Annotated in this window: 49 protein-coding genes (2 of these 49 cut by a window edge); 39 read left to right on the forward strand and 10 right to left on the reverse strand. The window is 35.5% G+C overall.

Annotation, left to right across the window (positions count from 1 at the left end; all coding sequences use genetic code 11):
- On the reverse strand, positions 1-1,388 hold the 5' portion of the coding sequence (locus D7004_RS14880; RefSeq protein WP_123206635.1) for a KUP/HAK/KT family potassium transporter. It extends 571 nt beyond the left edge of the window; 1,388 of the gene's 1,959 nt are visible here — the first part of the coding sequence; the start codon lies at positions 1,386-1,388; the stop codon falls past the left edge of the window.
- Positions 1,389-1,705: 317 nt separating this feature from the next.
- On the opposite strand from D7004_RS14880, the gene D7004_RS14885 reads away from it, so the two are divergent.
- From D7004_RS14885 to D7004_RS14945, 13 genes are all read left to right on the forward strand, one after another.
- On the forward strand, positions 1,706-2,179 hold the full coding sequence (locus D7004_RS14885) for a T9SS type A sorting domain-containing protein (protein ID WP_123206946.1): 474 nt from the start codon (positions 1,706-1,708) through the stop codon (positions 2,177-2,179).
- A 73-nt stretch (positions 2,180-2,252) separates the two neighbouring features.
- Positions 2,253-2,864: a fumarylacetoacetate hydrolase family protein gene (locus tag D7004_RS14890; protein WP_123206636.1), complete on the forward strand. Its 612-nt coding sequence runs from the start codon at positions 2,253-2,255 to the stop codon at positions 2,862-2,864.
- Positions 2,865-2,869: 5 nt separating this feature from the next.
- Positions 2,870-4,603 (forward strand): M23 family metallopeptidase, encoded by a 1,734-nt coding sequence (locus D7004_RS14895; RefSeq protein ID WP_123206637.1) that lies wholly within the window; start codon positions 2,870-2,872, stop codon positions 4,601-4,603.
- A gap of 166 nt (positions 4,604-4,769) precedes the next feature.
- Positions 4,770-5,234 carry a thioredoxin-dependent thiol peroxidase gene (gene bcp, locus D7004_RS14900; protein ID WP_123206638.1) on the forward strand — a complete coding sequence of 155 codons (465 nt, stop codon included), beginning with the start codon at positions 4,770-4,772 and terminating at the stop codon, positions 5,232-5,234.
- 56 nt (positions 5,235-5,290) lie between these two features.
- Positions 5,291-6,136: a transketolase gene (locus D7004_RS14905; RefSeq protein ID WP_123206639.1), complete on the forward strand. Its 846-nt coding sequence runs from the start codon at positions 5,291-5,293 to the stop codon at positions 6,134-6,136.
- 72 nt (positions 6,137-6,208) lie between these two features.
- Positions 6,209-7,165, forward strand: a complete 957-nt coding sequence (locus D7004_RS14910; RefSeq protein WP_109931287.1) for a transketolase family protein — start codon at positions 6,209-6,211, stop codon at positions 7,163-7,165.
- 84 nt (positions 7,166-7,249) lie between these two features.
- Positions 7,250-7,810: an RNA polymerase sigma factor gene (locus tag D7004_RS14915; protein WP_123206640.1), complete on the forward strand. Its 561-nt coding sequence runs from the start codon at positions 7,250-7,252 to the stop codon at positions 7,808-7,810.
- Positions 7,811-7,843: 33 nt separating this feature from the next.
- Positions 7,844-8,500 (forward strand): hypothetical protein, encoded by a 657-nt coding sequence (locus tag D7004_RS14920; protein ID WP_123206641.1) that lies wholly within the window; start codon positions 7,844-7,846, stop codon positions 8,498-8,500.
- Between the two features lie 12 nt (positions 8,501-8,512).
- Positions 8,513-8,944 (forward strand): hypothetical protein, encoded by a 432-nt coding sequence (locus tag D7004_RS14925; protein WP_123206642.1) that lies wholly within the window; start codon positions 8,513-8,515, stop codon positions 8,942-8,944.
- A 157-nt stretch (positions 8,945-9,101) separates the two neighbouring features.
- Complete coding sequence (locus D7004_RS14930; protein WP_167459511.1) at positions 9,102-10,292, forward strand: aspartate aminotransferase family protein; 1,191 nt, start codon at positions 9,102-9,104, stop codon at positions 10,290-10,292.
- Between the two features lie 60 nt (positions 10,293-10,352).
- Positions 10,353-11,030 carry a response regulator transcription factor gene (locus tag D7004_RS14935; RefSeq protein WP_123206643.1) on the forward strand — a complete coding sequence of 226 codons (678 nt, stop codon included), beginning with the start codon at positions 10,353-10,355 and terminating at the stop codon, positions 11,028-11,030.
- 98 nt (positions 11,031-11,128) lie between these two features.
- Positions 11,129-12,436 (forward strand): sensor histidine kinase, encoded by a 1,308-nt coding sequence (locus D7004_RS14940; protein ID WP_123206644.1) that lies wholly within the window; start codon positions 11,129-11,131, stop codon positions 12,434-12,436.
- Positions 12,437-12,551: 115 nt separating this feature from the next.
- Complete coding sequence (locus tag D7004_RS14945) at positions 12,552-13,025, forward strand: hypothetical protein (RefSeq protein WP_148042816.1); 474 nt, start codon at positions 12,552-12,554, stop codon at positions 13,023-13,025.
- Positions 13,026-13,196: 171 nt separating this feature from the next.
- Here D7004_RS14945 and D7004_RS14950 read toward each other — a convergent pair whose 3' ends face one another.
- From D7004_RS14950 to panB, 3 genes are all read right to left on the reverse strand, one after another.
- Positions 13,197-13,622, reverse strand: a complete 426-nt coding sequence (locus D7004_RS14950) for a hypothetical protein (protein ID WP_123206646.1) — start codon at positions 13,620-13,622, stop codon at positions 13,197-13,199.
- Positions 13,623-13,769: 147 nt separating this feature from the next.
- Entirely contained in the window at positions 13,770-14,456 is a 687-nt protein-coding gene (locus D7004_RS14955; RefSeq protein WP_123206647.1) for an RluA family pseudouridine synthase, read from the reverse strand.
- Between the two features lie 188 nt (positions 14,457-14,644).
- The gene (panB, locus tag D7004_RS14960; RefSeq protein ID WP_123206648.1) at positions 14,645-15,460 is read right to left on the reverse strand and encodes a 3-methyl-2-oxobutanoate hydroxymethyltransferase; all 816 of its coding nucleotides are present in this window, start codon (positions 15,458-15,460) and stop codon (positions 14,645-14,647) included.
- Between the two features lie 365 nt (positions 15,461-15,825).
- On the opposite strand from panB, the gene carA reads away from it, so the two are divergent.
- From carA to D7004_RS14975, 3 genes are all read left to right on the forward strand, one after another.
- Entirely contained in the window at positions 15,826-16,938 is a 1,113-nt protein-coding gene (gene carA, locus D7004_RS14965; protein ID WP_123206649.1) for a glutamine-hydrolyzing carbamoyl-phosphate synthase small subunit, read from the forward strand.
- 202 nt (positions 16,939-17,140) lie between these two features.
- Positions 17,141-17,905 carry an ABC transporter ATP-binding protein gene (locus D7004_RS14970; protein WP_123206650.1) on the forward strand — a complete coding sequence of 255 codons (765 nt, stop codon included), beginning with the start codon at positions 17,141-17,143 and terminating at the stop codon, positions 17,903-17,905.
- Between the two features lie 99 nt (positions 17,906-18,004).
- On the forward strand, positions 18,005-19,159 hold the full coding sequence (locus tag D7004_RS14975; RefSeq protein ID WP_244214351.1) for an ABC transporter permease: 1,155 nt from the start codon (positions 18,005-18,007) through the stop codon (positions 19,157-19,159).
- A gap of 233 nt (positions 19,160-19,392) precedes the next feature.
- Here D7004_RS14975 and D7004_RS14980 read toward each other — a convergent pair whose 3' ends face one another.
- The 4 genes from D7004_RS14980 to kbl form a co-directional block, all read right to left on the reverse strand.
- Entirely contained in the window at positions 19,393-19,968 is a 576-nt protein-coding gene (locus tag D7004_RS14980; RefSeq protein ID WP_029274048.1) for a TetR/AcrR family transcriptional regulator, read from the reverse strand.
- Entirely contained in the window at positions 19,968-20,375 is a 408-nt protein-coding gene (locus D7004_RS14985) for a Rieske (2Fe-2S) protein (protein WP_123206651.1), read from the reverse strand. Before D7004_RS14985 ends, D7004_RS14980 begins: the two co-directional genes overlap by 1 nt.
- Before the next feature lie 2 nt (positions 20,376-20,377).
- Entirely contained in the window at positions 20,378-21,418 is a 1,041-nt protein-coding gene (pheS, locus tag D7004_RS14990) for a phenylalanine--tRNA ligase subunit alpha (protein ID WP_123206652.1), read from the reverse strand.
- 149 nt (positions 21,419-21,567) lie between these two features.
- Positions 21,568-22,755, reverse strand: coding sequence for a glycine C-acetyltransferase (kbl, locus tag D7004_RS14995; RefSeq protein ID WP_123206653.1), 1,188 nt, complete (start codon positions 22,753-22,755; stop codon positions 21,568-21,570).
- Between the two features lie 210 nt (positions 22,756-22,965).
- Here kbl and D7004_RS15000 point away from each other — a divergent pair, with 210 nt between their 5' ends.
- From D7004_RS15000 to D7004_RS15055, 11 genes are all read left to right on the forward strand, one after another.
- Positions 22,966-25,413, forward strand: coding sequence for a DUF5686 and carboxypeptidase regulatory-like domain-containing protein (locus D7004_RS15000; RefSeq protein WP_123206654.1), 2,448 nt, complete (start codon positions 22,966-22,968; stop codon positions 25,411-25,413).
- A gap of 498 nt (positions 25,414-25,911) precedes the next feature.
- Complete coding sequence (gene trhO, locus D7004_RS15010) at positions 25,912-26,859, forward strand: oxygen-dependent tRNA uridine(34) hydroxylase TrhO (RefSeq protein WP_123206656.1); 948 nt, start codon at positions 25,912-25,914, stop codon at positions 26,857-26,859.
- 187 nt (positions 26,860-27,046) lie between these two features.
- Positions 27,047-29,929, forward strand: a complete 2,883-nt coding sequence (locus D7004_RS15015) for a triple tyrosine motif-containing protein (RefSeq protein ID WP_123206657.1) — start codon at positions 27,047-27,049, stop codon at positions 29,927-29,929.
- Between the two features lie 341 nt (positions 29,930-30,270).
- Entirely contained in the window at positions 30,271-33,285 is a 3,015-nt protein-coding gene (locus tag D7004_RS15020; protein WP_123206658.1) for a SusC/RagA family TonB-linked outer membrane protein, read from the forward strand.
- Positions 33,286-33,295: 10 nt separating this feature from the next.
- Complete coding sequence (locus tag D7004_RS15025; protein ID WP_123206659.1) at positions 33,296-34,777, forward strand: RagB/SusD family nutrient uptake outer membrane protein; 1,482 nt, start codon at positions 33,296-33,298, stop codon at positions 34,775-34,777.
- A 17-nt stretch (positions 34,778-34,794) separates the two neighbouring features.
- Positions 34,795-35,628 carry a LamG domain-containing protein gene (locus D7004_RS15030; RefSeq protein ID WP_123206660.1) on the forward strand — a complete coding sequence of 278 codons (834 nt, stop codon included), beginning with the start codon at positions 34,795-34,797 and terminating at the stop codon, positions 35,626-35,628.
- 72 nt (positions 35,629-35,700) lie between these two features.
- Positions 35,701-37,374, forward strand: a complete 1,674-nt coding sequence (locus tag D7004_RS15035; protein ID WP_123206661.1) for a glucoamylase family protein — start codon at positions 35,701-35,703, stop codon at positions 37,372-37,374.
- Between the two features lie 14 nt (positions 37,375-37,388).
- Positions 37,389-38,756, forward strand: coding sequence for a glucoamylase family protein (locus D7004_RS15040; protein WP_123206662.1), 1,368 nt, complete (start codon positions 37,389-37,391; stop codon positions 38,754-38,756).
- 31 nt (positions 38,757-38,787) lie between these two features.
- Positions 38,788-40,533 carry a discoidin domain-containing protein gene (locus D7004_RS15045; RefSeq protein WP_123206663.1) on the forward strand — a complete coding sequence of 582 codons (1,746 nt, stop codon included), beginning with the start codon at positions 38,788-38,790 and terminating at the stop codon, positions 40,531-40,533.
- Positions 40,534-40,563: 30 nt separating this feature from the next.
- The gene (gene bglX / locus D7004_RS15050; RefSeq protein ID WP_123206664.1) at positions 40,564-42,861 is read left to right on the forward strand and encodes a beta-glucosidase BglX; all 2,298 of its coding nucleotides are present in this window, start codon (positions 40,564-40,566) and stop codon (positions 42,859-42,861) included.
- Between the two features lie 64 nt (positions 42,862-42,925).
- Entirely contained in the window at positions 42,926-43,708 is a 783-nt protein-coding gene (locus tag D7004_RS15055; protein ID WP_123206665.1) for a carboxylesterase family protein, read from the forward strand.
- Positions 43,709-43,816: 108 nt separating this feature from the next.
- On the opposite strand, the gene D7004_RS15060 is transcribed toward D7004_RS15055, so the two are convergent.
- Both D7004_RS15060 and D7004_RS15065 read right to left on the reverse strand, forming a co-directional pair.
- A complete protein-coding gene (locus D7004_RS15060; RefSeq protein WP_123206666.1) occupies positions 43,817-44,545 on the reverse strand; it encodes a YebC/PmpR family DNA-binding transcriptional regulator in 729 nt (242 codons plus the stop codon).
- A 188-nt stretch (positions 44,546-44,733) separates the two neighbouring features.
- Positions 44,734-45,681 carry an NAD-dependent epimerase/dehydratase family protein gene (locus D7004_RS15065; RefSeq protein ID WP_123206667.1) on the reverse strand — a complete coding sequence of 316 codons (948 nt, stop codon included), beginning with the start codon at positions 45,679-45,681 and terminating at the stop codon, positions 44,734-44,736.
- 476 nt (positions 45,682-46,157) lie between these two features.
- On the opposite strand from D7004_RS15065, the gene D7004_RS15070 reads away from it, so the two are divergent.
- The 12 genes from D7004_RS15070 to D7004_RS15125 form a co-directional block, all read left to right on the forward strand.
- Positions 46,158-46,745, forward strand: a complete 588-nt coding sequence (locus D7004_RS15070; protein ID WP_123206668.1) for a gluconate 2-dehydrogenase subunit 3 family protein — start codon at positions 46,158-46,160, stop codon at positions 46,743-46,745.
- A 25-nt stretch (positions 46,746-46,770) separates the two neighbouring features.
- Positions 46,771-48,471: a GMC oxidoreductase gene (locus D7004_RS15075; protein WP_208646863.1), complete on the forward strand. Its 1,701-nt coding sequence runs from the start codon at positions 46,771-46,773 to the stop codon at positions 48,469-48,471.
- Positions 48,472-48,549: 78 nt separating this feature from the next.
- The gene (locus D7004_RS15080) at positions 48,550-49,707 is read left to right on the forward strand and encodes a Gfo/Idh/MocA family protein (protein ID WP_123206670.1); all 1,158 of its coding nucleotides are present in this window, start codon (positions 48,550-48,552) and stop codon (positions 49,705-49,707) included.
- Between the two features lie 3 nt (positions 49,708-49,710).
- Positions 49,711-50,763, forward strand: coding sequence for a sugar phosphate isomerase/epimerase family protein (locus tag D7004_RS15085; RefSeq protein ID WP_123206671.1), 1,053 nt, complete (start codon positions 49,711-49,713; stop codon positions 50,761-50,763).
- An 88-nt stretch (positions 50,764-50,851) separates the two neighbouring features.
- The gene (locus tag D7004_RS15090; protein ID WP_123206672.1) at positions 50,852-51,238 is read left to right on the forward strand and encodes a c-type cytochrome; all 387 of its coding nucleotides are present in this window, start codon (positions 50,852-50,854) and stop codon (positions 51,236-51,238) included.
- A gap of 29 nt (positions 51,239-51,267) precedes the next feature.
- Entirely contained in the window at positions 51,268-52,725 is a 1,458-nt protein-coding gene (locus D7004_RS15095; RefSeq protein ID WP_123206673.1) for a Gfo/Idh/MocA family protein, read from the forward strand.
- 51 nt (positions 52,726-52,776) lie between these two features.
- A complete protein-coding gene (locus D7004_RS15100) occupies positions 52,777-53,457 on the forward strand; it encodes a 3-keto-disaccharide hydrolase (protein ID WP_123206674.1) in 681 nt (226 codons plus the stop codon).
- A gap of 185 nt (positions 53,458-53,642) precedes the next feature.
- The gene (locus tag D7004_RS15105; protein ID WP_123206675.1) at positions 53,643-54,878 is read left to right on the forward strand and encodes a nucleoside permease; all 1,236 of its coding nucleotides are present in this window, start codon (positions 53,643-53,645) and stop codon (positions 54,876-54,878) included.
- A gap of 3 nt (positions 54,879-54,881) precedes the next feature.
- Positions 54,882-55,775, forward strand: a complete 894-nt coding sequence (locus D7004_RS15110; protein ID WP_123206676.1) for a hydroxypyruvate isomerase family protein — start codon at positions 54,882-54,884, stop codon at positions 55,773-55,775.
- A gap of 5 nt (positions 55,776-55,780) precedes the next feature.
- The gene (locus D7004_RS15115) at positions 55,781-56,653 is read left to right on the forward strand and encodes a TIM barrel protein (RefSeq protein WP_123206677.1); all 873 of its coding nucleotides are present in this window, start codon (positions 55,781-55,783) and stop codon (positions 56,651-56,653) included.
- Between the two features lie 12 nt (positions 56,654-56,665).
- A complete protein-coding gene (locus D7004_RS15120) occupies positions 56,666-57,535 on the forward strand; it encodes a sugar phosphate isomerase/epimerase family protein (protein ID WP_123206678.1) in 870 nt (289 codons plus the stop codon).
- A gap of 125 nt (positions 57,536-57,660) precedes the next feature.
- Positions 57,661-57,671, forward strand: the 5' portion of a protein-coding gene (locus D7004_RS15125; RefSeq protein ID WP_123206679.1) for a hypothetical protein. It continues 223 nt past the right edge of the window; 11 of the gene's 234 nt are visible here — the first part of the coding sequence; its start codon is at positions 57,661-57,663; its stop codon lies beyond the right edge, outside the window.

A 57,671-nucleotide genomic window follows, 5' to 3' on the forward strand; every position in this document is an offset into this window, starting at 1 on the left:
AATTCTGTTAGTATTTGATAATAGTCTTCAATCTCAACATATTTAACAAAACGATTTTTGATTTTTCTGGCAACAAACCAGCTCCACATAATGGTAAATAAAACAGAACCAATTAATACAGTAACCCAACCACCATGCAAAAATTTTGTTAAATTACTAATCAAGAATGTTCCTTCGATTATCACATAAGTAAAAAAGAAAGTTGCAATTAAATACCTCGGGAAACGCTTGCTACGTAAATAAAAGCTCACCAAAATGGTTGTCATTAACATGGCAATCGTTATAGATAAACCATACGCAGCATCCATTCTTTCTGCCTTTTGAAACAACAATACAATACCGCAGCAACCAATCCACAACATCCAGTTTATAGAAGGCACGTACAATTGTCCCTTAGAAACTGATGGATAAACAATCCTTATTTTTGGCCAAAGGTTTAATCGAACGGCTTCTGCTATAAGTGTAAATGAACCACTAATTAAAGCCTGACTAGCGATAACAGCCGCCATAGTTGCTAAAATTACCATTGGAACCTGAAACTGATCTGGCACAATTTGAAAAAACGGATTCATTTTAGCACCTGGAACATAATTACCGCTGTTTTGCAAAATCCATACACCCTGACCTAAGTAGTTTAAAATCAAAGTTAGTTTAACGAAAATCCAGCTGATACGAATGTTGTTTCTTCCGCAGTGCCCTAAATCAGAATATAGTGCTTCTGCTCCTGTTGTACATAAAAATACACCACCTAATATCAAGAAAGCCAGCTTATTAGTTATCAGTAAATGAATAGCGTAATATGGATTAAAAGACTTCAAAATAGTAAAATCCTTTATGATGAAAGACATCCCAACAACACCTAAAACCGCAAACCAAACAAACATTACAGGTCCAAATAATTTACCGACCAAGTTTGTACCAAACTGTTGAATGATAAAAAGAATGGTTAAAATTGATAATACGATTGGTATAACCGGAACTTCAAATTTATTTGTTAATCCTTCAATTGCCGAGGTTACTGTAATACTTGGCGTAATAATACCATCAGCAAGCAATGCACAACCGCCCACAACTGCCGGAACCACAAGCCATTTTGCCTTTTTCCTAACTAAAGAAAAAAGTGAAAATATGCCGCCCTCCCCTTTGTTATCGGCCCTAAGCGTTATAATTACGTACTTTATAGTGGTTTGGAGGGTTAATGTCCAAATGATGCAGGAAAGCACACCCAAGACATTGTTTGGATTGATATCTTGTTTGCCTCCTAGTATGGTAGTAAAAATTGCATTTAATGTATATAAAGGCGATGTACCAATATCTCCGAAAACTATTCCTAAACTAATTAGAACCCCGCCGGCAGTTAGCGCATTTGCATTTTTATGATTTGACACCTCTTTATTTATTTTAGTGCGGCAAAAGTAAACTAACTATAACAATTTAGCAACCAATTTATTGTGTATTTTCAACACCTTGAAAACCCCGTAGTATTTTAAAAATAAGAAAAATGTCCAAATCTTCCATCTATTTTTAGCCCCGAAAAAATTAGACTACACGTACAAAAACAAAATTTATTGTTAAATTGTGTTAAAATATATCAATTAAACAAAATGTTTAATTTCTTTGTTTTAAATTAATACATTTGCTATACAATTTGATGAAACTCTACCCAAAAACAACGCTTCTCTTAAAAATATCATGCATAATTTGCATGCTGTTTTTTTGTGGATTGAGTTCTTGGGCACAGCAAAACGATAGCATTCGCATCAGTCTTAAAACAAGGTCAAAAAAAGTTAGCAAAGTTCCAGAAATTAAGGCTAACATTCAACCATACAGACCATTACACATGTCAGAAAATGGTGGCAGTATGTTTAATACTTATTCGGCAGCAAAAAGCACAACCGTTAGTACAAAAGATAAGTTATTAAGCATTGTTAAAATTTATCCAAATCCTGTAGAAGATCAGTTAAACATTATTCTATCTATCGGGCGAGACGGTACACAAACCACTATTAAAATTATCGATTTGTTAGGCAACGAAGTTGTAACCTTATCTAATGAACGTTTAAATGCTGGTGAGCAAACCAAAACCTTCATTATTCCCAGCAGATTAAATGCCGGAATATACTTTTTACGCGTCATGGCTGGCTCAGAAAGTCAGGTAAAAAGAATCTCAGTTTTATAACACCATTTTCTTTTCTATTTTTGGATGGATTTGAAAAACTCAAATTCGAACATTACATTTCATCTAAAAGAAAATGAAGATAATCGCCATTGGACGGAATTATGCCGAACACGCAAAAGAACTAAACAATCCGGTACCTACCACACCAGTAATATTTCTAAAACCAGATACCGCTGTTTTAAAAGATAATAAGCCATTTTATCATCCTGATTTCTCGGACGATGTTCATTATGAATTAGAAGTTGTACTTAAAATCTGCAAGGAAGGAAAACACATCGCCGAGAAATTCGCATCTACTTACTATGATGAAATCGGTTTGGGAATTGACTTCACTGCCAGAGATATTCAGACTAAACATAAAGAAAAAGGCTTGCCATGGGAACTTGCTAAAGCTTTTGATAATTCTGCTCCAGTAAGCATATTTTTACCTAAAACCGATTTTGAAGATTTGTATCAGTTAAATTTCGAGCTAAAGGTAAATGCAGAAACTCGTCAGGTTGGAAATACTAAAGATTTGTTGTTCTCGTTCGAGAAGATAATAAGTTTTGTATCGCAATACATCACTTTAAAAAAAGGCGATTTAATTTTTACCGGAACACCAGCTGGTGTTGGAAAAGTGAATAAAGGTGATAAATTAGAAGCTTGGTTAGAAGGCAAACAACTATTAAATTTTGATGTAAAGTAAAGCGAATGCAAAAAAATAAATATTCGAATTTTAGATATTACGTTTCCATATTTTGTTTCCTATTGTGTGCTACTTCCGCACACGCTCAACAAATTTTTTCAACTAATAAATATCCACTAACTTACTTTAGGCAGCCTTTGGATATCGTTCCACCAGCTTTGGCTGGGTCTTTTGGCGAGATAAGAGGAAATCACTTTCATTCGGGTATTGATTTTAGAACCAACCAACGTGAGGGTTATCCCGTTTATGCTGTTGCTGATGGTTATATTTCAAGGTTAAGAGTGCAGAATAGCGGCTTCGGACAAGCGCTTTACATCAATCATCCAAACGGATTTACCACGGTTTATGGTCACTTACAAAGGTTTGCACCAAAAATTGCATCAGTTGTAAAAAAACTAGAATATGATAAAAAGTCGTTTGAAATTGACGAATTCCCCAATGAAACTTTAATTCCCGTTCGTAAGGGAGAAGTAATTGCATGGTCGGGTAACCGCGGTAGTTCTGGAGGGCCGCATCTTCACTTTGAAATAAGAGATACAAAAACCGAAGAAACTATAAACCCACAATTTTTCGGAATCGATATTCCTGATAACATCCCACCGGTAATCTACAGTCTGTATGCCTACCGCTTAAACGGTAAAGTTTTCAACGAATCTACACCAAAACAAGCAATTCCGATTGCAGGTTCAAATGGAACATATAAAGCATCGGCACCAATTAGTTTAGTTGGCGAAGTAGGATTTGGAGTGGTAACAACGGATAGACATAATGGCTTATCAGGCACAAATGGAGTGTATTCTATCCAGTTGGAGCTTGATGGCAAAATGATTTACACATGTGCCTTAGAACGGTTTGCGTTCGAAGATAGCAAGGCTATAAATTCGCACATCGATTACCCAACCTATTTAAATACGAAAAGAAGCATTCAAAAAAGTTTTATCGAACCTGGCAACCCCTTAAGCATTTACAGTAATTTAGTAAATAATGGGAAGATAAATTTTAACGATGGAACATTGCATCAACTGCGCTACATCATTACCGATTCGAAAGGAAATTCATCAAACCTTTCGTTTGCTGTTCAGGCAGGTTCGGCACCAATAACAACCGCAGTTATTCCTGCCGGAATAATTTATCCTTACAACAAGGTTAATGAGTTTAATGCTGATGATGTCAAAGTTGTTTTTCAAAAAGGAACTTTATACAACGATTTAAATTTTACTTACAAAAAATTACCAAAACCACAAGGCAATGCATATTCTTCATTGCATCAAATTCACAACCGTTATACACCTTTACACATTGGTTTTGATTTATGGATAAAAGCCGATAACGTACCCGAATATTTAAGAAGCAAAGCATTAATTGCAAGTTTAAGCGGTTCATCGCAAGGCGGAAGTTATGATAGCGGATACGTAAAAGCCACACCTCGAAATTTTGGTAGTTATTATATTACAGTTGATACCATTGCTCCAAGGATTCTGCCTGTAAATATTACTGACGGCAAAAACATGGCTGGAGTGTCGAAAATACTATTCAAAATAAGTGATAATCTATCTGGCATCAAAAGCTTTAATGGATTAATTGATGGTGAGTGGACTTTAATGGAATTTGATACCAAAACCGCAACACTTTGGCACAGCTTTGATGAAAAAACTTCAACAGGAAAGCATACTTTAGAACTTGTGGTAATTGATATGAAAGAAAATACGCGTAAATACACTATCAGTTTTTATCGGTAGCATAAACATTTCAGCTTAATGTTTTTGATATACTCAGTGGTAAATCATCACTTCTTAAAAACCTTAAACTGTCATATTTTAACTATTCTTGAACAGAATATCTAATTAATCTGTTTACCTTTCAAAATCTATCCTATTACTCAATTCAAAAAATATCGTAAATAATATGGCAGAGTTAAAAGAAGGTGATGTTGCCCCATCAATCACCTCAAAAAATCAAAACGGGGAAACCGTTTCATTATCTGATTATAAAGGAAAAACTATAGTGCTTTATTTTTATCCTAAAGATGATACGCCAGGTTGTACTGCAGAGGCTTGTGATTTCAGAGATAACTATCAAGGCTTGCAAGATAAAGGCATTGTAGTTTTAGGTGTTAGTGTTGATGATGAAAAATCGCATCAAAAGTTTATAACCAAACACAATTTACCATTCACATTACTAGCAGATACCGACCAGAAAATTGTAAATGATTACGGCGTTTGGGCAGAAAAAAACATGTACGGTAAAAAATATATGGGGACTGTACGTGCTACATTTATTATAGATGGCGAAGGCAAAATTGCCCACATTATTAAAAAGGTTGATACTAAAAACTCAACTCAGCAAGTACTCGATTTAATCAATAACTAATTATGATATAGCAGCTAAAATATTAACTTTGCTATACAACAACAACTCTTATTTTAATGAAACATACAATAAAAGAATTAGAAGATATTGCTTCGCAGGTAAGACGCGATATCGTAAGAATGGTTCACGGATGCCAATCAGGTCATCCAGGAGGCTCATTAGGCTGTGCAGATTTTTTTACAGCACTATATTTCGAAGTTCTTAACTACAATAAAGATTTTAATATGGATGGCGTTGGTGAAGATTTGTTCTTCCTGTCTAACGGTCATATTTCTCCGGTTTGGTACAGCACTCTTGCTCACGCAGGCTTTTTCGATAAAAAGGAATTGGCTACTTTCCGTAAATTAGATTCGAGGTTACAAGGTCACCCGACTACCCACGAAGGTTTACCTGGTATTCGTATAGCTTCTGGTTCATTGGGTCAAGGTATGTCTGTAGCTATTGGCGCAGCGCTTACCAAAAGATTAAATGGTGATAAATCATACGTTTTTACTTTGCACGGCGATGGCGAATTGCAAGAAGGACAAAACTGGGAAGCAGCAATGTTTGCACCTTTTCATGAATTAGATACTTTAATTTGTACCGTAGATTATAACGGCCAGCAAATTGATGGTCCGACTAAAAAAGTACTTAATTTAGATAGCTTACAGGCTAAATTTGAAGCTTTTGGATGGCATGTAATTAATACCGATGGTAATGATATGCAAGCTATTGTTGAAGGTTTACACTATGCGAAAACTTTAACCGGAAAAGGGAAACCGATTTTGAATTTAATGAGTACTCAAATGGGTGCTGGTGTAGATTATATGATGGGTTCTCATAAATGGCATGGTACCGCTCCTAATGACGAGCAATTGGCCACCGCTTTAGCACAATTACCAGAAACATTAGGGGATTACTAAATCAGATTGGAGACTTTAAATTGGAGACTAATATCTCATACATAAAATCTCATATCTCATATCTAAAATACAATGAAAAAATACACATATACAGAAAAGAAAGATACACGTTCGGGATTTGGTGCTGGTTTACATGAAGCTGGTAAGAAAAACGAAAACGTTGTTGCTTTGTGTGCCGATTTAGTTGGTTCATTAAAGATGGATGCTTTTATTAAAGATTTTCCAGAACGATTTACACAGGTTGGTATAGCAGAAGCCAATATGATTGGTATTGCAGCTGGAATGACTATTGGTGGAAAAATCCCTTTTACAGGAACTTTTGCTAATTTTTCTACTGGTCGTGTTTACGATCAAATTCGCCAATCTGTGGCCTACTCAAACAAAAACGTTAAAATTTGTGCATCACATGCTGGCTTAACTTTAGGAGAAGATGGTGCAACGCATCAAATTTTAGAAGATATTGGTTTAATGAAAATGTTGCCTGGTATGGTTGTTATCAATCCATGTGACTATAATCAAACCAAAGCTGCAACATTAGCCATTGCAGAATACGAAGGTCCGGTTTATTTACGTTTTGGCCGTCCGGTTATTCCTGTATTTACAGATCCTGATCAAAAATTTGAAATTGGTAAAGCTTGGATGGTTAATGAAGGTACTGACGTAACGATCATCGCAACCGGTCACATGGTTTGGAAAGCCATTGAAGCTGGTGAAAAATTAGCTGAACTTGGTATTGATGCTGAAATCATTAATATCCATACCATAAAACCTTTGGATGATGAAGCTATTTTAAAGTCGGTTAAAAAAACAGGTTGTGTAGTTACTTGCGAAGAACACAATAAATTTGGTGGCTTAGGAGAAAGTGTAGCACGCTTATTAACTACAGAATTGCCAACTCCGCAAGAATTTGTTGCTACCAATGATACATTTGGCGAGAGTGGTACGCCAGATCAATTAATGTCTAAATACGGTTTAGATGCTGTTAATATTGTTGAAGCAGTTCAAAAAGTTATCGGTAGAAAAAAATAGATGTGAGTAATTAGATGTGAGATTTGATAAAATACATTTCTTCAAATCTCACATCTTTATCTCGTATCTCACATCTAATATACAATGAAACAAGTCGAAGATTCTGAAATTCTCGCCATGTTTGCTGTTGAGCAAACTCGAAATGAAGCTTTCAACTTGCTCCTTAAAAAATATCAGCAAAAAATTTATTGGCATATTCGTCGCCTTGTGCTTAACCACGATGATTGCGACGACTTAATTCAGGAAGTTTTTGTTAAGGTTTGGAAAAATCTCGATAAATTCCGCAGTGATTCTCAGCTCTACACCTGGATTTACCGTATAGCAACTAACGAATCTATTACTTTTTTAAACAAGCAAAAACAGAGAAACAACACGCCAATGGATGAAGTTTCTGCAGAACTTGCTGAAAATCTTGTTGCTTCATCTTATTTTAACGGAGATAAATTGGAGCTCAAACTTCAAAAAGCAATCTTGACATTGCCAGAAAAGCAGCGCATTATTTTCAATATGAAATATTTTGATGATATGAAATATGAGGAAATATCTCAAGTTTTGGGTACATCTGTTGGTGCATTAAAAGCCTCATTTCACATCGCCGCAAAAAAAATTGAAGCTTTTATTACAAATGATGAGATAGACTATTAAACCTTTTCGCATTAATTGTATCATATATCTGTGATGAATGAAAATTTAGAAAATAACGATTGGATGAATGAAGCGCCAACCCTTGCTGCAATGGGAAAACGCAATCCTTTTTCCGTTCCTGCCGGATATTTCGATAATTGTAAGCAAGATGTATTAAGCGAAGTGTTCTTGAATAGCTTAAAGCAAAATACAAACCAACATGTTTTTGAAGTTCCTCAAAATTATTTTGAAGAGCTTACAGAAATGATTGAAACCAGAATTGCAATTGAGCAATCGGCTCAGTTAAATAATAGTTTTGCTGTTCCTGAAAATTACTTTGAAACCTTACAAAGCAGAATTATTAACAAAATTGAAGCTGAACAACCTGTTAAAAAAGAGGCCAAAATTATTCCTTTGTGGAGAAGAGGTTTTGTTAAATACGCCAGTGCTGCATGTTTTTTACTCATTTCGTCATTCGGGGTTTATTTTTACCAAAACAATGAAACTGCCGATGTTGTAAGTGTACCACAAATGCAAAGTGCTGATTTAGCTAATGACCAAGTGCTTTATGATATTGATGAAACTACAATAATCGATCATCTTGAAGCTCAAAATATATCTAATACAAATACAACTTCTGCTTCAGATACAGAAGTGGAAAACTACATCCTGAATAATTATTCATCGAGTGATTTAGCTCAGGAATTATAAAATTAATACAACATGAAGAATTTATTTTTCGCCGTTTTATTGTTTCTTTTACCAACGATGCTTTGGGCACAACGACCTAAAGGAGAGGAAATTGAATCTCTTAAAATTGCTTTCTTTACTAAAAAATTAGAATTATCTCCAGATGAAGCGAAGGTTTTCTGGCCTATTTACAACAATATGCAAGAAGAACAAAATGCAATACGTAAAGAACGTTTTCAAAAAATGATCTCTTTTAGGAAGACAACAGAAATAGATAACCTTTCTGATGCGCAAATTCAAAGTTTAATTACCAGCGAATTTGATTTCAGGCAGCGTGATTTAAATATTGAAAAGAAATACTACAATAAATTTAAGGCAGTGTTGCCTATAAAAATAATTGGTAAATTTTACCGAGCTCAAGAGGCTTTTAAGCGAGAGCTGCTTAACCGATTTAAAGATAGATAGTACAAAAAAGTCTTGCAGCTAAAACGCAAGACTTTTTCATTTAAAGCAATTATTTTATCGACATGGATACAATTAATATAATGTACCTAACAATTAAGTCTCTAAAAAAATAATCTCTCAAAACAGCAATTCAACTTCATTTCCGTATTTTTGTTGCATGTTAACACAACGCCAGTTGTTTCTACAACACAATGCACAAACTTCCCCAGAACCTTTAATGCTCGAATTTGTAAGGGCAAAAGGTGTTTATATTTACGATTCATCAAATAAAAAACATTTAGATCTTATTGCAGGTATTGGGGTAAGTAATGTTGGCCATTGCCATCCAGATGTTGTAAAAGCCATACAAGAACAAGCTGAAACGTACATGCATTTAATGGTTTACGGCGAATACATACAAACACCTCAGGTAAATTTTGCAAAAGCCTTAGCGGAAATACTGCCCGATAGTCTAGGTTGTACCTACTTTTTAAATTCGGGAACAGAAGCTGTTGAAGGCGCTATGAAATTGGCCAAGCGTTATACGGGTAGAAAGGGATTTATTGCTTGTAAAAATGCCTATCATGGCAGTACACACGGAGCGGAAAGTTTGATGGAAAGTGATTTCTATTCCTCAGGTTATGGACCATTTCTTCCTCACGTTCAGTTTATTACACACAATAATGTTGCTGATTTAGATAAGATTACATCGGAAATTGCAGCAGTTTTTATCGAACCCATACAAGGTGAAGCGGGCATACGTGTTGCCGATTTATCTTACATGCAAGCATTAAGGGCAAAGTGTAATGAAACCGGAACGCTTCTTATTTTTGATGAAATACAATCGGGCTTTGGCCGTAGCGGTAAAATGTTTGCTTTTGAGCACTACAATATTGTTCCTGATGTTTTATTATTGGCAAAAGGAATTGGCGGTGGAATGCCAATTGGTGCATTTATCAGTTCGCTTGAAATTATGTCTGTGCTTTCGCATTCGCCTATTTTAGGGCACATGACAACCTTTGGCGGTCACCCAGTTTGCTGTGCTGCGGGTTTAGCTACCCTTAAAATACTTACGGAAAACTCAATTATTGATGAAGTAGAAGAAAAGGGGCAGCTTTTTAAACAACTTCTAAAACATCCTGCAATTAAAGAAATCCGTGGAAAAGGTTTAATGCTTGCCGTAGAGTTTGAAGATTTCGAAACCAATAAAAAAATTATCGATGCCTGTATTTTAGATGGTGTGCTAAGTGATTGGTTTTTACATTGCAGCAATTCTATGCGTATTGCTCCACCGCTAATTATATCTAAAGCAGAAATTGAAGATGCTTGCCAAATCATCCTTAAAAATATTAACTTAGTTACGGGATAAGAGAACGAAGAATAAAGAGAAACATTGATTCATCTTGATACTATAATACTTGATACTAAAATGAACGTACTAATTGTTGAAGATGAAAAAAGTCTTGCTTTAGAAATGGACGAATTCCTGAGCAATGAAGGTTTTATAATAGAACATGCCTGGAAAAAATCATCGGCTGAAGAAAAAATTTTCGTTAACAATTATGATTTTATATTACTGGACTTAGGCTTGCCGGATGGTGATGGTTTTGAAGTTTTGAAACAACTCAAAGCCATGAAAGATCGGGATGATGCCGTCATCATTTTAACTGCAAGAAGTGCGGTTGACGACCGCATTAAGGGTTTAGATGAAGGCGCAGATGATTACCTTCCAAAGCCGTTTTCTTTGAACGAACTTTTGGCTCGCATGCATGCCATCATCCGCAGGAAACATAAGTTAGAGAAAAACGAAGTCAATATTCACGGTTTTCTTTTGAATATTCAAAACAGAACAGTCTCTTTTAATGATGAAAGGTTAAATCTGACTAAAAAAGAATTTGAGATTTTTAATTATCTGGTATTGAATAAAAATCGGGTTGTATCCAGAATGAGTTTAACTGAACACGTTTGGGGCGATATTTTAGAAGTTAACTCAGATTCTAATTTTGTTGATGTTCATGTTAAAAACCTCCGAAAAAAATTGGCAGCAGTAAGCCCAACTGATTGGTTTGAAACCGTAAGAAGCATTGGTTATAGAATTAATTGTTAAAAAATTATCCGTTGGAAATTTATTTGCAGGGAAACATCCATCTTATATTCATTGCCAGAACCAATGAACAATTGACCAATGAACTGATAAACAATTGAATGAAATTACAAGTCAAGTTTTCATTATATAATGCCGTGACTAAAATTGCTATCATTTTAGTTTTGGGTGCTATTATATTGTTTTCGCTTGATAAAATAGCTTATAATCAATTAGATAATCGTTTAATAAAGAAAAAAGGAAAAATCATTAAAAACCTTAATGATGCTGAAATTGACAGCTTACTAAGTAATGAACAAAGCTTTACAGATTACAATATACTCAAAGAAGAGTTTATTATTTTAACAGATATTCCTGATAATGAAGTAGATTCAACAGCGAAAATCATAACCGAAAAACGTGAAATTGAAGGAGATGTCGAGTTTTATCGAATTTTAAATTACAAGTTCTTATATCATACAAATTGGTATAAATTAGAATTGGGCGAAAGCATGACGGCTTTACAGTCTATAAAAAACTCAATCAGGTTTTATATGCTGGTAGTATTAGTAGGTTCGTTGGTAATTACACTTCTTACCGATTTTGCCTTTACAAACTTTCTACTCAAACCCTTTTATTTAATCATTGATAAAAAAATCAATAAAGTTGACGACCCAACTCATTTTAACTATCAAAACATACATACAACAACAGATGATTTTAAAATTTTAGATAATAGCATTAATTCTTTGATGCGAAAAATCAATAATCTCTTTGCTCTGGAAAAGCAATTTATCGCAAATGTTTCTCATGAGTTGCTTACTCCTATTTCAATATTGAGTACACGCCTTGAAAATATGATGAATACGCCAGGTATTCCGGTAGGGCATGAAAACAAAATCTTCGCTTCTTTAAAAACGCTTAATCGTTTAAAAGTCATTATTAATAGTTTGCTGCTAATTTCAAAAGTTGAGAACAACCAATATTTAAAAACAGAGCAAATAAATATCAAACAGGAACTTGATGATATTTATGAAGACCTGGAAGATAGAATTCTAGATAAAAACTTACATTATCAAATCAACTTAAAAAACGATTTTTATTTAACAGGCAATAAAGCACTCATACACACACTGTTGGTTAACATCTTAAATAATGCTATTAAATACAATTCAGTTGGCGGTACGATAAGTGTTGGTGGTGAAATAAAACATCAGCAATACTATCTTACAATAACAGATACGGGAAAGGGAATGAGTAAAGAACTTGTAGAAGAAGCTTTCGATAGATTTAAAAGAGGTAATACCGAAGAAAACGGTTTTGGATTGGGTTTAGCAATTGTACAAAGCATCGCAAAATTCCATAAAATTGAGATAGAAATACATTCTATTGAGCAGAAAGGAACCAGTGTTACCCTAATATTTTTATAAATACATTACCTTATTTTTATAATCATAAATAATACTTTAAATTGTTCAAAACAGTTGAAGAATCACTAATTTTATTCCAACTACATTACAATAATCAGAATTAATCCCTATTATAATGAATAAATTATTATCAATTTTTGCAATAGTTATCAGTGTTTTAATTGCGTCTTGCCAAAGTGATAGCAAGAAAAATACAACAGTTGATTCCTCTATCATGAGCAATCAGCAAGCACCTTATAAAAGCCCTGATGAATGCTTTATTTATACTAACAACAGAGATACCGCAACACTTTTGATGTATGGTTCTGCCGACAAAATTTTAGGAGAATTGAGATACAATTTCTATGAAAAAGATAAAAATAGTGGTGTTATTTATGGGTTTTTAAAAGGAGATACAATTACTGTTGATTATAAATTTCAATCTGAAGGTGTTTATTCTCACCGTGAAATTGTTTGGGTAAGACAAGGAGATAAGCTTTTGGAAGGTAATGGGGAAGTTTATCAGGATAACGGAAATGTTAAATTCAAAAACAAAAGAAAATTGACATTTGGAAATGGCGTTGTTTTTACAAAGATAAAATGTAAGTAAAACAAGGCTCGATAGGCTTTATGCAACAAAAATTCTTAAAATATAAATGAATTCGGTTCTGAGTTTCTGCGATTCTGTGGCAACAAAACCTCAGTGGAATTATAACTTAAGAGTAGCGAAAGAAATATTTGTCACGTCGTAATTCTATTTTAAAATAGGTAGTGGCTCAATTCATTTAATTGCTTCTTGAGCAATATGAGTCCATTCTTTGTTCAGCCTGAACACATAATCAGAATATTTTTTGATTTCGTCTGGCTTTAACTTTTCCGACCAAATGGTTGCACCTTTTACCCAGTGCAAATATTTTGCGCTTAAAGATTTTAATGCAGCGGTATCCTTAGTTTTTAATACTTCAAGATATTTGTTTTTTAAATCAATGTATTCTGATAAACCTTGATTTACTTCATCGCTCGAAAAACTTGGCGCATCTGTAAGTGGTATAATTTTGATTATTGGGTTAAGCAATTTGGCAGAAGTATCATTTTCTGAGAATTGTGATTTTGAAACCTTTGCCTTCGAATTTGTTTCCCTATTGCAATTAAATAATGTTGTAGCACAGAATCCTATCGCAGCAATAGATATCATTATACTTTTCATAACACATTTGATAAGTTTATAACATATATTTAAAACTGTACCAAAAGAAAAATTAGCGCAAATAGCAATTATTCAGCATAGGAAGGTTATAAATGAGCAAAGATTTTCCCAAATTGGGGTTATTGTAAATCCCCAAAAATTAACTTTTTATAAGTTTTCAAATCGTTCCCAAAAACCATCTACAGGTAGTTTGGCAAAGATATTTACAGGTTCTTTTTTAACTGGATGTAAAAACTGTAATCTTCGGGCGTGCAAGCAAATGCTTCCCTTTCTACTTCCTCTTGGGTAACCGTATTTGTTATCACCTACAATCGGGCAGCCCATAGAAGATAATTGCACTCGGATTTGATGCGAACGCCCTGTAAGTGGATTTACTTCTATTAAGTAATATTCGCCAACTTGTGCAACTAAACGGTAACTTAACTCTGCCCTTTGACTACCGGCAACTTCTGTTTTATAATAAGTTACAACGTTTTTTTGAGGATTTTTTACCAACCAATGCACCAATGTATCGGCTTCTACTGCAGGCCTATTTTTTACAACCGCCCAATATGTTTTCTTAACCTCACGATTTTTAAAAACCGCATTCATGCGTTCTAATGCTTTGCTGGTTTTAGCGAAAAGTATAACTCCGCTAACTGGTCTATCTAACCGATGCACTACACCCAAAAAAGCACCATTTGGCTTATCATATTTTTTTGCAATATACTTTTTTACCTGTTCATCCAGTGGCTCATCACCAGTTTCATCTACCTGCACAATATCACCTGCCCTTTTGTTTATGGCTATCAGATGGTTATCTTCAAATAATATGTCTTTATCAGTAATTGGCAAGGGAATTTTGGGTTATGGTTTATGAGTTATAAATTACAAGTTGTAGGTTACAGATTACGAGATATCATTATAAAAGGTTGTTAATAATATACTATATGCAGAAGTTGATATTTAATTTTTATTTGTGATTTCTGGCGCTTTAACTCGTAACTGGCAACCCGAAACCGACAACCTAATTACTCACAACACTAATACTGTTCCTTATCATTTGGAAAATCATTTGCCTTAACATCCCTGATGTAAGATTGTGCAGCTCCAAGAATTTCGTCGTACAAATTAATATATTGACGTAAAAAGCGGGGTTTAAAACCCTTTGTTAAACCAATCATATCGTTAACAACCAAAACCTGCCCATCGCAATCTGGTCCGGCGCCAATACCAATTGTTGGTATTTGAATACTTTCTGAGACTTCTTTACCCAAAGCAGCAGGTATTTTTTCTAAAACGATTCCAAAGCAACCAGCATTTTGCAATGCTAATGCATCAGATTTTAATTTATTTGCTTCTTCTTCTTCTTTTGCACGAACAGTATAAGTACCAAATTTATAAATAGATTGAGGTGTTAAACCTAAATGTCCCATCACCGGAATGCCTGCAGTGATAATGCGATGCACTGATTCGATAATTTCCTCTCCACCTTCTAACTTTACGCCATGAGCACCAGATTCTTTCATGATTCGAATGGCAGAATTTAGTGCTTCTTTTGAATTTCCCTGATAAGAACCAAACGGTAAATCGACCACTACAAAAGCCCTTTTTACAGCTCTTATTACTGATGAGGCATGGTAAATCATTTGATCTAGCGTGATGGGCAAAGTTGTTTCATGTCCCGCCATAACATTCGAAGCAGAATCACCAACCAGTAAAACGTCTAACCCGGCATCATCCAAAATGGTTGCCATCGAATAATCGTAAGCTGTTAACATAGATATTTTTTCTCCACGCTGCTTCATTTCTTGCAGAATGTGAGTGGTTATCCGTTTAATTTCTTTGTGTACCGACATGGTTTTGGTTTTGATGCTCCAAAAGTATTGTTTTTTATTTAAAAATTAAGCCGAAAGGATATCGCTCAAAAATCTAAGAGAAAAGAAAGATTTAAAATTAAGTAAATGATTACGAATTGATTTAAAGTGCAAATTTCAACGCATCATTTTTAATGTATCGTTATAGATAATGATCTTAGACATTTAAATTCCTTCAATACCAATTTCAAATTTTTCTTTACATTTCCAATCATAAATCCTATCTTCGTACCCCGAAATGGAAGGGATTTATTCATCTTTTTTTGCAGTCAGCAAAAACGGCATTATTGCCGAAAACCATCCATTTTTCAACTCTTTTTTAAATCAAAATCCATATTGTAATTACCATGACTAACTACACCAAGTTACCTGCGATTTTATTACTGGCCGACGGCACAGTTTTTTACGGTAAAGCTGCCGGAAAAATTGGCACCACAACCGGCGAAATTTGTTTTAATACGGGGATGACAGGTTACCAGGAAATTTTTACAGACCCAAGTTATTTCGGACAAATAATGGTTACCACCAATTCTCACATCGGTAATTATGGTATTAAAAACGACGAAATAGAATCTGATTCGATAAAAATTGCTGGTTTGGTTTGCAAAAACTATAATATTGTTTATAGCCGTAAACAAGCTTCAGAATCTATCCAGGATTACTTTCAAAATGATAATCTGGTAGCCATTTCTGATATTGACACACGAGCTTTGGTTCGCCATATCAGAGATAAAGGCGCAATGAATGCTATTATTTCATCAGAAATTACCGATTTAGAAGAGTTAAAGCAAAAACTAGCAGAAGTTCCATCAATGGAAGGTTTGGAACTTTCATCTAAAGTTAGTACAACAGAACCTTATTTTTATGGTAACCCTGATGCTAGTTTGAAAGTTGCTGCACTAGATTTAGGCATCAAGAAAAACATTTTACGCAGTTTCGAAAATCGTGATATTTACGTACAAGTTTTCCCGGCAAAAACAAAATTTGCAGAGATGGAAAAATTTAACCCGGATGGTTACTTTATCTCAAACGGTCCTGGCGACCCATCTGTAATGCCTTATGCGGTTGAAACCATAAAAGAAATTTTAGCTAAAGATAAACCGCTGTTTGGCATTTGTTTAGGTCACCAACTGTTAGCAGAAGCCAATGATATTGGAACCATGAAAATGTTTAACGGTCACCGAGGATTAAACCATCCTGTTAAAAACATCATCAAAAACCATTGTGAAGTTACTTCTCAAAATCACGGTTTTGGTGTAATTCCTGATGAGGTTAGAAGTTCTGATAAAGTAGAAATCACACATGTAAATTTAAATGATAAATCTATTGAAGGGATTCGTGTAAAAGGCAAAAAGGCATTTTCGGTACAGTATCACCCAGAATCTTCTCCTGGTCCGCATGATTCTCGTTACTTATTCGATGATTTTGTTGATGTTATGAAAGGCGAATTGGTTTGGTAGATTTTTGGCTTACAAGTTTTGAGCTCGGAGATTAAAAATTAAACTTATTCATTACACCAAATAAAATTAAAAATGCGAATCTAAACGATTCGCATTTTTAATTATGTAGCATTTCGTAATCTAAAACTTGCTCTTTCTAATTATTTTTCGGTTTTTAAAAAAATTTATATTCATTTCATTTAAAGCTTCTTACATTCGTATCATGGAAACAAAAAAAGCCATTATTAGCGTCAAAAATTTGGTAAAAAAGTACGATGATTTTGTAGCAGTACAAGATTTAAGTTTTGATGTTTATGAAAATGAGATCTTTGGCTTACTTGGCCCAAATGGTGCAGGTAAAACAACAACTTTAGAAATCATTGAAACCCTTAGAGCAAAAACCTCAGGTGAGATTATTGTGGATGGTTTTTCGGTTGATAAGCATGCTCATGAAATTAAGCAGATCATCGGTGTTCAGTTGCAAGCAGCCGGCTACTATCCGAATTTAAATCTAATAGAACTTATTGAACTTTTTGCAGGATTGTATGGCGCTAATATAAAGCCAATGGAAATGCTCGAAAAAGTTAATCTTCAAGATAAAGCTAAGGCGAAATACAAAGCACTTTCCGGCGGACAAAAACAACGTTTCTCAATAGCAACAACATTAATTAATCAACCCAAAATTATATTTCTTGATGAACCAACTACCGGTTTAGACCCACAAGCAAGACGCAATTTATGGGATTTAATTACTGAAATTAGGAGTAATGGTACAACGGTAGTTATTACAACGCATTATATGGATGAAGCTGAGCAGCTTTGCGATAGAGTTGCTTTTGTAGAACGCGGACAAATTATCGCTTTAGATACTCCTGATAACCTAATAGATAAATTGGTTAGCTCTGGTTTCGAGCGTAAAAAAGAAGTTAAAAAGGCCAATTTGGAAGATGTTTTTATAAACCTTACAGGCAAAGAGTGGCGAGAGTAGAATCCCTTAATTCTAAGGAGGGAATTAAAAATTTAGTAGCAATAACGAGTAGATATTTAAGTTTTAGATAGCCGATAAATTAAACAAGATTCATATAAGATGAACGATAATAATATAAACGCTCAAGCAGATCGTGAGGAATTAAATAGTGGAATGAAAACAGAAACTACAAACAGAGGTGGAGCTTACAGCAATACAAAGGCAACATTAGCACTTGCCAAAGCCAGCTTTCGTTCTATCATAAGAAGTCCTTCTGCTGTTGTTTTCACACTAGCATTTCCACTTATATTTATTTTAGTTTTCGGATTTTTAGGTGGCGGTGGCACGCACATAGATGTAGGGATCTCACCAGGACCAGACCTCAAAAATCCGGTTGTTGGTATGCTTGAGAAAACCGGGATGATAAGACTGGTTAAAGATAAATCGAAAGAGGATTTCGCCAAACTTCTTGAAAAAGGGAATGTAGATGCAATGATCGATGTACACAGAAAAGTTAATTCGGTTGCTTATTCTGTTAACGTGGTTTACACATCTGCCTCTATGGATAAAGGAAATATCCTAAAATCTGTTTTAAACAATCTTTTTTATGATAAAAATCTGAAACCATCAATTGCTGAAATTAAAGAAAGTACAGTTCATGGTCGCGAATATAAAACCATAGATTTTATATTACCTGGTCAGTTAGGGTTTTCTCTATTAAGCACAGGTGTGTTTGGAACTGCATTTGTGTTTTTAAGTTTACGCCAAACTTTGGTTATAAAACGCTTTTTTGCTACACCGGTAAAACGATCGAGCATTGTAATTGGAGAAGGAATCGCCCGAATTGGATTCGCATTAATTGGTGCACTGTTTATTATAGTTTTAGGTAACCTGTTTTTTGGTTTTACGCTAGTTCATGGAGCGATAACAGTCGTCAATATGCTTGTTTTAGCTACTTTAGGTGTAATCGTATTTATGGGTTTTGGCTTTATTATTTCAGGTATTGCGAAAAACGAAAGTATGGTACCACCAATATCAAATATTGTAACACTACCTCAGTTTTTGCTATCAGGCACATTTTTTTCGATAGAAGCATTTCCCAAATGGTTGCAACCCATCAGCAGGGCTTTACCCCTAACTTACCTAAACGATGCAATGCGTAAAGTAGCTTTTGAAGGGGTTGGATTGTGGGATGTAAAATTCCAAATTATGATATTATTTATCTGGGGCATTGGAATTTATGCTGTTGCAGTAAAGGTGTTTAAATGGGAATAACTTAAAAAAACGATTAAAATAATTGAAGCTAAACTTTTAGAACTATAAACTTGAGTTCGATTATTAATGTTCCTTCGCATTAATAAGTAAGCTGCCTTTTTTTAGTTAACGTCACCCTGAATTCATTTCAGGGTCTTTGTTGCGGGAAAGATGCTGAAATAAATTCAGCAAGATGTGTACTACTAGCAATAACGTTGATAAACAGCTTATTAAGTTTAAGAAAAAAACTCAGGTTATAAGGCAGCCTTTACTAAAAATGGCAATATTTCTTTCTGAAAACTCACAAAGTTTTTACGAACATCAGAATCGCTTACCGATGTAAATGCGAACGAAAACACGATACTTTTACTCGCCTTCAATAAAAATGCTAGTCCTTCTCTCCTCGCGGGATTATTTTTAAAATTGTCCAATTGTAAATAGGCAGCTAATAATAAAGCCTCTAACTGATCAGAAAGGTGCTTCAGAAACTCTTGCGAATTTGCATTTTCCCGCACAAAATCCCAACCAATAAATTCGTTGCAAGCCGTAAAAGAAAGTCGGCTGGTTTTCATAACCAAAGCTTTCAAATGTTCTTCTTCTGAAGCATAGCTTAATTTATTATGCAATATCTCGTGTAAATTCTGGTCTAGATAATCCATTAAAATACTATCTAAAACCTGTTCTTTACTTTCGAAGTACTTATAAATTGTAGCTTTTGCGATACGAGCCTTTTTAGCAATTTCGTTTACACTTGTTTTGTGATATCCGTACTTTCTAAAAAGTTCTTTCGCTGCTTTTTTTACAGTCTCTTTAATTTTTTCGGCTTCCATTAATTAGTTACTTTTATAAGGTTGTTGCCTTGTAAAGAGATGGTGTAACTCTTAAGACTTTTTTCGGCAGGCGCTTTTTGCGGACTACCATCAAATAGAGAAAATTTAGCACCTGAACAGGGATCAGTTGCCGTAAGTCCGCTATCATCGGGAACAATTTTGCACAATTTTTCGGGGTTTACCGTACTGCATCTATCAAAAGCTACATATCCACCCAATGGAGTTTTAACAATTATTAAACCAGCAACACCATTGTTAGGCACTAAAAGCACATTGTTTACTGCTTTTATGCTGAACTCGGTTACTGTTACGCCATAATTAACTGCCACTTCAGGAATATAGTTTTCTTCCTTTCCGCAACCAGAAATTATAACGAATAAAAATAATATGCTAAAAATCCGTTTCATTACTATATCAAGGCAGATTTATATTGCTTTAAAAAACGCACATCGTTTTCAGAAAACAGGCGCAAATCTTTAATTACATATTTTAAGTTTGCAATACGCTCAATACCCATTCCGAAAGCAAAACCACTATATTTTTTCGAGTCTATACCACAATTTTCTAGTACGTTTGGATCTACCATTCCACATCCTAAAATTTCTACCCAACCGCTGTATTTACAAAGCTGGCAACCAGCACCGTTACAAATGGTACAAGAAATATCCATTTCTGCAGATGGCTCAGTAAACGGAAAATAAGAAGGGCGGAAACGAACCTTTGTGCCTTCGCCGTAAAGCTCTTGCACAAAGTAAAACAAGGTTTGCTTTAAATCTGCAAATGAAACGTTTTCATCTACATATAAGCCTTCTATTTGATGGAAAAAGCAATGTGCTCTTGCCGAAATTGCTTCGTTACGATACACACGACCGGGCATAATGGCTCTGAAAGGCGGTTGACCTTGCTCCATCATGCGCACCTGAACAGATGATGTATGTGTTCGCAAGGCGATGTCTCCCTTTTCGCCACCCTTTTTTATAAAGAAAGTATCTTGCATATCTCTAGCAGGATGCTCTTCTGGGAAGTTTAAAGCAGAGAAATTATGCCAGTCATCTTCAATTTCTGGTCCTTCTGCTACGGTAAAACCAAGCTTAGCAAAAATCTCAACAATTTCGCGACGAACCAAAGCCAAAGGGTGACGTGAGCCAATTTCAAAACCTTCACCCGGCAGAGTTAAATCTTGCTGATTATCAACACTTTCAGATTGATTTGCCTCTGCAGCTTCTTTTAAAGTTTGATATTTTGATTCGGCAAGTTGCTTAAACTCGTTTAAAACTTTACCCAACGATTTTTTTTCTTCGATTGATACCGACTTAAAATCTTCAAAAATTTCTTTAATTACGCCTTTGCTGCCTAAATATTTTATACGAAACTGTTCTAATTCATCTGCTTTTTCAGTTACAAAAGCATTTATTTTTTCAGTGTATTGTGTAATCTTATCTTGTAACATGGCATCAAATATACAGCAAATTTTCGTAAAACTTTATAGGGCGTCGGTTCAAAACATCTGTTTACTGTATCGTTACAAAAGAAAATGAACCCAAAACAAAAAAAGCTGCAATAATTGCAGCTTTAAAAATTTCTTAGCGTTTTTAGGAATTAAATTACGCCCAATTCTTTACCAACTTTAGTAAATGCAGCTATTGCTTTATCTAAATGATGTTGCTCATGTGCAGCTGATAATTGTACCCGAATCCGAGCTTTGCCTTGAGGAACAACTGGATAGAAAAAACCAATTACATAAATTCCTTCTTCAAGCATTTTGGCAGCAAAAGTTTGTGCAATTTTTGCATCGTAAAGCATAACTGGTACAATAGGATGAAAACCAGGTTTAATATCAAAACCTGCATCAGTCATTTTTTCGCGGAAATATTTCGTGTTGCTTTCCAATTTATCACGTAATGATGTAGTTTCACTCAACATATCTAAGACCGCAATAGACGCACCAGCAATTGCCGGAGCAAGAGTATTGGAGAATAAATACGGGCGAGAACGCTGACGTAACATATCAATAATTTCTTTTTTGCCCGATGTAAAACCACCAGATGCTCCACCTAATGCTTTGCCTAAAGTACCGGTGATGATGTCAACGCGATCCATCACATTAAAATGTTCATGCGTTCCACGACCTGTTTTGCCAATAAAACCAGAACAGTGCGATTCATCAATCATAATTAATGCTTCATATTTATCTGCTAAATCAGCAATTTTATCTAAAGGTGCAACCGAACCATCCATAGAAAAAGCACCATCGGTTACAATAATTCTATGTCTGCAACCAGCAGCGGCAATTAACTGCTTTTCTAAATCTTCCATGTCAGCATTTTTATAACGAAAACGCTGTGCTTTACATAAACGAACACCATCAATAATTGACGCATGGTTCAATTCATCAGATATTATTGCATCCTCTGCATTAAACAATGGTTCAAAAACACCACCATTTGCATCAAAAGCCGCAGCATATAAAATCGTATCTTCTGTACCTAAAAACTTAGAAATTTTTGCTTCCAATTCTTTATGAACATCTTGCGTACCACAGATAAAACGAACAGACGACATGCCGTATCCATGCTCGTCTATGGCATTTTTTGCAGCCTCAATTACCTTTGGGTGAGATGAAAGACCTAAATAATTATTAGCACAAAAATTAACCACTTCTGCACCGCCTTTAACTTTTATATCTGCACCTTGTGGGGTAACTATAATACGTTCGCGTTTAAATAATCCTGCTTTTTCGATTTCTTCAAGTTCTTTTTGAAGAACAGGCTGTAATGTTTTATACATGGCTTTTTACCTATTGATTGATACTCCAAAGTTATAAAAAAGCCCGAATTTATAGAATCATTTCAACTCAGATCTTTAAAACATGTAACTTAAAATTAATATTATTGCAAAAAAAACATCGAATTATTACGGATTAACAAACTTTAACACCTAGCTATATGTATTGTGTAAAAACTTATTCGATATTTATAGCTTAACTGATTTATACCTATGACAAAAATCTGCGCACTCCTATTCTTTTGCTGTATTGCAAATGTTGCTTTTTCGCAACAATTTTCAGTTTCAGGCACTATAAAAGATACTAGCGGGCAACCTGTTCCTTTTGCATCAGTTTACTTAAAAAATACAACACTTGGTACCTCAGCTAATATTGACGGGAAATATGAGATTAAGCTAAATTCTGGTCAGCAGACCTTAAATTTTAGAGCCGTTGGATATAAGCAGCAAGATAATATTGTTAACGTTATAGCGCCAATAACACTAAATATTACCTTAACATCAGAAAGCTATACGCTTGATAACGTAACAATTAAGGCTAATGCAGAAGACCCAGCTTATGCAATTATTCGCAAAGCGATTAAGTTGCGGAAAACCCATTTGGAAGAAGTAAAATCTTTTACGTGTGATGTATATATAAAAGGCGTACAGCGCCTGGTAACTGCACCAAAAAAGTTTATGGGGCAGGATATTAGAAAAGTGATGGAGCTGGATACCAACAGACAAGGCATTATTTATTTATCCGAATCACAAAGCAAATTTAGCTTCAGAAGACCAAATGATGTACATGAGGAAATGATATCGTCAAAAGTAGCAGGCCGAAATAATGCGTTTAGTTTTAATAAAGCTTCTGATTTAATCATAAACTTTTACGACAACTATTTACTAGAAAATACTTTAAGTGCCCGTGGTTTTATTTCTCCAATTGCAGATAATGCACTATTTTATTATAAGTACAAATATTTAGGAGAAACAAAAGAAAATGGAGAAACGGTAAATAAAATAGAAGTCATTCCACGTAGACCAAATGACCCTGTTTTTAGAGGGATAATTTATATTTTGGATGACAGCTGGAGAATTTACAATACCGATTTATTCCTGACCAAAAGCTCAGGAATAAACTTTATTGACACTTTATCTATAAACCAAGGTTTTACAAAAGTTAAAAACGTTTATATGCCTACAAACATCAATTTTCAATTTAATGGAAATGTTTTGGGGTTTAAGTTTGCTGGATACTATGTTGGTGTATATAGTAATTATGATATTTCGCCAATCTTTCCGAAAAACTTCTTTAATGGTGAAATTTTAAAAATTACTAAACTGGTTAATAAAAAAGATTCGATTTACTGGAACAACAATCGCCCGATTCCATTAACAGCCGATGAAAAAATTAACTACGTAGTTAAAGATAGCATTGCGAAACGAAAGGAATCAAAAACCTACCTCGATTCACTAGAAAAAGAGAATAACAAATTCGGAATTGGTAAGCTATTATTAAGGGGATACAGTAAAAACGATAGATATGATAGTGTTTACATTTCATTCGACCCTGTTTTAAGGGCTTTAATGTACAACACTGTTGAAGGTTTTGCAATTAAATATGGTGTAACCTATCGTAAAGTATTTGGCGATAGGCGATTTTATAGCATCAGACCAGAATTGAGGTACGGATTTGCCAATCAAAAATTAACAGGAAGTTTAATGGGAACATATTTTTACGACCCATTAAAAAGAGCAAGCGTTGGTGTATCGTTTGGAAACGGGATTTTCGACTTGAACAATTTAGCTTCAATGACACTGTTAGGAAACACCATTAACTCATTACTTTACGAGAAAAACTTTATTAAATTTTATGAAAAGAGTTTTGTAAATATTAATACAACCAGAGAGTTAGCTACAGGCTTACAGGGTTCGATAAGTGTAGATTATGCAAGAAACCATACATTAACCAATAATTCTAATTTTAAGTTTTTTGATAATAAGGATAGAGAATTTACCTCAAACAATCCATTTACGCCAACAACTGAGACACCACTTTTCCCAACATATACTTCTGTTAGTGCATCGGCAAGTTTAACTTACACCATTGGTCAGAAATACATTACACGCCCTGATGGTAAATTTTACACTGAATCTCGTTTTCCAAGAATTACGGTGCTGTATAAAAAAGGCTTTAATGGGCTTTTAAATAGTGATGTCGACTATGATTTTGTGAAAGCAGAAGTTTATCAGGATAGAATTGGTTTAGGTTTATGGGGCTATACATCATTTTTAGTTGGTGCAGGAAAGTTCTTAAATAACAGTAAGATTTATTACCCTGAATACAAACATTTTGCCGGTAATATTTCTACCATCTTCCCTCCTAATTTAAGAAAGTTTCAATACTTAGAATTTTATCAGTTCAGTACCAATCAACAATATTTTGAGGCACATTTAGAGCACAATTTTGCAGGTTTCTTTTTAAACAAAGTTCCATTATTAAGAAAAGCAAAACTTGAAGAATTTATTGGAGGAGGCTATTTATCATCACCAGAAAAAAGAAATTATAAAGAGTTTTACTTTGGTTTGCAACGCTTAGTTTTAAGGGTTAGCTATGGTTTTGCTTATGATGCTGCTAAAAAAATTAACCAAGGATTTAGAATTAGTTACACGTTTTAGGGAGAGGCTGAGATCGAGATTGAGGTTAAGGTTGAGGTTGAGACCGAGATTGAGGTTGAGGTTGAGACCGAGATTGAGGCTAAGGGTAAGACCGAGATTGAGAGAGATTTTAATTTATAAACCTGAATTGAATTATTAATTTTCCTTTACAATAATTAATAAGCTGCTTATTTTTTTTTAGCGTCACCCTGAATTTATTTGAGGGTCTTATTTGCAGGAAAGATCCTGAAATAAATTCAGCAATACGTGTGTTACAAGCAACTGCGATAACGCAAAATATTAAGTTTAAGAATCGAACTCGGTTTAGAAAGTAAATGGGCTAGATTATACTTTTTACCCTAATCAATCTCATCCTTGGCCTCAACTACTCTCAGCCTCAACGTTAACCTTAGCCTCAGCCTTAACCTCAACCTTAACCTCGATCTCATTTTCCATCTCACATAATTTCCTTATCTTTGCCCCGCTTTAAACGCCGTTTGCAACGGTATCAACAGCGTTATGAAAAAATATCAAACCATACTTTACTATTGCTATAGTTACATAGCAAATGCGGAACAATTTGCCGCAGACCATTTAAAATTTTGTAAATCTTTGGGTTTAGTCGGGCGGATTATTGTTGCCGATGAAGGTTTAAACGGAACAGTTTCGGGTACAGCTGAAGCTTGCGAAACGTATATGAAAACCATTCATGCAGATGAAAGATTTGCGAAAACGGAATTTAAAATTGATGAGGTTGAAGAACCATCTTTTCTTAAAATGCACTGTCGTTATAAATCAGAAATTGTTCATTCTGGTTTAAGAGATACATCAATCATCAACCCTAACAAACAAACCGGTAAACATTTAGAGCCTGTCGATTTTATGAAAATGAAAGACGATGATGATGTTATCGTTTTGGATGTACGCTCTAACTACGAACACAATTTGGGTAAGTTTAAAAATGCGGTTACACTTGATATAGAAAACTTCAGAGATTTCCCAGAACAAATAAATCAACTCGCTAAATACAAAGACAAGAAAATTTTAACGTATTGTACGGGTGGCATTAAATGCGAAAAAGCATCGGCTTTATTGTTGCACCACGGTTTTAATGATGTTTATCAATTACATGGCGGCATTATAAAATATGGTAAGGAAGCTGGTGGGAAGGATTTTGATGGAAAATGTTATGTTTTTGATAACAGAATTGCAGTTGATGTTAATGAGGTAAATCCAACAGTAGTATCTGTTTGCTACAATTGCGGAACCACAACGCCAAAAATGATAAATTGTGCCAACCCGGAATGCAATGAACACATAACGCAATGCGATGATTGTGGCGAGAAACTGCAAGGATGTTGTTCTGTGCAATGCACAACCAACCCAAGAAAACGCCCTTACGATGGAACCGGATATTATGTAAAAGTACCGCAGCCGGTAAGCAAAAAAACTGAGCTGGCTGAGTAGAGTAGCTTTTACCATACTTTAAATTTCCACCATAATTTTTTTTAAAACAAAAAAATCGAATTGAATCATATTGTTGCTTTTTGTCTGATTTTGCTTGCAGTTTTCTTTGCGTTCATCAAGAAATAAAACAAATAATATCTCCCTTTATTTTTATTACTTTGTAAAATAAAGGCTTACTGAAATTTACATGCAATCATCCCTAAACTGCATTTTTCTATTTTTAATTTGCATTTCTTTAAATACACGAGCCGCTGATATTAAAAGTATTGGTGTTCCGTATATAGAAAATTATTCTAAATCGGTTTATGCATCTGGTAACCAAAATTGGAGCGTTGCCAAAGATAAAAACGGTGTAATGTATTTCGGTAATACCGAAGGCCTACTTACCTTCGATGGGAGATATTGGCAAAAATATAAAATGCCGAACAATCAAATTGTACGCTCTGTAGCCGCCGATGTTAACGGAAAAATTTATACAGGTTGTTTCGGCGATTTCGGATACTGGTCGTTTAAAAAAAATAAATTTCAATACACATCTTTAACTCATTTAATTCCAAAGTCTGACCCATTAAAAGATGAGATTTGGAAAATTCATATCTATGGCAACAAAATAATTTTCCAGTCATTCAGCACCATCTATATTTATGTAAATGGTAAAATTTCCGTACTCAAAAATGCCACTAATTTCCTTTTCTCATACAAAATTGGCAATCGGTTTATTGTAGAAAATAAGGGGCTTTACGAGCTTAAAGGCAACAATCTGGTTTTTATTCCGGGTAGCGATGTGGTGTGTAGAACAGGCGTTTTATCCATACTACCCTTTAAAGGAAATACATTAATTATCGGCACAGGTAAAGATGGCTTATTCTTATTCGATGGTAAGGCCTTTACACCTTTTAATACACCCGCCAACTCTTTTCTATCTACGTTTCAATTAAATAACGGCGCCAAAATTTTAGATAAATATTATGCTTATGGCACAATCTTAAATGGAATTATTGTTATCGATGAAAATGGAAACATCATTCAGCGTGTTAATAAATCAAGCGGATTACAAAATAATACCGTTCTAAGCTTATATAGTGATGATGAGCAAAATCTTTGGGCCGGTTTAGATAATGGAATTGATAGAATTGAGTTAAACTCTCCACTGTATTTTTATCTTGATAAAACCGGCGTTTTTGGCACTGTATATTCAAGCGTTATTTTCAAAGGAAAAATATATCTCGGTACTAATCAGGGCTTATTTTACAGCGAATGGAAAAATAATAATCAATTTTCTACTTTAAATTTTAGGCTAATTCCAAATTCGCAAGGTCAGGTTTGGGAATTAAATATTATTGACGACCAACTCCTTTGCGGTCATAATAACGGAACCTTTAATGTTATTGGTGATAAAATAGAAAAAATTACAACTTACAGTGGCGGCTGGACGATTAAGAAACTTAATAGCAATCCAAATTTTTTAATCCAAGGCACGTACACAGGTTTACTTCTTTTTAATAAAAACGCTCAGGGCAAATGGCAATTTTACAAAAAAATCGCAAATTTTAATGTGCCTGCAAGATATGTAGAACAAGATAACAAGGGTGAGATTTGGGTTAGTCATGCTTACAAAGGTTTGTACAAATTAAAATTAAGTAGCGATTATAGCACCGTAATTTCTAACAAATACTATGACGAAAAAAGCGGTTTGCCTAGCAATTACAACTTAAATCTATTTAACCTTGAAGAAAGAATTGTTTTTGCCAGTAACGCTGGTTTTTTCACTTATGATAATCTGAGCGATAGATTCTCAAAATATAATGTACTTAATAACGCCCTAGGATCATTTGCCTCATCAAACAAAATTATTGATGCAGGCGCTAAAAAGTATTGGTTTATCAATCATGGTAAAACGGCTTTAGCAAACTTTAGCCAGGCTGGTAAAATTTCAATTGATTCTAATCGTTTCAGTATTCTTGATGGCAAGATGGTTCAGTATTATGAAAACATTAGCCGCATAAGCAATTCCATTTATTTAATTAGCGTAGATGATGGCTTTGTGTTTTACAATGCAGGTCAAAACATGACTAGCCAAATAAGCAAAGTTCATCAGAATGTTCTGATTCGCCGTATTGAAGACATTACCGATAAATACTCCATCATTAGTGAAAATGGGGATAGCGGTACAGAAATCGATATAAAAAATGATAGAAATAACATTCGAATTTCTTTCTCAATGCCCTATTATCGTGAAGCTAAAATTAAATTTCAATATTACTTAGAAGGCTATTCTAACGATTGGTCTGATTGGAGTTATGCAACACAAAAAGACTTTACAAACTTAAGCAGCGGCAAATATATATTTAAAGTTAGGGCTAAAATAGATGATGCTTCGGTAAGTGAAATCACCACGTTTGAATTTAGAATTCTTCGCCCATGGTATTTAAGCAACTTGGCTATATTATTTTATGCGTTATTGTTTATTGTTGCGCTAATTGCCGGAAAGAAAATCTATGAAAGAAAGTTAAAACTCGATAGCTTAAAGATTAGCAATCGGTTAAAAGCCGAACAGGATGAAATTCTGAAACAGGAATCAGAAGCAAATGAGAAACAGATAAATAAATTACAAACCGAAAAACTGCAAGCAGAGCTAGCATCTAAAAACAGAGAACTTGCCAATTCTGCTATGACACTGGTTTATAAAAATGAACTGCTTCAAAAATTGAGCGAAGAAATCCTGAAGCTTAAAGATGAGAATGGGAAAAAACTTGCCGACGACCAGTTGCGCAAAATTCAGAAAGTTATTAATGATGGAATGAATGATGAACGAGATTGGCATTTATTTGAAAACAGCTTTAATGAGGCGCATGAAAGTTTCTTCAAAAAACTTAAAATTGGCCATCCGGATTTGGTTCCAAACGACTTAAAACTTTGTGCATATTTAAGGATGAATATGAGTAGTAAGGAGATGTCATCCTTGCTAAATATTACACTAAGAGGGGTTGAAATTAGAAGGTACAGATTGCGTAAAAAGCTTAACGTTCCGCATGATAAAAACCTTACAGAATTCTTGATGGAGCTGTAAAATCACGCTTAATTTAAGGGTAATACAAATTGAGTAGTCTTGCTTAAATTTCTTAAATCATAGGTGACGGGTATATTCAGCAAATAGCCACTACATCATTACCTCTCATAGCCTGAATAAAGTACTTTCAAATCACTTGGTGTACTTTTTACACTTGTGTATCCGTAATTAATCAGTTACAATAACTAAAACTGCGTTTTCAGCCTATTTGGGCATTTGGTATAGCATAGTGAGATAGTACACATTTCCATTTGATGTATTAATGTAGAAGTCGATTTCCTTGCAGAGGCAGAAAAACAACCTCACATTTATCCTAACAATTAACTAAATATTTAATAAGCATGAAAAGAATTTTTACAAGAATTTCTGTTCTGGTCGGAATTTGTTTACTTACAATTAACGTAGCATTTGCACAAAACATTACTGTAAAAGGTAGGGTTATGGATAGCGGAGATAAATCCACCATCCCGAGTGTAAGTGTGTTGGTTAAAGGTACACAAATAGGTACACAAACAGATCCTTCAGGAGCGTATAGCATAAGCGCACCAGCAAACGCAACATTAGTTTTCCAGTATTTGGGTTATACTACACAAGAGTTACCTGTTAATAACAGAACAACCATCAATGTCGAGCTGGCATCATCTTCTCAGCAACTAGAGCAAGTTGTTGTTGTTGGTTACGGTACACAAAGAAAAATTGATGTTACCGGTTCTGTTGCAACGGTAAAAGGCGAAGAAATTTCTAAACAAGCCTCAGTTAACCCGATTAGTGCTTTACAAGGTAAAGTTGCCGGTGTTTCCATTACAAATAATGGTGCTCCTGGTTCATCTCCGCAAATTACCATTCGTGGTACTGGTACAATTTATGGTAACACCGGTGTATTATATGTAGTAGATGGTGTATGGTATGATGAGATTAGTTTCTTAAATCCTTCAGATATCGAAAACATCAGTATATTAAAAGATGCTTCTTCACAATCTATTTACGGTATTCGTGCTGCAAATGGTGTTGTTTTGGTTACCACCAAAAGAGGTAAAACAGGCGAACCGGTAATTAGTTACAACGGTTCTATCGGTTTCAAAGCGGTAACCAATCAAGTTGAAATGGCGAATGCAACAGAATACGCAACCATTATTAATGAGTTATCTGCTTCAAACGGTGCCAGTCCATTATTTGCAAATCCTTCATCTTTTGGTGTTGGTACAAATTGGTATGACCAAGCTTTAAGAAATGCGTTACAAACTAACCATCAATTATCTGTAAATGGTGGTACAGAGAAAACAACTTATAATTTCTCATTAGGTTATACAAATGAAGATGGTATTGTAAAAACACAAAACTACAAACGTTACACAGCTAAATTATCAAACGATTTCCAAGTATTAAAGCCTTTGAAAATTGGTTATACTGTTTCAGGTACGTCAATTAATTCAAATGATATCGATGGCGCTATCTTCCGTCAGTTGTATACAGCCGGACCAGTTGTTCCTGTATATTATGCAGACGGTAGTTATGGTGATGCGAATGATTTCAGTTTAGGTGGAGGAAATAACTTTAACCCTCAAGTTACTTTAGATTTTTACAATCAGCAATCTAAAAACTATCGTATAAATGGTAACGTTTATGCAGAATTAACTTTCTTAAAAAACTTTACATTCAGAACAAGTGCAGGTGGAGATTTCGGACAAAATGAAGTTAGAGGTTATACACCACTTTACGCCGCTACCCAAGGACAAAGAACCACGCAGAGCACTTTAAGAATTAACAGATCAGAAACCAGGAATTGGATTCTTGAAAATACGTTAACTTACAAAAATACATTTGGCGACCACAGTATTACTGTTTTAGCAGGTACAACTGCACAAAGAAGAAAATCTTACTTTGTAAACGCTACTGCATTTGATGTACCAAACACCAGCGATGGCGATTTATACCTTTCATTAGGAACAGCAGCAACTCGTACTGTTGTAGATGGTGGGTCACTATCAACATCTAATTCATACTTCGGTCGTGTAAACTACTCATTCAAGGATAAGTATTTGTTAAATGCAACACTTCGTGGTGATGCTGCTTCACAATTCTATGGTGGTGGCGACCTTTGGGGCTATTTTCCGGCGATTGGTGCAGGTTGGGTAGTTACCAATGAAGATTTTATGAAAGATCAAAAAGTGGTTAATTATTTAAAGCTTAAAGGTTCTTGGGGTAAAGTAGGTAACGCAGGTGTTCCTGTTAACCCAACTACTTTAACCGTTTCACAAGGCGGAGATTTAGTAGCCTTCTTTAATGGTGTAGGTTATACAGGTGCAAACATAAACTCTTTAGTTCCTTCATTTTTAAACTGGGAGCGTACTACAGGTACAGATATCGGTATTGAAGCAAGATTTTTAGATAATCGTTTAAGCATTGAAACTGGTGTTTACAATAAAAAAACAGAACAGGCTATCTTCGAAATTCCGATTTTGAGTTCGATTGGTACTGCTTCAGGCTCACTAATCGGTAACCAGGCAGACTTTCAAAACAGAGGGTTTGAGTTCTTAGCAACTTATGCTGATAAATCTAAAAGCGGTTTTAGCTATTCAATTAGTGGTAATATTGGCATAAATAATAACAAAGTATTATCGGTTGTAACTGGTCAAAACCCAATTTATGCAGGTGGAGCTGGTATTGCAAACGGTGCTTTAGCAACACGTACCATTCAAGGTGGTGCAATTGGAGAGTTTTTCGGTTATAAAGTAGCAGGAATCTTCCAAACCGCCGCAGAAATTACAGGTTCAGCACAACCTAGTGCTAAACCAGGAGATTTTAAATATGTGGATCAAAACGGAGATAAAATTATTGATGGTAAAGACCGTGTGGTTTTAGGTAATCCAAACCCTAAATTTAGCTATGGTTTAAATACATCATTTGGCTACAAAAACTTCGATTTATCTGTTGATGTTCAAGGTGTTGCAGGTGTTGATGTTTATAATGCAAACATTGCTTATCGTTTCGGTAACGAAAATTTCAGTAAAGATTTTTACGATAACAGATGGACTGGTCCGAATACATCAAACACATATCCATCTGCTGCAGTTGGTTCAACAATCAATGCGGCTCCTAACTCTTTTTATGTTGAAGATGGTTCTTACATCCGCGTAAGAAATATCCAGTTAGGTTATGCTCTTCCATCTATGCTTATGAGTAAATGGAAAATGCAAAGAGTAAGGGTGTTTGTTGATGCCCAAAATGCAATTAACATTTTCGGCTACAAAGGTTTTACACCTGAGATCGGTGGTACACCAACAAATGCAGGTATTGATGCCAGCGTTTATCCTTTATCAGCTACTTATAGATTAGGTCTTCAAGTTACTTTCTAATAATAAAGCAATGAAAACAAATTATAAAAATTATATACAAAAGATTGGATTACTTGCTTTATGCTCTGGTCTTTTAGTATTACCTGCATGTAAAAAAAGTTTTTTAGATGTAGATCCTCAAGCGCAGCAACCTGCTATCACTTTTTGGAAAACACAAGATGATGCTACAAAAGCCGTAAACTCTATCTATGGGATTTTGCGCAGTAATGATAATACCGGATTTTCTGCTATAGCTATTGAAAGTGTTGGTGGAGATGATGCTGAAAAAGGTAGTGACCCAAATGATGCAAGCTATTACAATAGTTACGATGATTTTTCAGTTTCTTCTACTGAAGGTCAATTACAAGGCTTTTGGAATGGTCAATACAAAAACATTAACCTGTGTAACCAGGTTTTAGATAACATTCCTGCAATTAGTATGGATGCAAATTTAAAAGCTCGTTATCTTGCTGAAGCTAAATTCGTACGTGCTCTTTCATATTTCAGGCTGGTTAGAGCTTATGGAGATGTGCCATTGCGCTTAACTGTTCCTAAAGATGCTTCCGAATTTAATATCCCGAGAACACCTAAAGCACAAGTTTATGCTGCTATTGAAAAGGATTTAGATGAGGCTGCAGCAGTTTTACCACAAAGGTACTCAGCAATTGATTTAGGTAGAGCTACAAAAGGTGCTGCGCTTGCTTTGCATGCAAAAGTTGCAATGTATCAGCAAAAATGGGCAGATGTGCTAACCTTAACAAATACAGTTATGACTATGGGTTACGATCTATTTCCTAATTACGAACAAAGTTTCAGGTTGAATAATGAAAATAATATCGAATCTATTTTTGAAATACAATGTGAAATAAACGCAAGCATAGATGGTTCGGCAACTTCGCAATACAGCCAGATTCAAGGCGTTAGAGGAACTGTTGCAGGTTACGGACTTAACGTACCTACAGCTGCTCTAGCTGCAGCTTATGAAGCAGGAGATACCAGAAGAGATGCAACAATTATTTTTAGAGGTGAAACAACACCTCAGGGTGATGCTATTCCTGTATCGGTACCAAATCCAATGTATAGTCAAAAACCTTATGTTCCTTTCAACTTAATCAACACAAGCTTTAACCAAGGCGCTCAACAAAATGTTAGGTTAATCCGATTTGCCGATGTATTGTTAATGAATGCAGAAGCAGCTAACGAGCAAGGAAACCCAGCGTTAGCACGTACTTCATTAAACCGTGTTCGTGCTCGTGCAAGAGGTGGTGTAGCTGGTGTTTTACCTGATGTTACCACTTCTGATAAAGATGCACTACGCACTGCAATCCAAAAGGAAAGATTTGTAGAGTTGGCTATGGAGTACGATCGTTATTTTGATGTAATACGCCAAGGTCGTGGAACTGCAGTATTTGGTCCTAAGGGATGGAAAGCTGGCAAAAACGAAGTTTGGCCCATACCTTCCAACGAAATTGATAAGAGCGCAGGTATATTAACTCAAAATCCAGGTTATTAATTGATAATTAAACAGAAATGAAAACAAAATATTTTTTATTGATGGCATCTGTTGTAACCTTGGGGTTATCATCTTGCCAGAAAGAATTTGATCCATCTTCTTATGCTCCAGCATTAAATATTGGTGGATTTACTAACTCGAAGCAAATCGCAGCTGCAAACTTAGCGGCGTACTGGGCGTTTGACGGTAGTTTAATTGACAGTGTATCAAACGGCGCAGGTGTAAATACAGGTACAACTTTTGCCACTGGTATTAAAGGTAAGTCGTTACAAGGTGCAACAGATAGTTACTTTTTAAGTGCGCCTTCTGCCAAGGTTTTAAGTTTAAAAAGTTTCACCATTACAGAGTGGGTTAATACGCCATCGCCATCAAACGGAATTATTGGTTTATTTAGCCTTTCTAACAAGTCTCAGTTTTGGGGAAATTTAGAAATCTTCGTAGAAAACGGTAGTACAAATGATAATGCAACGTTAAAAATTGTATTCATCAATAATGGAACTGGCGATAAAACCTATACAGCAAGTAATGTGGTTAATTTCTTCGGTAAATGGAATGCACTTTCTGTTTCGTACGATGAAACCACGTCAACGGTAAAAGTTTATGTAAATGGATCTAGAGTAAGTTCTGGTAAGCTAGATGGTATTACTGGTGGTTTAAATTTTGTTAATTCTGGAAACCTGGTTTTTGGCACAACGCAATTTATGACTACACCTAGCCAAACAACAAGCCATTCTAAAGAACCTTGGGCTAGCTATTTAACAGGTCAGTTAGATGAAGTTAAAATTTTTAATAAAGCATTATCTGACGATGAAGTTGGATACTTAGCCAAGTTAGAAGGTAGAGGTAAATAAGCCTCATAACTTATAAACGGCACAAACAAATAAAGGGTTGCCAATAACGGCAGCCCTTTTTAATTTCCTAGGATGACAAAAATATTCCCATACTATTTAGTGCTATTTCTTTTTGTACTATCATGCAAAAAAGGCGATTCACCTGCTCCGGTAGATCCACCGGTTACACCAACACCCACATCATTTTCATTTTCCGATTTAAAAGTAAACGGAACTTTTACAGGTTTTACCTATTATGGCTTAAATAACATCCCTGTAGTTAAAATCACATTTTCATCTGCCATAAATTTATCTTCCATAAATGGAAACATCACCCTAGCCGATGCCGGGGGAACAACAGTAGCATATACTTCAACCTTAGAGAATAACGATAATACGATTGTAATAACGCCTACTGCGACATTGCAATCCATTACAAAATATACATTGACTGCTGGTACGGGTTTGGTTTCTAAAACCGGCACAAAATTACAAAGTGCAGTAACAGTTAACTTAATAACTGCGGTAGATGATACCGATAAATTCGCCCGCATAAGCGATGATGAACTGTTAACCTTAGTTCAAAAGCAAACATTTAAATATTTTTGGGATTTTGGTCATCCAACAAGTGGTTTAGCTCGCGAAAGAAATACTTCAGGCAATACCGTAACATCTGGCGGTTCGGGCTTTGGCATAATGGCTTTAGTTACCGGTGTTAGTCGCAGTTTTATAAGCCGAGCCGATGGTTTAGCAAGAATGCAAAAGATTGTAGCCTTTTTAAAAACAGCAGAGCGTTTTCATGGTGCTTACCCACACTGGTTAGATGGAAATACTGGTAAAGTGATTCCGTTTAGCACCAAAGATAATGGTGGCGATTTAGTAGAAACATCTTATTTAATGGCTGGTTTAATTACCGCCAGACAATATTTTAACGGCGCTGATGCTTCTGAAGCAAACTTAAGGGCTGATATAAACGCAATTTATAATGGCGTAGAATGGAGTTGGTATCGTAAAGATAATAGCAGTACACTTTACTGGCATTGGAGCCCGAATTACAATTGGGATATGAATTTACCTGTTAAAGGCTGGAACGAATGTTTGGTTACTTATGTTATGGCAGCCGCCTCCCCTACTTACTCCATACCTAAAACAGTTTACGATTCGGGTTGGGCACAAAACGGAGCAATGAAAAATGGAAATACTTACTATGGTGTTCAACTTCCATTAGGGCCAGCCAATGGCGGTCCATTATTTTTCTCTCATTACTCATTTATGGGAATTAACCCTAAAGGCTTATCCGATGCCTATGCCAATTATGAAACGCAAACTAAAGCCCATACGCTTATAAATTACAATTATTGCAAAGCAAATCCATCGGGCTTTTATGGTTATGGTGAAAACTGTTGGGGTTTAACTGCAAGCGATATTAAAAATGGATATACTGCAAGCGCTCCGGGTAATGATGTTGGTGTTATTGCGCCGACAGCTGCGTTATCGTCTTTCCCATACACGCCTACAGAATCCATGCAGGCTTTAAAATATTTTTACTACAAATTGGGGAACAAAACTTGGGGCGACTACGGTTTTTATGATGCTTTTTCTTTGCAAGATCAGTGGTTTGCATCATCAACACTTGCTATAGACCAAGGACCTATAATTGTAATGATAGAAAACTATCGCTCTAACCTAATTTGGAATCTTTTTATGAGTGCGCCTGAAGTTAAAGCAAGCATGCGAAATTTAGGTTTTAGTAGTCCGAATCTTTAAAATCTACACAATCAATGAAATATACATTCCGAATCCTTCTCGTTATTTTAATCACCTCAGGCTTTCAATGCAGCACTGAAGCACAAACATTTGAACAAATTCAATCTGCGCCTGCCATAAAAAAGAATTTATCAGATGATGCATTGCTTGATGTGGTGCAAAAACAAACTTTCCAATATTTTTGGGATGGTGCCGAACCAAATTCTGGTGCCGGCCGCGAACGCTACCATGCCGATAATATTTATCCAGAAAACGACAAAAGTACTGTTGCCACCGGAGCTACGGGCTTTGGATTGATGGCAATATTGAGTGGAATTGACAGAGGTTATGTAACCAAAAAACAAGGTTTGGATCGTCTGAATAAAATCTTAACTTTCCTTGAAAAAGCAGACCGTTTTCATGGTGCATGGCCACATTGGATACATGGCGAAACCGGTAAAGTTAGGCCTTTTGGCAAAAAGGATAATGGAGGCGATTTAGTTGAAACTTCCTTCGTTGCGCAAGCGCTAATTTGCATTAAAGAATATTATAAAAACGGAACCGAAGCAGAAAAATCATTATCCAATAAAGCCGATGAACTTTTTAAAGGAATTGATTTTAGCTGGTATAGAAATGGTGGCAAAAATGTTCTTTACTGGCATTGGTCGCCAGAGTATGCCTGGGAAATGAATTTCCCCGTAAAAGGATATAACGAATGCCTTATTATGTATGTTATGGCAGCATCTTCTCCTACTCATACCATCCCTGCAGAAGTTTACCATGAAGGTTGGGCTAGAAATGGAGAGATTAAAGCCAATTTTAAAGTTTACGGTCACCCATTTACTTTAGATTATCAAGGGCAGAAAAATAGCGTCGGACCATTATTTTGGGCACATTATTCCTATCTAGGTTTAAACCCAAAAGGATTGAAAGATAGATATGCTGATTATTGGGAAAATAATAAAAACCACACTTTAGCCATTCACGATTATTGCGTTGCAAACCCAAAAGACTTCAAAGGTTACGGAACAAATAATTGGGGCTTAACGGCAAGCTATTCGGTAAAAGGTTATGCAGCACACAATCCACAAGAAGATTTTGGTGTGATTTCTCCAACCGCAGCCATTTCTTCAATTCCTTACACACCAAAAGAATCTATAAAAGTGATCAGGCATTTATACGAAGATTTGGGCGACAAAGTTTGGGGTAAATATGGTTTTTATGATGCTTTTTCAGAAACTGACAATTGGTACCCTAAAAGATATTTAGGTATAGACCAGGGTCCAATGGTTGTAATGATTGAAAATTACAGATCTGGCTTGTTATGGAAATTATTTATGCAGAATCAGGATGTGAAAAACGGTTTAAAAAAATTAGGTTTTGAAAGCCCTTCAATCAAATAATTAAATAAGCTTTCAAAAAACAGAAAAAGGCATGAAAAAAACCATACTTACAATTTTCTTGTTCATTTCATTTCTGGCAGTTTTTGCTCAGAAACAAAAAACTTATTGCAATCCCATCAATATCGATTATGGTTATACTCCTTTCGAATCTTTTACCGAATGGGGGAAACACCGTGCGACTGCCGACCCTGTAATCGTAAACTACAAAGGTGATTTTTATCTTTTCAGCACCAACCAATGGGGTTACTGGCACAGCCCAGATATGCTAAACTGGAAATTCGAAGAACGTAAATTTCTTCGCCCGTGGAACAAAACTAAAGATGAACTTTGTGCCCCTGCTGTCGGTATTCTTGGTGACACCATGGTTGTTTTCGGAAGCACGTACACCAAAAATTTCACTTTATGGATGAGTACAAATCCGAAAGCAAACGAATGGAAGCCTTTAGTTGATTCTTTAGAAATTGGAGGTTGGGACCCAGCTTTTTTTACTGATGATGATGGACGATTTTACATGTACAACGGCAGTAGCAACAACTACCCTGTATATGGTGTAGAGTTAGATAGAAAAACTTTTAAGCCCAAAGGTACCAGAATGCCAATGTATATTTTAGAATCATGGCGTTACGGTTGGCAACGTTTCGGCGAAAATATGGATAACACATTTCTCGATCCTTTTATTGAAGGCGCCTGGATGACGAAGCATAACGGAAAATATTACTTTCAGTATGGTGCACCAGGAACAGAATTTAGCGGTTATGCCGATGGTGTTGTAGTAGGTAACAAACCACTTTTTTACGATACTCAATTTACTCCACAATCAGATCCATTAAGCTTTAAAGCTGGAGGATTTTCCAGGGGTGCAGGTCATGGTGCCACATTTGAAGATAACAGCAAAAACTACTGGCATGTTTCTACAAGTATCATTTGCGTAAAAAATACCTGGGAAAGACGAATAGGAATCTGGCCGACAGGTTTTGATAAAGACGATGTAATGTGGACAAACACTGCATTTGGCGACTATCCTTTGTATTTACCAGCTGAACGAAAAGAAGGTGGTCCTGCTGGTCCGGGTTGGATGTTGATTAACTATAAAAAACCGGTCACGGTATCATCCACACTTGGTTCTTTTAACGCAAATAACGCAGTCGATGAAAGTATAAAAACCTATTGGAGCGCTAAAACTTCTAACGGTAACGAATGGATTCAAACTGATTTGGGAAGCTTGGCTACCGTAAACGCAATCCAAATAAATTATGCCGACCAAGACGCAGAATTTTTAGGGAAGCAAACTAATATTTACCATCAGTATAAAATTTTATCCTCAACAGATGGAAAAAAATGGACGACCCTTGTAGATAAGAGCAAAAATAAAACTGATGTTCCGCATGATTACATTGAGTTGGAAAAACCTGTAAAAACAAGGTTCATCAAAATGATTAACATCCACATGCCAACAGGCAAGTTTGCCATTAGCGGTTTACGGGTTTTTGGTAATGGCAACGGAGCAAAACCAGATTCGGTTAAAAATTTAATTGTTTTAAGAACAGAAAAAGATAAACGTAGCGCTTACATTAAATGGCAGCCGGTTGATAACGCCTTTGCTTATAATTTATACTATGGCACAGCTCCTGATAAACTTTACAATTGCATAATGATTCATGATTTAAACGAATATTGGTTTAAAGCTATGGATTTAAAGAAAACATATTACTTCTCTATTGAAGCCATAAATGAGAATGGTATCTCTAAAAAAACTGCTATTAAAACAGTTGAATAATTATTAAAAGAATAAAACACACAAAATATAATGAGAAAAGCGAACATCCTATTTAGTATCATGCTTGTGCTGGCGATTAATGCTTCGGCGCAAACCAAGAAGCCAATTTCCGCTGAAGAAGCAAAAATGAATACCTTCATTAACAATCTAATGTCGAAGATGACAGTTGATGAAAAAATTGGTCAGCTGAATTTACCTAGCTCGGGCGATATCACAACCGGACAAGCAAACAGCAGCGATATTGGCAAAAAAATAAGAAACGGTGAAGTTGGTGGACTTTTTAATATAAAAGGTGTAGAAAAAATAGCCGCAGTACAAAAGGTAGCTATTGAAGAAAGTAGAATGAAAATCCCTTTACTTTTTGGAATGGATGTAATTCATGGTTACAATACTGTTTTTCCTATTCCTTTAGGTATGAGTGCCACATGGGATATGTCTGCAGTAGAAAAATCTGCAAGAATTGCAGCCATTGAAGCAAGCGCAAGCGGCATTAACTGGACATTTTCTCCTATGGTGGATATCTCTCGCGACCCACGTTGGGGACGTATATCTGAAGGAAACGGTGAAGATGCATTTTTGGGTTCTGCAATTGCAAGAGCAATGGTAAAAGGCTATCAAGGCGATCTAAAATCAAATAATCAGATTTTAGCTTGTGTAAAACATTACGCTTTATACGGAGCTGCAGAAGGCGGTCGTGATTATAATACGACAGATATGAGCAAAGTGAGGATGTACAATGAGTACTTACCACCTTACAAAGCAGCTGTTGAAGCTGGTGCAGCAAGTATCATGGCTTCATTTAATGAAGTTGATGGTGTACCTGCAACCGGAAGCAAATGGCTTATGACAGAGGTTTTGCGTAATCAATGGGGTTTTAAAGGTTTCGTAGTAACAGATTATACCGGAATTCCTGAAATGATTGCACACGGAATGGGCGATTTACAAACAGTTTCGGCTTTGGCTTTAAATGCCGGAGTAGATATGGACATGGTTGGCGAAGGTTTTCTTGGAACATTGAAAAAATCATTAGCTGAGAAAAAAGTTAGCATTGAACAAATTAACAGAGCATGTCGATTAATTCTTCAGGCAAAATACAAATTAGGATTATTTGAAAACCCGTATAAATTTTGCGATGTAAAAAGAGCAGAAACTGAAGTTTTCACACCTCAAAACCGCCAGGCTTCAAGAGAAATTGCTGCAGAAAGCTTTGTGTTATTGAAAAATGAGAATAACCTTTTGCCATTAAAAAAATCAGGAACAATTGGCTTAATTGGCCCACTGGTGGATAATACGGCAAACATGTATGGTACCTGGAGTGTTGCTGCCTTATTTGATAAATCGGTTACCGTATTACAAGGAATGAAAAATGCCTTAGGTGAAAATGCAAAAATATTAACTGCCAGAGGTTCAAATTTCTTGGCAGATTCTACTATGGAAAATCGCTACGTTAACATTCACAATAAAACATACATCCGCGATTCGAGATCAGAAGATGAAATGATTAAAGAAGCAATAAATGTTGCCAAAAAATCGGATGTTGTAGTTGCTGTATTGGGTGAAGGTTCGGAGTTTACAGGCGAAAGCAGTAGCGTTACCGATATCCAAATGCCTGAAACACAAAAGAAATTGATTAAAGAATTAATGAAAACTGGCAAGCCTGTGGTATTGGTTCTGTTTACCGGTCGCCCTTTAGCCTTAAATTGGGAAAACGAAAATGTACCGGCAATTTTAAATGTTTGGTTCCCTGGAAGTGAAGCTGGAAATGCCATCGCTGATGTACTTTTTGGAGATGTAAATCCTTCAGGAAAGTTGAGTGCAACGTTTCCTCAAAATGTTGGTCAGGTTCCTATTTATTATGCACACAAAAATACTGGTCGCCCTTTAGCAGAAGGTAAATGGTTCGAGAAATTTCGTTCCAATTATTTAGATGTAAGCAATGAACCACTTTTTCCTTTCGGTTATGGTTTAAGCTATACAACCTTCGGATATGGAGATATCAAGTTGAGCTCAAGTACATTAACAAAAGGCAAAAGTATTACCGCTACAATTGCCGTTACTAACAATGGCAAAGTTGATGGCAAAGAAGTTGTACAACTTTATATAAGAGATTTGGTTGGAAGCATTACTCGCCCGGTAAAAGAATTAAAAGGTTTTCAAAAGATATATTTTAAAGCTGGAGAAACTAAAAATGTAACTTTTTCTCTTTCAGAACAAGATTTAAAGTTCTATAATTCAGATTTAAAATTTGTTGCTGAGCCTGGAGATTTTAAAGTATTTATAGGTTCTAATTCGAGGGATGTAAAAGAAGCATCATTCTCGTTAAAATAAAATTATATTGGTTGGTTAAACCCCAGTCTATTGCATAATAGCTGGGGTTTTTTAATTTTGTTAAATGAAGAAAATATTTCTAACCATCTTCTTGATGGCTTTTATACTCTTTTTAAAAGCACAAGATTTTAATCAATACGCTTCTGGAAATTATATTAAAGGCAAAGATTCCATCTACTACCGCATACTTTTCCCCGATAATTTCAATCCATCACAAAAATATCCGGTAGTTTTTTTCTTACATGGTAGTGGTGAACGTGGTAGCAATAATGAAAGTCAGTTGGTTCATGGAGGCAAATTGTTCTTGAAGGATGACGTGAGAAAGAAGTTTCCGGCGATAATAATTTTTCCACAATGCCCAGCGAACGATTATTGGGCAAATGTAAATATTGCTCCAAATGAACAAGGGAAACGAACATTCGCGTTTGTTGAAGGCGGAAAACCGACCAAAGCAATGCATGCTTTAAAAAACATGGTTAAAGATTTTCTTAAAAAACCTTTCGTGAATAAAGAGCAAGTGTATGTTGGTGGCTTATCCATGGGTGGAATGGGAACTTTTGAATTGCTAAGAAGGCAAAGAAAAACTTTTGCCGCAGCAATTACCATTTGTGGAGGTGATAACACAAACAACATCGAGAAATATAAAAAAATACCGCTTTGGATTTTTCACGGAGGCAAAGATGATGTTGTAGATCCTGCATATTCAATTGCAATATCAGAACGATTAAAAACAGTGGGTGATGAAGTTAAGTTTACGCTTTACCCAAATGCAAACCATAACAGTTGGGATAGTGCTTTTGCTGAACCCGATTTATTACCCTGGTTATTCGGGCATAAGAAAAATTAATTTTTTTGATGTTTAATATCAACATCTGTAGAATATAATGTGATTATTTTAAACAAAAAACCCTGAAAGTTAATGTCTTTCAGGGTTTCAAAAATCTATAAGATTAGCTTATTCTGCCATATTGTGGTAAACTGCCTGCACATCATCGTCTTCTTCCAGCTTATCAATTAATTTCAAAACATCTAAAGCCTGTTCTTCGGTAACCTCATGATGTGAAAGCGCAATACGCTCTAATTTAGAACTCTTTAACTCAATACCTTTTTCCTCTAAAGCTTTCTGTAAAGAACCAAAATTCTCGAAAGCGCCTTGAGCTACAGCAACATCATTGCCTTCTTCATCTGCTTCAACGTACAATTCTTCTAAACCTGCATCGATTAATTCGAACTCCAACTCTTCTAAATCCAAACCTTCTGCAGGTACAAATCTAAAGATAGATTTACGGTTAAAAATAAAATCTAACGAACCAGTTTTACCTAATGAACCATCTGTTTTGTTAAAATAACTGCGAACATTGGCAACGGTTCTATTGGTGTTATCGGTAGCAGTTTCTATTAAAACAGCTACGCCATGAGGGGCATAACCCTCGTAAACGATTTCTTCATAATTAGCCATCGATTTATCAGAAGCACGCTTAATTGCTGCTTCTACCCTATCTTTTGGCATATTAACGGCCTTGGCATTTTGCATTGCAGTTCTCAAACGAGAGTTGGTATCCGGGTTAGGACCAGATTCCTTTACTGCCATAACAATATCTTTACCAATACGGGTAAACTGTACAGCCATTTTAGACCAACGCTTAAATTTTCTTTCTTTTCTAAATTCGAATGCTCTTCCCATTTTTAGTATCAAGTAGTTAGCTTCGAGTGTTTAGTATTTAGTCTTAGTATCGTGACTAAACCTATACATACACCTTTCAACCAATTTTTTTTATATTTTTAATTTGTTCTTTCAGCTCTAGCCTTTCAGCTTTATTCTTTCAGCTTTAATCTTTATTCTTTTAGCTTTAGTCTTTCAACTTTACGCTTTTAGCTCTTCTTTAAATTAATTAACATATCAGCTGTAAGCTTTGCTAAATCAAATTCTGGATTCCAACCCCAATCCTTATTAGCAAAACCATCATCAATAGAACGTGGCCAGCTATCAGCAATTTTCTGACGAGGATCATTATCGCTGTAAGATAATTTAAATTCAGGAATATGTTTCTTAATTTCAGCAGCTAAAATTTCAGGCGTAAAACTAACGCCACCAAAATTATAGCTACTTCGTACCGAAATTTGATTTGCCGGGGCATCCATTAGCTCAATGGTACCACGAATGGCATCATCCATATACATCATTGGCAGTTCAGAACCAGCATTTAAAAAACTTTGGTAACTCCCTTTCTTTAATGCTTCATGAAAAATATGAATTGCATAATCTGTTGTTCCACCTCCAGGTGCTGCTTTCCAGCTAATTAACCCTGGGTAACGAATGCTTCTAACATCTAAACCATATTTTTGGTGGTAATATTCGCACCAACGTTCGCCCGCCAATTTACTAATTCCATAAACCGTATTTGGATCCATGGTGCAATATTGAGGTGTGTTATCTTTAGGAGAATTTGGACCAAAAACAGCAATTGAACTTGGCCAATAAACTTTTGCAGTTTTATATTCAAGCGCTAAATCCAGAACATTGAGCAAACCATTCATATTTAAATCCCAGGCAAGTTTAGGATTTTGCTCTCCTGTTGCCGATAATAATGCAGCGAGAAGATAAACTTGAGTGGGTTTATACTTCTTAAATATGCCGTTAATCATTTCTTTATCAAGCACATTTACAAACTCGAACGGAGCAGAATTTTTAATGTCATAATCTGGTCGGCGAATATCGCATGCGACAACATGATCATCACCATATATTTTACGTAATGTGGTAACCAGTTCTGTACCAATTTGTCCGTTCGAACCTAAAACAACAATATTTTCTTGCATATTTATTTAAAAGAATTTGGCAAAGGTAAAAAAATGGCATAAAAGGGCTGTAAAATATTTAAACTATTGATGATATTAAAATTTTAATCCAAATTTTATAATGTCTCAAATAATTTATTGTTGAAGAAAAACATATAAAAGAAGATACAATTATTAACATATTTCATATATTTATTTAATCGAAATGCTTTATTAACAGAGCGAAATTTATTGTTCAATGATTTAAAAAACCAATTATTAATAAATCAAATAATCATTAATGCTATTGTACTTTTCACACGAAGCATTGGTAATAGCAAAACAGACTTTAAACTACATTTGATGCAGATAACTATAATTATTTAGAATAATTCTATTCAGTAACAATCCCATTGCAGGCCATTTATTTAACCAAATTTTAACTGAATTTATCCCATATTTTTTTTAATATTACCAACCAGTATATAAAATAACCAATATATAAATACACAACCACGATGCACAGAAGAGAAGCACTAAGAAACGTCGCATTCTTGTTGGGAGGAGCCATATCAGCAACTACAATGGGCGTTTTATTCGAAAGTTTTACGCTCCCCGAAAATGAAAAAAACTTCGTATCATTTTCACTTGAAGATGAAAAGATTTTAGCAGAATTTGCGGACATTATTGTACCTACAACAAAATCATCAGCTGGTGCCAAAGCAGCAGGCCTAGGTAAATTTATTCCAATGATGATGAAAGACTGTTATCCGGCAACCATGCAAACTTCTTTTGCTAACGGTTTCAAAGAACTTCAGGCAAAATCAATGGCCGATTTTAAGAAAAACTATTTAGCATTAACAACTGCCGAAAAAACTAAATTAATGGTTGACTTAAGAGCAATGGCTATTGCTCAAAAAGCAAGTAAATCTGAGGATAACAAGGATTTGGCTTACTTCTTCACCACTGCCAGAGATTTAACTTTATTAGGCTATTACTCTTCAGAAATTGGCTGCACCAAGGCTCGTGAATACGTGCTTATTCCTGGAAGATACGATGGAAGCGCTCCATTAAAACCAGGTCAAAAATCTTGGGCAACTGGTTAATTTCTACTTATAACAACAAAACATCATGAATTTAAATACAAATTTAAAAGCAGAAAATACTTACGATGCTATTGTAATAGGATCGGGGATTAGTGGCGGCTGGGCTGCAAAAGAGCTTACAGAAAAAGGCTTGAAAGTGTTGATGCTCGAAAGAGGAATGAACATTGAGCACATAACAGGTTATGAAACTGCAATGAAAAATCCATGGGATTTTAAGCATGCAGGTAAATTAACCGAAGAGCAAAAACGTACTCACCCAGTTCAAAAAAGAGATTATCCATACAGCGAAGCAAATGAAAAATGGTGGGTAAACGATTTAGAATGTCCATACACAGAAGATAAACGTTTCGATTGGTATCGTGGCTTTCATGTTGGCGGTAAATCATTAATGTGGGGTCGCCAAAGTTATCGTTTAAGCGATCATAACTTTGAAGACAATGCAAAAGACGGTCACGGAAACGATTGGCCTGTACGCTACGCTGAACTTTCTCCATGGTATGATTATGCAGAGCGATTTGCCGGAATTAGTGGTTCTAAAGAAAACTGGTCAACCTGCCCTGATGGTGAGTTTTTACCTCCAATGGATCTTAACATTGTAGAAAAATCGGTAAAAGCCCGTATTGAGGAGCATTACAAAAGAGAACGTATCATGATGATTGGTCGTGTTGCCAATTTAACTGTACCTCATAAAGGTCGCGGTAATTGCCAATACCGTAACTTGTGTAGCCGTGGCTGTCCGTTCGGAGCATATTTCAGTACACAATCTTCAACGCTACCTGCTGCAATGGCAACGAAGCGATTAACCGTTAGACCATATTCTATCGTAAATCACATTATTTATGATAAAGACACCAAGAAAGCAAAAGGTGTAATGGTAATTGATGCGGAAACCAACAAAACAATGGAGTTTTATGCAAAAATTGTTTTCGTAAATGGATCAACTTTAGGTTCGACATTTATTTTGTTAAACTCAACTTCCGATGCACATCCAAATGGCTTAGGAAATTCTAGCGGACAATTAGGTCATAACCTTATGGATCACCATTTCCGTTGTGGAGCATCAGGTGAGGCAGAAGGTTTTGATGATAAATATACTTATGGTCGCCGTGCAAACGGAATTTATGTACCTAGATATCAAAACATTGGTAATGATAAACGTGATTATTTACGTGGCTTCGGTTATCAAGGTGGTGCAAGTAGAGCAAACTGGCAAGATGATGTGGCAGAATTATCATTTGGTTCTGGCTTAAAAGAAAAAATGACTAAGCCAGGTAAATGGAGCATGGGTTTAGGTGGTTTTGGTGAAATGTTGCCATACTATGAAAACAAAGTGTACATCGATAAAACTAAGAAAGATAAATGGGGACAACCTGTTTTGGCTATCGATTGCGAATACAAGGAAAACGAGAAAAAAATGCGTGTTGATATGATGAATGATGCTGCAGAAATGTTAGAAAAAGCAGGCATGAAAAACATCAGAACTTACGATAATGGTTGCTTTCCAGGTATGGCCATTCATGAAATGGGAACTGCAAGAATGGGTAACGACCCAAAAACTTCGGTACTTAATAAATGGAACCAAATGCATGAAGTAAGCAATGTATTTGTAACGGATGGTGCATGTATGCCATCAATTGCATGTCAAAATCCATCGTTAACCTTTATGGCTTTAACAGCACGTGCTGCTGATTATGCAGTAAAAGAATTAAAGAAAAATAACATCTAATAAAAAGTTAAATGCGAAAGGTTTAAGGTTTTTGGATAAGTCCATTAACCTTAAGCCTTTTGTCATTATCTTAACCTTATGCAAAGAAAATTAAGAATGGGCATGATAGGCGGTGGAAAAGACGCCTTTATAGGTGCTGTGCATCGCCTTGCTGCAAATATGGATGGTTTAATAGAATTAACCGCCGGTGCGCTAAGTGTAAATCCTGAAGTTGGATACGAATCGGGCAAGATGCTTTTCCTTCCTGATAATAGAATTTATAAAAACTATGAAGAAATGCTTCACGCAGAAAGTAAACTTCCTGCTGATGAAAAAATAGATTTCGTAACGATTGTTACGCCAAACTTTGCCCACTTTGCTCCTGCTATGTTAGCGCTTGATTTAGGTTTTAATGTTGTGATAGAAAAACCTATGACATTAACGCTAGAAGAAGCTAAACAACTTGACACGAAGGTTAAAGAAACTGGATTAACGCTTTGTTTAACGCATACCTATTCTGGTTATCCAATGGTTAAACAAGCTAAACAAATGATTAGCGAAGGTGTATTGGGTGAAGTAAGAAAAATTATTGTTGAATATCCACAAGGTTGGTTAAGCACCCTATCAGAAAGAGAAGGCAATGCTCAGGCAGCTTGGCGTACTGACCCATCAAAAACCGGCAAAAGCGGAAGCATGGGTGATATTGGTACACATGCAGCACATTTAGCTGAATACATTTCGGGATTAAAAATTAATAAAATATGTGCTGATTTAAGCATTGTTGTTCCTGGTAGAGCAATCGATGATGATGGCAATGTATTATTGAAATTCGATAATGGTTCAAATGGTGTTTTAATTGCATCACAGGTTGCTGCAGGTGAAGAAAATGCACTTAAAATAAAAATTTACGGTGAAAAAGGCGGTTTAGAATGGCATCAGATGGAGCCAAATACCTTAATTGTAAAATGGTTAAACCAACCAGCTCAAATTTATAGAACAGGTAATGGTTATATCGGAAGCTTCGCTAAACACAACACACGTACCCCAGGTGGTCATCCAGAAGGTTATTTAGAAGCATTTGCAAATATCTACCGCAATTTTGCGTTAACAATTGATGCCAAATTAAATAACCAAAAACCTACCGATGAGATGCTTGATTTTCCAAACACAGAAGATGGTATTCGTGGGATGGCATTTATTGAAAATGTGGTTAACTCAAGCAATTCTGACCAAAAATGGTGGGACTATAAAATTTAATTTATGACTACAATAAAAGGACCTGCTGTATTTTTAGCTCAGTTTATAAGTGATGAGGCACCATTTAACTCCTTAGAAAATATCTGTCAATGGGCTAAAGATTTGGGTTTTAAAGGCATTCAAATTCCTACTCTCGATTCACGCTTTATAGATTTACAAAAAGCTGCCGAAAGTAAAACCTATGCAGACGAGCTAAAAGGTACTATCGCTTCTTATGGATTAGAAATTACTGAACTATCTACGCATCTTCAAGGTCAGTTGGTTGCTGTTCATCCGGCTTATAATGAACTTTTTGATGCCTTTGCACCAAAAGAAGTTCATGGTAATGCAAAAGCCAGACAAGATTGGGCGGTTCAACAAATGAAATATGCTGCAAAAGCATCACAAAACCTTGGTTTAAATGCTCACGCAACCTTTAGTGGTTCGTTATTATGGCAATATTTCCACCCATGGCCTCAACGCCCTGCTGGTTTAGTAGAAGAAGGTTTCGCCGAATTAGCCAAACGGTGGATGCCAATTTTGAACGAGTTTGATAATTGTGGCGTTGATGTTTGTTATGAGATACACCCTGGAGAAGACCTTTTTGATGGTGAAACCTACGAAATGTTTTTAGCGGCGGTAAATAATCATTCTCGGGCATGCTTATTGTATGATCCATCTCACTTTGTACTTCAACAGTTAGATTATATTCAATACATCGATTTTTATCACGAAAGGATAAAAGCTTTTCATGTAAAAGATGCAGAATTTAATCCAACAGGTAAGCAAGGCACATTTGGTGGTTATCAAAGTTGGGCAAACCGTGCCGGTAGATACCGTTCTCCAGGCGATGGTCAGGTTGATTTTAAAACCATCTTTAGTAAACTGGCTCAATACGATTTTAAAGGTTGGGCAGTTATGGAATGGGAATGTTGCATAAAAAATCAACAGGATGGAGCGAGAGAAGGTGCTGAATTCATAAAAAACCACATCATTAAAGTAACTGATAAAGCCTTTGATGATTTTGCAGCTTCTGGAAGTGATGCTGATTTTAATAAAAAAATATTAGGTTTATAAATTAATAAGAACACACACAAATGAAAATCTGCTAAATGAATTTATAAAACGATTTACGCAGGTCAAAACACAATAAATAAACACACACATGAAAAAAACATTTTTAATTTTAGGCGCTGTGGTAATATTCATGGCCTCCTTTTCAAAAGCAGATTTAGCAAAAGAAAAAGCTGTAACTGCTGTTGCTACAAATCACAATAACGCATTTTATCAAGTATCTGCAGGAGAAAAATTAATCAACAAATCTGATTGTTTAGGCTGTCATAATAAAACCAATAAAATTATTGGCCCTGCATATATTGAGGTTGCAAAAAAATATCCAAACAACGAAAAAAGCATTAATTATTTAGCAGATAAAATTATTAAAGGTGGTACAGGTGTATGGGGAACAATGCCTATGACTGCTCATGCTAGCTTGAAAAAAGATGATGCTAAATTAATGGCGAAATACATTTTATCATTGAAGAAAAAGTAAAATCATAACCAGATTAAACCCTATTGATAATGAAAACAGAGCAAGAAAATAAAAACGCGAGTAACCGCCGCGATTTTATTAAAACCAGCGCCATAGCTGCCGCTGCATTTATGATTGTTCCTCGCCACGTTTTAGGTGGTAAAGGATTTTTAGCACCAAGCGATCGATTGCTTGTTGCAGGTATTGGTGCTGGTGGTAAAGGACAAAGTGATATCGCGATGTTTGCCAAAAGTGGTAAAGCTGATATCGCATTTCTTTGCGATGTTGATGACCGTAGGGCTGCTGCTAGTGTAAAGGCATTCCCAAAAGCTAAATACTATAAAGATTGGAGAGAAATGATGGATAAAGAGCATAAAAACTTTGATGCTGTTTCTGTTTCTACTCCAGATCATAACCACGCAATTCAGGCTTTAGCAGCAATGCAGCTGGGTAAGCATGTTTACGTTCAAAAACCTTTAACACACGATATTTACGAAGCTCGTATTTTAACTGCAGCTGCAAAAAAATATAAAGTTGTTACTCAAATGGGTAATCAAGGCGCATCAAATGATGGTCCACGCCAAATGAAAGAATGGTATGAAGCCGGTTTGATTGGCGATGTACATACGGTTTACGCATGGACCAATCGCCCGGTTTGGCCACAAGGTATTCCATGGCCAACTACAAAAGCCGAAATACCAAAAGAATTAGATTGGAATTTATGGTTGGGTACTGCTCCTGAAAAAGATTTCGTTGATAAATTGGTTCCCTTTAACTGGCGTGGCTGGTGGGATTACGGAACAGGTGCATTAGGTGATATGGGTTGTCACTTAATTGAGGCTCCTTTTAGTGTTTTAAATTTAAAATATGCTAAAGAGGTTGAAGCAAGCGTCGGTTCAGTTTATGTTGATGAATTTAAGCGTGGCTACTTCCCAGAAAGTTGCCCTCCTTCTAGTCATGTAACTTTAAAATTCCCTAAAACCGATAAAACTAAAGGTGATGTTACCTTACATTGGATGGACGGCGGTATTCAACCTGAACGTCCGGAAGAATTAGAAGCTAACGAAACATTTGGCGATGGTGGTAACGGAACATTATTTGTTGGTACAAAAGGTAAAATGATGAGCGAAACCTATAGCGCAAATCCGAAACTTTTACCGCTTAGCAAGAATAATGATATTAAAGTTAAACCTAAATATGCTCGTGTTCCGGATGGCGCAAACGGTCATTACAAACAATGGGTAGAGGCGTCAATCGCTGGTTATGGTAAGCAAGAAGTTAGTTCTCCTTTTGAAATTGCTGGTCCGCTAACAGAAGCTTTATTAATGGCCAATTTAGCAATCAGAAGTTTTGATATTCAAAAAACGGTAAATGGTAAAGTAACTTATCCAGGAAGATACACTAAAATGCTTTGGGATAATGACAATATGAAAGTTACCAATTTTGATGAGGCAAACCAGTTTGTAAAACGCGAATATCGCAAAGGCTGGAATAATTTAACTTTATAATTGATTACAAACCTCACTGTTTAAAAGCATGTGAGGTTTAATATAAAAAAAATGAAAAAAATTTTTCTTTCAGGTTGTATTTTATTGGCTGTAACTCAAGCATCAAATGCTCAAAAAGGTTTTAAACCATTATTTGATGGAAAAACAACTACCGGATGGCATACTTACAATAAAAGTGCGGTTGGTAGTGCTTGGCAAGTTCAGAATGGTACATTACACCTAGATTTAGCAACTAAAGGTACAGACGGCGGTGGTGATTTAGTTACCAACAAAGAATATGGCGATTTCCATTTAAAATATGATTGGAAAGTTGCACCAAAAGCAAACAGCGGATTGATTTTCTACATCAATGAAGATCCAAAATTTAGCGCTACGTATTCTACTGGTTTAGAAATGCAGGTTTTAGATAATGATGGTCATCCAGATGGAAAAATTACGAAACACCGTGCAGGCGATTTATACGATTTAGTTAAAAGTTCATCAGAACCTGTTAAACCAGTTGGTGAGTGGAATTCAGCAGAAATTATTAGCAAAAGCGGAAAACTTACTTTAATTCTTAACGGAGTTACTGTTGTTAAAACAACGCTTTGGGATGATAATTGGAAAAAACTAGTTGCAGGAAGTAAATTTGCTACCTGGAAAGACTGGGGAACTTTTAAAACCGGTAAAATAGCATTACAAGACCATGGCGACGAAGTATGGTACAAAAATATTATGATAAAAGAATTGTAGAAGGACAAGGTTGAGATTAAGGCTGAGGTTAAGACCAAGCAAAAAAAATATATCGGAAGCTAGATTAAGATTTATAACTAAAAAAGATATCTATTTACTATAGCCAACCTTAAACTCAATCTGAACCTTAGTCTTAACCTTAACCTCAGTCTCAACCTTAACCCTTAAACCAAATATAAACACAAATGAATAGCACTACTCGCTTTAAACTCTCTACCATGATGTTCCTGGAATTTTTTATCTGGGGTGCGTGGTTTGTAACTTTAGGAACTTTCCTTGGTAACAACTTAAAAGCTTCAGGTTCTGAAACTGGAGCCGTATTTTCAACTCAATCATGGGGAGCTATAATTGCACCATTTATTGTAGGTTTAATTGCTGATAGATATTTTAACGCTGAACGAATATTGGGTGTTTTACATATTGTCGGTGCTGTTTTGATGTATCAAATGTACACTGCCGCTGATGTTAGTGTTTTCTATCCATATGTATTAGGTTACATGATTTTATTCATGCCAACACTCGCTTTGGTTAACTCAGTTTCTTTTAATCAAATGAAAGACCCTGAAAAAGAATTTGCTAATATTCGTGTATTCGGAACCATCGGTTGGATTATTGCAGGTTTGCTTATTAGTTTTGTATTTCATTGGGATTCGCCTGAAGGTATTCAATCCGGACTATTAAAGAATACGTTTTTGATGGCAGGAATCGCATCATTAATTCTAGGATTATTTAGTTTTACTTTACCAGCCACGCCTCCAAAAGTTGCTGAAGGAAGTATTAAGGTTAGAGACATTTTAGGTCTAGATGCTTTAAAATTACTTAAAGATAAAAACTTTGCAATATTCTTTATTTCCTCTATTCTGATTTGTATTCCATTGGCATTTTATTATCAAAACGCGGGATTATTTCTTGCTGATATTAAAGTGTCTAACCCGACCGGCAAAATGGCCATTGGTCAAGTTTCTGAGGCATTATTTTTACTTGCCATTCCAGTATTCTTTTCTAAATATGGTTTTAAGAAAACGATTTTGGTAGGTATGCTAGCATGGGCAATTCGATATGTCCTTTTTGCATATGGTAATGCAGATAACCTAAGTTTCATGCTTATTATAGGCATTGCATTACATGGTGTATGCTACGATTTCTTCTTTGTTTCTGGTCAAATTTACACAAATTCTAAAGCTGGTGAAAAGGTAAAAAGTGCAGCTCAAGGAATTATAACTTTAGCAACTTATGGTGTAGGTATGCTTATCGGGTTTATTGTAGCGGGTTACATAACGGATATGTACAAATCTGGCGATGTTACCGATTGGAAAATGGTTTGGATTATCCCGGCAGGAATTGCAGCAGTAGTATTTTTACTTTTTGCCGTTTTATTTAATGATAAAACAAAAGCTGAAATCGAAGTTAAAGCAATATAAAACATGAAATCTAACTTAAACAGAAGAAACGCTCTGAAAAATATTATTGCCGGTACAGCTGCAATAGGTGTTTCTTCAGGATTTTCAGCGCTTGCAATGAACAAAACAGATTTACAAGAACAGCCTTGGAAGCTCAAAGGAAACATAAATCATTCTGTTTGCAGATGGTGCTTTAGTACGCTTGATGTAGAAACATTGTGCACTGATGCTAAAAAACTTGGTTTAACAGGTATAGATTTGGTTGGACCAAAAGATTGGCCAACTTTAAAAAAGCACGGATTAATTTCAAGCATGTGTAATGGTGCCGAAATTAATTTGGTTGATGGTTTTAATGATAAAAAATTTCATGACCAATTAATTAAAAACTATACCGAAATGATTCCTTTAGTTGCTGCAGCTGGATATAAAAATCTGATTTGCTTTAGCGGGAACCGCAGAGGTAAAGATGATGAAACCGGCTGGAACAATTGCGTTGAAGGATTAAAAAAATTAATGCCCCTAGCCGAAAAACATAATGTAACATTGGTTATGGAATTACTAAACAGCAAGGTAAACCACCAAGATTATCAATGTGATACCACTCCCTGGGGTGTAGAATTGTGCAAAAGGCTAGGTTCTGAAAACTTTAAATTGCTGTATGATATTTACCATATGCAAATTGATGAAGGTAATGTAATCAGCACAATTGAAAGCAGTCATAAATATATTGCTCATTACCACACCGCAGGTGTACCGGGTAGAAATGAAATTGATGATACGCAGGAACTTTATTATCCTGCAATTATGAAAGCCATCGTCGAAACAGGCTTTAAAGGTTTCGTAGCTCAAGAATTTATTCCTAAAAATGCAGATAAACTGGCTTCGTTAAAAAAAGCCATTTCAATTTGCGATATTTAATAATTATGGTATCAAGAAGAAATTTTCTAAAAACAAGTGGCATGGCAGCAGCTGCCGTATATCTAATGCCCTCATTTGCTTTCGCCGCAGGCGATAAAGTAGTTGGTTTGCAATTATATTCACTACGTGAAGATTTACCTAAAGACGTTAAAGGCGTTTTGGAAAAAGTTGCCTTAGCAGGATTTAAAGAGGTAGAAACTTATGGTTTCTCGATTAAAGATCAGTTTTGGGGATTAACGCCGGTAGAATTAAAGAAGATTTTAGATGCTAACGGATTGAAAGCAGTTAGCGGACATTATGGATTAGGTAGCTATTTAACTGATGATAATACTGACGAATTGAAAGCTGCTATTGCCGCTGCAAAAGTATTAGGCAGTAACTATGTAACCATTCCATGGTTAATTCCTACTGTAAGAAAAAGTGCTGATGATTACAAAAAACTTGCGTTGAAAATAAACAAAGCAGGTCAGATGTGTAAAGATGCAGGCATACGCTTAGCTTACCATAATCACGATTTCGAATTTGAGAAGCAAGGTGACACTACAGGTTATGAAATTCTGTTAAAAGGAACTGATAAAAAACTTGTCGATTTTGAATTGGATTTATATTGGGTGGTTCGTTCTGGCAAAGATCCAGTACAATTGTTTAAAGAAAATCCAGGTCGCTTTACTATGTGGCATGTAAAAGATATGGATAAAACCAAAAAAGAATGGAACACAGAAGTTGGCCAGGGTTCAATCAACTTCAAATCTATTTTTGCAGCTGCCAAACTTTCGGGTATGAAACATTTCTTTGTAGAACATGAAACCAATTACAATCCAAATCCAATTGAATCGGTAAAGAAAAGTTGCACTTACATCAAAAAAGAATTAATCTAATCTACTTAAACCATGACTTCAAGAAGATCTTTTATTAAACAGGCAAGTTTAGCAGCTGGTGCAGCATTATTAATCCCGTCATTTGCTTTCGATAAAGTAACTAAAAAAGTTGGTTTACAACTTTATACGCTACGAAAGGATTTACCAAGTGATGTGAAAGGAATAATTGCTAAAGTTGCTGAAGCTGGCTATAAAGAGGTTGAAACTTATGGTTTTACGAATGGAAAATTTTGGGGATTAACGCCCAGGGAATTTAAAACTTTGCTAAAGGATAATGGACTAAAAGCACCAAGTGGACATTATTTAATGGATGAATTTAGCAAAACTGGAAACAGTGATAAATTGAAAGCTGATATAGAAGCTGCAGCAGCAATTGGCGGCAAGTATTTTACCATCGCTGGCGCACACGTAGACATGAGCAAGGGCTTAGATGGTTTCAAAAAAACTGCTGATGATTTTAGTAAAGTTGCAGAAATGGCAAAGGCATCAGGATTAAAATTTGCTTACCATAACCATGATTTTGAATTTAAAAAAATCGACGGCACTACTGGTTACGACATTTACTTACAAAGCACAGATAAAAATCTTGTAAATTTTGAGTTGGATTTATACTGGGTTGTTAGATCTGGAAATGATCCGATTGCATTGTTCAACAAATATCCTGGACGTTTCCCAATGTGGCATGTTAAAGATATGGACAAAGCAAAACCAGAATGGAACACCGAAGTTGGTAAAGGTTCAATCGATTTTAAAACCATTTTCGCTCAAGCCAATCTTTCGGGTATGCAGCACTATTTTGTAGAGCATGAAACCAATTATAACCCAACTCCTATTGAATCTATTAAAACCAGTTGCGATTATATAAAAGCAAATTTGATATAGATTAACAGACTTACTAAGTTTTGTTCTTGTTTGGATGAAACTTAGTAAATCTGTTGTTTTTTTATACTCGGCTTGATAAAATATTGCTCAGTAACGCTTATATTTAATTTATTCTGATAAAGATTATGGATATCAC

This window comes from Pedobacter jejuensis (assembly GCF_003725795.1).
Taxonomy (GTDB): Bacteria; Bacteroidota; Bacteroidia; order Sphingobacteriales; family Sphingobacteriaceae; genus Pedobacter; species Pedobacter jejuensis.

Bases quoted from the DNA above. Each gene is read 5' to 3' on its own strand.
- D7004_RS14885 (WP_123206946.1), top strand. From the start codon at position 1,706: ATGCTGTTTTTTTGTGGATTGAGTTCTTGGGCACAGCAAAACGATAGC.
- D7004_RS14890 (WP_123206636.1), top strand. From the start codon at position 2,253: ATGAAGATAATCGCCATTGGACGGAATTATGCCGAACACGCAAAAGAA.
- D7004_RS14895 (WP_123206637.1), top strand. From the start codon at position 2,870: ATGCAAAAAAATAAATATTCGAATTTTAGATATTACGTTTCCATATTT.
- bcp (WP_123206638.1), top strand. From the start codon at position 4,770: ATGGCAGAGTTAAAAGAAGGTGATGTTGCCCCATCAATCACCTCAAAA.
- D7004_RS14905 (WP_123206639.1), top strand. From the start codon at position 5,291: ATGAAACATACAATAAAAGAATTAGAAGATATTGCTTCGCAGGTAAGA.
- D7004_RS14910 (WP_109931287.1), top strand. From the start codon at position 6,209: ATGAAAAAATACACATATACAGAAAAGAAAGATACACGTTCGGGATTT.
- D7004_RS14915 (WP_123206640.1), top strand. From the start codon at position 7,250: ATGAAACAAGTCGAAGATTCTGAAATTCTCGCCATGTTTGCTGTTGAG.
- D7004_RS14920 (WP_123206641.1), top strand. From the start codon at position 7,844: ATGAATGAAAATTTAGAAAATAACGATTGGATGAATGAAGCGCCAACC.
- D7004_RS14925 (WP_123206642.1), top strand. From the start codon at position 8,513: ATGAAGAATTTATTTTTCGCCGTTTTATTGTTTCTTTTACCAACGATG.
- D7004_RS14930 (WP_167459511.1), top strand. From the start codon at position 9,102: ATGTTAACACAACGCCAGTTGTTTCTACAACACAATGCACAAACTTCC.
- D7004_RS14935 (WP_123206643.1), top strand. From the start codon at position 10,353: ATGAACGTACTAATTGTTGAAGATGAAAAAAGTCTTGCTTTAGAAATG.
- D7004_RS14940 (WP_123206644.1), top strand. From the start codon at position 11,129: ATGAAATTACAAGTCAAGTTTTCATTATATAATGCCGTGACTAAAATT.
- D7004_RS14945 (WP_148042816.1), top strand. From the start codon at position 12,552: ATGAATAAATTATTATCAATTTTTGCAATAGTTATCAGTGTTTTAATT.
- D7004_RS14950 (WP_123206646.1), bottom strand. From the start codon at position 13,622: ATGAAAAGTATAATGATATCTATTGCTGCGATAGGATTCTGTGCTACA.
- panB (WP_123206648.1), bottom strand. From the start codon at position 15,460: ATGTCGGTACACAAAGAAATTAAACGGATAACCACTCACATTCTGCAA.
- carA (WP_123206649.1), top strand. From the start codon at position 15,826: ATGACTAACTACACCAAGTTACCTGCGATTTTATTACTGGCCGACGGC.
- D7004_RS14970 (WP_123206650.1), top strand. From the start codon at position 17,141: ATGGAAACAAAAAAAGCCATTATTAGCGTCAAAAATTTGGTAAAAAAG.
- D7004_RS14975 (WP_244214351.1), top strand. From the start codon at position 18,005: ATGAACGATAATAATATAAACGCTCAAGCAGATCGTGAGGAATTAAAT.
- D7004_RS14980 (WP_029274048.1), bottom strand. From the start codon at position 19,968: ATGGAAGCCGAAAAAATTAAAGAGACTGTAAAAAAAGCAGCGAAAGAA.
- D7004_RS14985 (WP_123206651.1), bottom strand. From the start codon at position 20,375: ATGAAACGGATTTTTAGCATATTATTTTTATTCGTTATAATTTCTGGT.
- pheS (WP_123206652.1), bottom strand. From the start codon at position 21,418: ATGTTACAAGATAAGATTACACAATACACTGAAAAAATAAATGCTTTT.
- kbl (WP_123206653.1), bottom strand. From the start codon at position 22,755: ATGTATAAAACATTACAGCCTGTTCTTCAAAAAGAACTTGAAGAAATC.
- D7004_RS15000 (WP_123206654.1), top strand. From the start codon at position 22,966: ATGACAAAAATCTGCGCACTCCTATTCTTTTGCTGTATTGCAAATGTT.
- trhO (WP_123206656.1), top strand. From the start codon at position 25,912: ATGAAAAAATATCAAACCATACTTTACTATTGCTATAGTTACATAGCA.
- D7004_RS15015 (WP_123206657.1), top strand. From the start codon at position 27,047: ATGCAATCATCCCTAAACTGCATTTTTCTATTTTTAATTTGCATTTCT.
- D7004_RS15020 (WP_123206658.1), top strand. From the start codon at position 30,271: ATGAAAAGAATTTTTACAAGAATTTCTGTTCTGGTCGGAATTTGTTTA.
- D7004_RS15025 (WP_123206659.1), top strand. From the start codon at position 33,296: ATGAAAACAAATTATAAAAATTATATACAAAAGATTGGATTACTTGCT.
- D7004_RS15030 (WP_123206660.1), top strand. From the start codon at position 34,795: ATGAAAACAAAATATTTTTTATTGATGGCATCTGTTGTAACCTTGGGG.
- D7004_RS15035 (WP_123206661.1), top strand. From the start codon at position 35,701: ATGACAAAAATATTCCCATACTATTTAGTGCTATTTCTTTTTGTACTA.
- D7004_RS15040 (WP_123206662.1), top strand. From the start codon at position 37,389: ATGAAATATACATTCCGAATCCTTCTCGTTATTTTAATCACCTCAGGC.
- D7004_RS15045 (WP_123206663.1), top strand. From the start codon at position 38,788: ATGAAAAAAACCATACTTACAATTTTCTTGTTCATTTCATTTCTGGCA.
- bglX (WP_123206664.1), top strand. From the start codon at position 40,564: ATGAGAAAAGCGAACATCCTATTTAGTATCATGCTTGTGCTGGCGATT.
- D7004_RS15055 (WP_123206665.1), top strand. From the start codon at position 42,926: ATGAAGAAAATATTTCTAACCATCTTCTTGATGGCTTTTATACTCTTT.
- D7004_RS15060 (WP_123206666.1), bottom strand. From the start codon at position 44,545: ATGGGAAGAGCATTCGAATTTAGAAAAGAAAGAAAATTTAAGCGTTGG.
- D7004_RS15065 (WP_123206667.1), bottom strand. From the start codon at position 45,681: ATGCAAGAAAATATTGTTGTTTTAGGTTCGAACGGACAAATTGGTACA.
- D7004_RS15070 (WP_123206668.1), top strand. From the start codon at position 46,158: ATGCACAGAAGAGAAGCACTAAGAAACGTCGCATTCTTGTTGGGAGGA.
- D7004_RS15075 (WP_208646863.1), top strand. From the start codon at position 46,771: ATGAATTTAAATACAAATTTAAAAGCAGAAAATACTTACGATGCTATT.
- D7004_RS15080 (WP_123206670.1), top strand. From the start codon at position 48,550: ATGCAAAGAAAATTAAGAATGGGCATGATAGGCGGTGGAAAAGACGCC.
- D7004_RS15085 (WP_123206671.1), top strand. From the start codon at position 49,711: ATGACTACAATAAAAGGACCTGCTGTATTTTTAGCTCAGTTTATAAGT.
- D7004_RS15090 (WP_123206672.1), top strand. From the start codon at position 50,852: ATGAAAAAAACATTTTTAATTTTAGGCGCTGTGGTAATATTCATGGCC.
- D7004_RS15095 (WP_123206673.1), top strand. From the start codon at position 51,268: ATGAAAACAGAGCAAGAAAATAAAAACGCGAGTAACCGCCGCGATTTT.
- D7004_RS15100 (WP_123206674.1), top strand. From the start codon at position 52,777: ATGAAAAAAATTTTTCTTTCAGGTTGTATTTTATTGGCTGTAACTCAA.
- D7004_RS15105 (WP_123206675.1), top strand. From the start codon at position 53,643: ATGAATAGCACTACTCGCTTTAAACTCTCTACCATGATGTTCCTGGAA.
- D7004_RS15110 (WP_123206676.1), top strand. From the start codon at position 54,882: ATGAAATCTAACTTAAACAGAAGAAACGCTCTGAAAAATATTATTGCC.
- D7004_RS15115 (WP_123206677.1), top strand. From the start codon at position 55,781: ATGGTATCAAGAAGAAATTTTCTAAAAACAAGTGGCATGGCAGCAGCT.
- D7004_RS15120 (WP_123206678.1), top strand. From the start codon at position 56,666: ATGACTTCAAGAAGATCTTTTATTAAACAGGCAAGTTTAGCAGCTGGT.